The 57,671-nt window shown below is 46.3% G+C and carries 51 protein-coding genes and 2 pseudogenes (1 of these 53 running past the window's edge); 31 read left to right on the forward strand and 22 right to left on the reverse strand.

What is annotated here, in order from left to right; all coding sequences use genetic code 11:
- Positions 1 to 56 precede the first annotated feature (56 nt).
- From ACIFQM_RS08195 to ACIFQM_RS08205, 3 genes are read left to right on the forward strand one after another with little or no spacing between them, the layout of a single operon-like run.
- Positions 57 to 518 (forward strand): S-ribosylhomocysteine lyase, encoded by a 462-nt coding sequence (locus ACIFQM_RS08195; protein ID WP_025685885.1) that lies wholly within the window; start codon positions 57 to 59, stop codon positions 516 to 518.
- Positions 519 to 523: 5 nt separating this feature from the next.
- Complete coding sequence (locus ACIFQM_RS08200) at positions 524 to 1,294, forward strand: SDR family NAD(P)-dependent oxidoreductase (protein ID WP_430037710.1); 771 nt, start codon at positions 524 to 526, stop codon at positions 1,292 to 1,294.
- 22 nt (positions 1,295 to 1,316) lie between these two features.
- Complete coding sequence (locus tag ACIFQM_RS08205) at positions 1,317 to 2,189, forward strand: MetQ/NlpA family ABC transporter substrate-binding protein (protein ID WP_430037713.1); 873 nt, start codon at positions 1,317 to 1,319, stop codon at positions 2,187 to 2,189.
- A gap of 558 nt (positions 2,190 to 2,747) precedes the next feature.
- On the opposite strand, the gene ACIFQM_RS08210 is transcribed toward ACIFQM_RS08205, so the two are convergent.
- On the reverse strand, positions 2,748 to 3,704 hold the full coding sequence (locus ACIFQM_RS08210) for a hypothetical protein (RefSeq protein ID WP_430065250.1): 957 nt from the start codon (positions 3,702 to 3,704) through the stop codon (positions 2,748 to 2,750).
- 90 nt (positions 3,705 to 3,794) lie between these two features.
- Between ACIFQM_RS08210 and ACIFQM_RS08215 the strand changes: the two genes are divergently transcribed.
- Both ACIFQM_RS08215 and ACIFQM_RS08220 read left to right on the forward strand, forming a co-directional pair.
- Positions 3,795 to 4,091, forward strand: a complete 297-nt coding sequence (locus tag ACIFQM_RS08215; protein WP_430037719.1) for a hypothetical protein — start codon at positions 3,795 to 3,797, stop codon at positions 4,089 to 4,091.
- A gap of 196 nt (positions 4,092 to 4,287) precedes the next feature.
- Positions 4,288 to 5,600, forward strand: a protein-coding gene (locus tag ACIFQM_RS08220) for an IS1182 family transposase (protein WP_430037730.1) whose coding sequence is annotated in 2 segments (ribosomal slippage) — positions 4,288 to 4,810 and positions 4,810 to 5,600 — 1,314 coding nt in all. Because the reading frame shifts where the segments join, the coding sequence is not laid out codon by codon here.
- Positions 5,601 to 5,739: 139 nt separating this feature from the next.
- On the opposite strand, the gene ACIFQM_RS08225 is transcribed toward ACIFQM_RS08220, so the two are convergent.
- Both ACIFQM_RS08225 and ACIFQM_RS08230 read right to left on the reverse strand, forming a co-directional pair.
- Positions 5,740 to 6,246: a hypothetical protein gene (locus ACIFQM_RS08225; RefSeq protein ID WP_430037721.1), complete on the reverse strand. Its 507-nt coding sequence runs from the start codon at positions 6,244 to 6,246 to the stop codon at positions 5,740 to 5,742.
- A 201-nt stretch (positions 6,247 to 6,447) separates the two neighbouring features.
- Complete coding sequence (locus ACIFQM_RS08230; RefSeq protein ID WP_430037724.1) at positions 6,448 to 7,122, reverse strand: hypothetical protein; 675 nt, start codon at positions 7,120 to 7,122, stop codon at positions 6,448 to 6,450.
- A gap of 351 nt (positions 7,123 to 7,473) precedes the next feature.
- Here ACIFQM_RS08230 and ACIFQM_RS08235 point away from each other — a divergent pair.
- A pseudogene (locus ACIFQM_RS08235) lies at positions 7,474 to 7,744 on the forward strand (hypothetical protein); the annotation flags it as partial.
- A 285-nt stretch (positions 7,745 to 8,029) separates the two neighbouring features.
- Here ACIFQM_RS08235 and ACIFQM_RS08240 read toward each other — a convergent pair.
- The gene (locus ACIFQM_RS08240) at positions 8,030 to 8,215 is read right to left on the reverse strand and encodes a 23S rRNA (pseudouridine(1915)-N(3))-methyltransferase RlmH (protein WP_430065276.1); all 186 of its coding nucleotides are present in this window, start codon (positions 8,213 to 8,215) and stop codon (positions 8,030 to 8,032) included.
- A gap of 746 nt (positions 8,216 to 8,961) precedes the next feature.
- A complete protein-coding gene (locus ACIFQM_RS08245) occupies positions 8,962 to 11,391 on the reverse strand; it encodes a UvrD-helicase domain-containing protein (protein ID WP_430065252.1) in 2,430 nt (809 codons plus the stop codon).
- A gap of 260 nt (positions 11,392 to 11,651) precedes the next feature.
- Here ACIFQM_RS08245 and ACIFQM_RS08250 point away from each other — a divergent pair, with 260 nt between their 5' ends.
- Both ACIFQM_RS08250 and ACIFQM_RS08255 read left to right on the forward strand, forming a co-directional pair.
- Positions 11,652 to 12,506 carry a zinc ribbon domain-containing protein gene (locus tag ACIFQM_RS08250; protein ID WP_430038467.1) on the forward strand — a complete coding sequence of 285 codons (855 nt, stop codon included), beginning with the start codon at positions 11,652 to 11,654 and terminating at the stop codon, positions 12,504 to 12,506.
- A gap of 65 nt (positions 12,507 to 12,571) precedes the next feature.
- On the forward strand, positions 12,572 to 13,360 hold the full coding sequence (locus ACIFQM_RS08255) for a TrmB family transcriptional regulator (protein ID WP_430038486.1): 789 nt from the start codon (positions 12,572 to 12,574) through the stop codon (positions 13,358 to 13,360).
- A 9-nt stretch (positions 13,361 to 13,369) separates the two neighbouring features.
- Here the strand turns inward: ACIFQM_RS08255 and ACIFQM_RS08260 are convergent, their stop codons facing one another.
- On the reverse strand, positions 13,370 to 14,002 hold the full coding sequence (locus ACIFQM_RS08260; RefSeq protein ID WP_430038465.1) for an NUDIX hydrolase: 633 nt from the start codon (positions 14,000 to 14,002) through the stop codon (positions 13,370 to 13,372).
- A 174-nt stretch (positions 14,003 to 14,176) separates the two neighbouring features.
- On the opposite strand from ACIFQM_RS08260, the gene ACIFQM_RS08265 reads away from it, so the two are divergent.
- The gene (locus tag ACIFQM_RS08265) at positions 14,177 to 14,470 is read left to right on the forward strand and encodes a hypothetical protein (RefSeq protein ID WP_014279590.1); all 294 of its coding nucleotides are present in this window, start codon (positions 14,177 to 14,179) and stop codon (positions 14,468 to 14,470) included.
- Between the two features lie 48 nt (positions 14,471 to 14,518).
- Complete coding sequence (locus ACIFQM_RS08270; protein ID WP_430038463.1) at positions 14,519 to 15,220, forward strand: histidine phosphatase family protein; 702 nt, start codon at positions 14,519 to 14,521, stop codon at positions 15,218 to 15,220.
- A 107-nt stretch (positions 15,221 to 15,327) separates the two neighbouring features.
- Here the strand turns inward: ACIFQM_RS08270 and mscL are convergent, their stop codons facing one another.
- Positions 15,328 to 15,822 carry a large conductance mechanosensitive channel protein MscL gene (gene mscL, locus ACIFQM_RS08275; RefSeq protein WP_430038461.1) on the reverse strand — a complete coding sequence of 165 codons (495 nt, stop codon included), beginning with the start codon at positions 15,820 to 15,822 and terminating at the stop codon, positions 15,328 to 15,330.
- Between the two features lie 151 nt (positions 15,823 to 15,973).
- On the opposite strand from mscL, the gene ACIFQM_RS08280 reads away from it, so the two are divergent.
- Positions 15,974 to 16,417, forward strand: coding sequence for a carboxymuconolactone decarboxylase family protein (locus ACIFQM_RS08280; RefSeq protein WP_430038459.1), 444 nt, complete (start codon positions 15,974 to 15,976; stop codon positions 16,415 to 16,417).
- A 19-nt stretch (positions 16,418 to 16,436) separates the two neighbouring features.
- Complete coding sequence (locus ACIFQM_RS08285) at positions 16,437 to 17,366, forward strand: sigma-70 family RNA polymerase sigma factor (protein WP_430038457.1); 930 nt, start codon at positions 16,437 to 16,439, stop codon at positions 17,364 to 17,366.
- A gap of 86 nt (positions 17,367 to 17,452) precedes the next feature.
- Here the strand turns inward: ACIFQM_RS08285 and ACIFQM_RS08290 are convergent, their stop codons facing one another.
- Both ACIFQM_RS08290 and ACIFQM_RS08295 read right to left on the reverse strand, forming a co-directional pair.
- The gene (locus ACIFQM_RS08290) at positions 17,453 to 17,860 is read right to left on the reverse strand and encodes a hypothetical protein (RefSeq protein ID WP_430046640.1); all 408 of its coding nucleotides are present in this window, start codon (positions 17,858 to 17,860) and stop codon (positions 17,453 to 17,455) included.
- 694 nt (positions 17,861 to 18,554) lie between these two features.
- Positions 18,555 to 18,893 carry a DUF4870 domain-containing protein gene (locus ACIFQM_RS08295; RefSeq protein WP_430038451.1) on the reverse strand — a complete coding sequence of 113 codons (339 nt, stop codon included), beginning with the start codon at positions 18,891 to 18,893 and terminating at the stop codon, positions 18,555 to 18,557.
- Positions 18,894 to 19,079: 186 nt separating this feature from the next.
- On the opposite strand from ACIFQM_RS08295, the gene ACIFQM_RS08300 reads away from it, so the two are divergent.
- The 3 genes from ACIFQM_RS08300 (at position 19,080) to ACIFQM_RS08310 (ending at position 21,503) form a co-directional block, all read left to right on the forward strand.
- On the forward strand, positions 19,080 to 19,646 hold the full coding sequence (locus ACIFQM_RS08300; RefSeq protein ID WP_134914818.1) for a helix-turn-helix domain-containing protein: 567 nt from the start codon (positions 19,080 to 19,082) through the stop codon (positions 19,644 to 19,646).
- Positions 19,647 to 19,866: 220 nt separating this feature from the next.
- The gene (locus ACIFQM_RS08305; RefSeq protein WP_430038449.1) at positions 19,867 to 21,102 is read left to right on the forward strand and encodes a CynX/NimT family MFS transporter; all 1,236 of its coding nucleotides are present in this window, start codon (positions 19,867 to 19,869) and stop codon (positions 21,100 to 21,102) included.
- 2 nt (positions 21,103 to 21,104) lie between these two features.
- Complete coding sequence (locus ACIFQM_RS08310) at positions 21,105 to 21,503, forward strand: universal stress protein (RefSeq protein ID WP_430038447.1); 399 nt, start codon at positions 21,105 to 21,107, stop codon at positions 21,501 to 21,503.
- Between the two features lie 391 nt (positions 21,504 to 21,894).
- Here the strand turns inward: ACIFQM_RS08310 and ACIFQM_RS08315 are convergent, their stop codons facing one another.
- Both ACIFQM_RS08315 and ACIFQM_RS08320 read right to left on the reverse strand, forming a co-directional pair.
- A complete protein-coding gene (locus ACIFQM_RS08315) occupies positions 21,895 to 22,176 on the reverse strand; it encodes a transposase (RefSeq protein ID WP_430038445.1) in 282 nt (93 codons plus the stop codon).
- Positions 22,177 to 22,206: 30 nt separating this feature from the next.
- Positions 22,207 to 23,376 carry an MGDG synthase family glycosyltransferase gene (locus ACIFQM_RS08320; protein WP_430038484.1) on the reverse strand — a complete coding sequence of 390 codons (1,170 nt, stop codon included), beginning with the start codon at positions 23,374 to 23,376 and terminating at the stop codon, positions 22,207 to 22,209.
- Between the two features lie 423 nt (positions 23,377 to 23,799).
- On the opposite strand from ACIFQM_RS08320, the gene ACIFQM_RS08325 reads away from it, so the two are divergent.
- Positions 23,800 to 23,988 carry a hypothetical protein gene (locus tag ACIFQM_RS08325; protein ID WP_007428354.1) on the forward strand — a complete coding sequence of 63 codons (189 nt, stop codon included), beginning with the start codon at positions 23,800 to 23,802 and terminating at the stop codon, positions 23,986 to 23,988.
- A 139-nt stretch (positions 23,989 to 24,127) separates the two neighbouring features.
- Positions 24,128 to 24,880 carry a type I methionyl aminopeptidase gene (gene map / locus ACIFQM_RS08330; protein WP_430038443.1) on the forward strand — a complete coding sequence of 251 codons (753 nt, stop codon included), beginning with the start codon at positions 24,128 to 24,130 and terminating at the stop codon, positions 24,878 to 24,880.
- A 72-nt stretch (positions 24,881 to 24,952) separates the two neighbouring features.
- Here the strand turns inward: map and ACIFQM_RS08335 are convergent, their stop codons facing one another.
- A complete protein-coding gene (locus ACIFQM_RS08335) occupies positions 24,953 to 26,239 on the reverse strand; it encodes a hypothetical protein (RefSeq protein ID WP_430038441.1) in 1,287 nt (428 codons plus the stop codon).
- Positions 26,240 to 26,384: 145 nt separating this feature from the next.
- Here ACIFQM_RS08335 and ACIFQM_RS08340 point away from each other — a divergent pair, with 145 nt between their 5' ends.
- Positions 26,385 to 26,894, forward strand: a complete 510-nt coding sequence (locus ACIFQM_RS08340) for an N-acetyltransferase family protein (protein ID WP_430038482.1) — start codon at positions 26,385 to 26,387, stop codon at positions 26,892 to 26,894.
- 119 nt (positions 26,895 to 27,013) lie between these two features.
- Here ACIFQM_RS08340 and ACIFQM_RS08345 read toward each other — a convergent pair whose 3' ends face one another.
- Positions 27,014 to 28,273, reverse strand: a complete 1,260-nt coding sequence (locus tag ACIFQM_RS08345) for a DUF438 domain-containing protein (protein WP_430038439.1) — start codon at positions 28,271 to 28,273, stop codon at positions 27,014 to 27,016.
- Between the two features lie 321 nt (positions 28,274 to 28,594).
- Between ACIFQM_RS08345 and ACIFQM_RS08350 the strand changes: the two genes are divergently transcribed.
- From ACIFQM_RS08350 to ACIFQM_RS08370, 5 genes are read left to right on the forward strand one after another with little or no spacing between them, the layout of a single operon-like run.
- The gene (locus ACIFQM_RS08350; protein ID WP_430065254.1) at positions 28,595 to 29,314 is read left to right on the forward strand and encodes a hypothetical protein; all 720 of its coding nucleotides are present in this window, start codon (positions 28,595 to 28,597) and stop codon (positions 29,312 to 29,314) included.
- A gap of 38 nt (positions 29,315 to 29,352) precedes the next feature.
- Positions 29,353 to 29,754, forward strand: coding sequence for a GntR family transcriptional regulator (locus ACIFQM_RS08355; protein WP_430038435.1), 402 nt, complete (start codon positions 29,353 to 29,355; stop codon positions 29,752 to 29,754).
- A gap of 26 nt (positions 29,755 to 29,780) precedes the next feature.
- Complete coding sequence (locus ACIFQM_RS08360) at positions 29,781 to 30,665, forward strand: ABC transporter ATP-binding protein (RefSeq protein WP_430038480.1); 885 nt, start codon at positions 29,781 to 29,783, stop codon at positions 30,663 to 30,665.
- Positions 30,666 to 30,684: 19 nt separating this feature from the next.
- Complete coding sequence (locus tag ACIFQM_RS08365; RefSeq protein ID WP_430038433.1) at positions 30,685 to 31,587, forward strand: ABC transporter ATP-binding protein; 903 nt, start codon at positions 30,685 to 30,687, stop codon at positions 31,585 to 31,587.
- Positions 31,580 to 32,908 carry an ABC transporter permease gene (locus ACIFQM_RS08370; RefSeq protein ID WP_430038431.1) on the forward strand — a complete coding sequence of 443 codons (1,329 nt, stop codon included), beginning with the start codon at positions 31,580 to 31,582 and terminating at the stop codon, positions 32,906 to 32,908. Before ACIFQM_RS08365 ends, ACIFQM_RS08370 begins: the two co-directional genes overlap by 8 nt.
- 62 nt (positions 32,909 to 32,970) lie before the next feature.
- Here ACIFQM_RS08370 and ACIFQM_RS08375 read toward each other — a convergent pair whose 3' ends face one another.
- Complete coding sequence (locus ACIFQM_RS08375; RefSeq protein ID WP_430038429.1) at positions 32,971 to 33,945, reverse strand: bile acid:sodium symporter family protein; 975 nt, start codon at positions 33,943 to 33,945, stop codon at positions 32,971 to 32,973.
- Positions 33,946 to 34,059: 114 nt separating this feature from the next.
- Entirely contained in the window at positions 34,060 to 34,941 is an 882-nt protein-coding gene (locus ACIFQM_RS08380; RefSeq protein ID WP_430038427.1) for a helix-turn-helix domain-containing protein, read from the reverse strand.
- Between the two features lie 137 nt (positions 34,942 to 35,078).
- Between ACIFQM_RS08380 and ACIFQM_RS08385 the strand changes: the two genes are divergently transcribed.
- The 5 genes from ACIFQM_RS08385 to ACIFQM_RS08405 all read left to right on the forward strand — a co-directional run bounded on the left by ACIFQM_RS08385 (position 35,079) and on the right by ACIFQM_RS08405 (position 45,574).
- Positions 35,079 to 38,429 (forward strand): DUF5107 domain-containing protein, encoded by a 3,351-nt coding sequence (locus ACIFQM_RS08385; protein ID WP_430065278.1) that lies wholly within the window; start codon positions 35,079 to 35,081, stop codon positions 38,427 to 38,429.
- Positions 38,422 to 39,708: a cellulase-like family protein gene (locus ACIFQM_RS08390; protein ID WP_430046634.1), complete on the forward strand. Its 1,287-nt coding sequence runs from the start codon at positions 38,422 to 38,424 to the stop codon at positions 39,706 to 39,708. Before ACIFQM_RS08385 ends, ACIFQM_RS08390 begins: the two co-directional genes overlap by 8 nt.
- Positions 39,709 to 39,730: 22 nt before the next feature.
- Positions 39,731 to 42,088, forward strand: a complete 2,358-nt coding sequence (locus ACIFQM_RS08395; protein WP_430038421.1) for a beta-galactosidase — start codon at positions 39,731 to 39,733, stop codon at positions 42,086 to 42,088.
- Positions 42,089 to 42,343: 255 nt separating this feature from the next.
- Positions 42,344 to 43,138 (forward strand): Nif3-like dinuclear metal center hexameric protein, encoded by a 795-nt coding sequence (locus ACIFQM_RS08400; protein ID WP_430038419.1) that lies wholly within the window; start codon positions 42,344 to 42,346, stop codon positions 43,136 to 43,138.
- Between the two features lie 81 nt (positions 43,139 to 43,219).
- On the forward strand, positions 43,220 to 45,574 hold the full coding sequence (locus ACIFQM_RS08405; protein WP_430046647.1) for a glycoside hydrolase family 2 TIM barrel-domain containing protein: 2,355 nt from the start codon (positions 43,220 to 43,222) through the stop codon (positions 45,572 to 45,574).
- Positions 45,575 to 45,776: 202 nt separating this feature from the next.
- Here the strand turns inward: ACIFQM_RS08405 and ACIFQM_RS08410 are convergent, their stop codons facing one another.
- The 5 genes from ACIFQM_RS08410 to ACIFQM_RS08430 form a co-directional block, all read right to left on the reverse strand.
- A complete protein-coding gene (locus ACIFQM_RS08410; protein WP_430038415.1) occupies positions 45,777 to 46,970 on the reverse strand; it encodes a Ger(x)C family spore germination protein in 1,194 nt (397 codons plus the stop codon).
- A complete protein-coding gene (locus ACIFQM_RS08415; RefSeq protein ID WP_430038413.1) occupies positions 46,963 to 48,066 on the reverse strand; it encodes a GerAB/ArcD/ProY family transporter in 1,104 nt (367 codons plus the stop codon). The genes ACIFQM_RS08410 and ACIFQM_RS08415 overlap by 8 nt, the downstream gene beginning before the upstream one ends.
- 24 nt (positions 48,067 to 48,090) lie before the next feature.
- On the reverse strand, positions 48,091 to 49,752 hold the full coding sequence (locus ACIFQM_RS08420; RefSeq protein ID WP_430038411.1) for a spore germination protein: 1,662 nt from the start codon (positions 49,750 to 49,752) through the stop codon (positions 48,091 to 48,093).
- 333 nt (positions 49,753 to 50,085) lie between these two features.
- A complete protein-coding gene (locus ACIFQM_RS08425; protein ID WP_430038409.1) occupies positions 50,086 to 50,436 on the reverse strand; it encodes an Asp23/Gls24 family envelope stress response protein in 351 nt (116 codons plus the stop codon).
- Between the two features lie 45 nt (positions 50,437 to 50,481).
- Positions 50,482 to 51,054, reverse strand: coding sequence for a TetR/AcrR family transcriptional regulator (locus ACIFQM_RS08430; RefSeq protein WP_430065256.1), 573 nt, complete (start codon positions 51,052 to 51,054; stop codon positions 50,482 to 50,484).
- A gap of 312 nt (positions 51,055 to 51,366) precedes the next feature.
- Here ACIFQM_RS08430 and nirB point away from each other — a divergent pair, with 312 nt between their 5' ends.
- Positions 51,367 to 53,796, forward strand: a complete 2,430-nt coding sequence (nirB, locus tag ACIFQM_RS08435) for a nitrite reductase large subunit NirB (protein ID WP_430038405.1) — start codon at positions 51,367 to 51,369, stop codon at positions 53,794 to 53,796.
- 42 nt (positions 53,797 to 53,838) lie between these two features.
- Entirely contained in the window at positions 53,839 to 54,159 is a 321-nt protein-coding gene (gene nirD / locus ACIFQM_RS08440; RefSeq protein ID WP_430038403.1) for a nitrite reductase small subunit NirD, read from the forward strand.
- A 67-nt stretch (positions 54,160 to 54,226) separates the two neighbouring features.
- Here nirD and ACIFQM_RS08445 read toward each other — a convergent pair whose 3' ends face one another.
- Positions 54,227 to 55,687 (reverse strand): exosporium glycoprotein BclB-related protein, encoded by a 1,461-nt coding sequence (locus ACIFQM_RS08445; protein WP_430065258.1) that lies wholly within the window; start codon positions 55,685 to 55,687, stop codon positions 54,227 to 54,229.
- 150 nt (positions 55,688 to 55,837) lie between these two features.
- On the opposite strand from ACIFQM_RS08445, the pseudogene ACIFQM_RS08450 reads away from it, so the two are divergent.
- Positions 55,838 to 56,167, forward strand: a pseudogene (locus tag ACIFQM_RS08450) (phenolic acid decarboxylase); the annotation flags it as partial.
- A 196-nt stretch (positions 56,168 to 56,363) separates the two neighbouring features.
- Here ACIFQM_RS08450 and ACIFQM_RS08455 read toward each other — a convergent pair.
- On the reverse strand, positions 56,364 to 57,671 hold the 3' portion of the coding sequence (locus ACIFQM_RS08455) for an MFS transporter (RefSeq protein WP_430038399.1). Its footprint extends 213 nt past the window's final position; only the last 1,308 of its 1,521 coding nucleotides appear in the window; the start codon falls outside the window, past its right edge — the gene reads right to left on this strand; it ends in the stop codon at positions 56,364 to 56,366.

Genomic DNA, 57,671 nt, shown 5'->3' on the forward strand with positions numbered 1-57,671 from the left:
TTCTTTAGTTCAACTTATATATTCAATATAAATTACAGAAAAAGAGGTCGAGACAAATGGCAAAAGTAGAAAGCTTTCAATTAGATCACACGATTGTAAAAGCCCCTTATGTAAGAGCAGCCGGAGTAGAGCATGACGAAAAAGGAAGTACAGTCCAAAAGTATGACTTGAGATTTTTACAGCCGAATGAAGATGCAATTCCAACAGCCGCTGTACATACGCTGGAACACTTGTTGGCGACGTATTTGAGAGATGAAATTAAAGGGATTATTGATATTTCTCCGATGGGATGCAGAACCGGGTTCTATTTGATTCTTTGGAATGAACATGAGCCCGAGGAAATTGCAGTCGCTTTGGAAAAAACCTTGAAAAGAATTCTGGAAACGACGGAGGTTCCGGCTGTCACGCCTTTAGAATGCGGGAACTACAAGGACCACTCCCTTTTCTCGGCACAGGAATATGTGAAAATTGTATTGGAAGCTGGAATTAGCCGAGATCCTTTCGAAAGAGTATTTTAAAATCTATGATTTCGATCGACTTATCTCATCAGACAGCGGTAGTGACAGGCGGCAAGTCAGGTATAGGCAAGGGAATTGTGGCGCTGTTCATTCAAAGCGGGGCCAAAGTGATTTCTGCTGATATTTCCTATGAAGAGCCGTATCGAGTGGTCCATCCGCAGTTGGTTGAAACTCATTTGGACATTTCCAGGCCGGACGATATTGAGAGATGGTGCAATGTTCTGTTCAGTGAAACGGGAGTCCCTGACATATTGGTAAACTGTGCGGGCACTTCCACAATGGACTATGTCATTGATAGTGAGTTAGCAGACTGGGAGAAGGTATTTTCTATAAATTCAACTGGATTGTATGTAGCGTCCAAACGTTTTGCCAAAGAAATGGTGAACGCTCATAAGCCGGGACGAATTATTCAAATCGCTTCGCAGGCTGGAAAAAATGGATATCGGGCGATGGGGGGCTATTGCGCCTCCAAACATGCGGTTCTCGGATTAACCAAGGTTATGGCGATTGAGCTTGCGCCGCAAAATATTTTGGTTAATGCGGTCTGTCCCGGCATTGTAGAAACGCCGATGAAGCATCGGGAACGGATTGAGGGGGGCGTCATTCGTGGAATGACCGCTCAAGAAATATACGAGGAAGATTGTTCTCAGGTACCTCTGGGAAGAACGGCTGAGGTGGAGGATGTCGCTAATGTGGTACTGTTTTTGGCAAGTCCGCTCTCCGCATATATGACAGGACAAGCGATTAATGTTACAGGCGGAATGACGATGCACTAGCAAGATCTGGGGGGAAGTAGAGATGAGGAAATCATTCGTTTTACTATTAGGAATCAGTTTATTATTAGTAGCTGCAGGATGTGGCAATAAAAACTCTGACAGTAGTGGTGCCAGCTCCACTTCCGGTTCGGAAACACAGAAAATAGTCATCGGCTCCATGGGATCGGACGCACAGATCTGGAAGCATATTGCCCAATCTCAAGCAGCCAAGGATGCCAAGCTGGACATTCAAGTGAAGGAAATTAACGGCGGGATCGAAACGAACAATGCCACCAAAGAAGGCGAAGTGGACGTGAATGCATTCCAGTCGTGGGCTTATCTCGTTACCTACAATAAGGAAAGTAAGGCGGATTTGAAGGCTATTGCTACAACCTATCTGGAGCCGATGGGCATCTACTCACAAAAATTCAAAAGCATTGATGAAGTGACGGACGGGGCTTTGGTGGCTTTGGCAGATAATCCGGCCAATACGGCAAGAGGCTTGAAGCTGTTGGAGGCGTCTGGCCTAATTAAGCTGAAAGCAGATTTTGATGACGCTTTAGGCACGGTCAAAGATATCACCAGCAATCCTAAAAACCTGAAATTTGAGCTGATCGACGATAAAACGGGTCCTCGTGTGATTCAGGATGTAGGCTTGGTGTTGATCGGGAACACGATTGCTCTAGAGGGTGGACTGAATGTGCTGAAGGATTCCTTGTTCCACGAAGAGATCAGTCAGGCGACCAAAAATAATATCAATGTCCTGGTCACTTCATCGGATAAGGCGAATGACAAAGGACTTCAAAAGTTAGCAGATCTGTATCATAACGAGGATACCCAAAAATACATTAAAGATGAATTTGGCGGCACCAAAGTAGAGGTTAAAGAGCCTGTTTCTTATTTGGAAGGAAAGTAAGACTGGGAAGTAGTAGTCGTTAAAATCATAGTTGAGCGATAGAGGAATGACAGGGCGTCTAACGGAATTGCGTGCTTGGAGTCAAAATTTCAAGACTCATTACGTTGCTTCGTTTTTTAAATGCTCCGATTTCCTCTATTTTCCAATTTATTGATTATAAACCCAAAAACCCAATGTACCCAATATGCATACCAGTGACAAAGGATAGAGCAGCCACTTGCTAACCCTATCTTTAGAAATGATTACCAAACAAACGGTGCACATCCACGCGATTATTAATTGCCAGAAACCCAATGAAACAACGCCTCCCCATAACAGCATCCTTCTACAAAGTGAAATTTATATCCTTCTACTTTTTTTTCATATGGAGCAAGAACTGCAAGAGTTCCAAAGATTCTGCAAGGATTATATAAAAAAGGTCGGCACATTGGCCGACCTGATTCACCGAGGCTCGAAAGCAGCGACGTGTTCCTTATTCGATTTTCCATGATACAAATTTACCACAGCAAAAGTCCAGTGGCGGGCCATAAAGCGGTCATTTTCCAGTCAAAAATATTACTAGTCCCATTGACCAATTGTGAAATTGCTTCTCCAACTCCAAAAATCGCCTAATCCAGTCCCAGTAATACTCACTGAACCTAAAGATATAGCGAATGGTACTTCACTATATGCATGAGCATAACTATTGGCAAAGCTACCTGTACTACCATCATGCGCTACTGGTATTCTTACTTCAGTATATAAAGTTCCGTATTGCTCTTTGATGGGTATTAAGCGGACTGACCCAATAGTTCCCAAAGTTTGTGACTGGTCAATATTACTAAATTCACCATCATGCCAGTTTCCATTTGCTGTACGATTAAAGAATTCGGCTTTTGACCCAATGGCAGTAGTATGGGATTGGAAAGCATGCGCAACCTTATCTGTTAAGGTAAACCAAGGGATGTTGCTCCAGCTAAAATGTGTTCCGTATGAATACTTGAACTCTCTACCATTTGCTGTTTTCCCCATATAATGAATTGAAGAAGTGCCTGAAAAAGTACCGTCGTTAACAGATCCCATCGCAGATGTGCTGAACTTATCACCTTTTATTTTTTTAAAATCAGCTTCTCTGATTTTGTTGATTTCAGCTTCATTTTCTGGTGTAATTATATGTTCCTTACCACTAAGATCAAAATATTTGTGAACCATTTCACTTTGGGTTACTTTAACTTTCACTCCACCCTCAGTAATGAGATAAACTTTCTCTGCCTCAGAGAGTTCTTCACTTTCTTTTTCGGTATAACCCATTTCGCTTAAGACCTCGTCTTGTTGTTTCTCCGTCAAAGATTTTGCATTCTCAATCGGCTCAATACGGCCATCAGAAAATTTTTTAACCGTTAGATTGTTGTCAATTTTCAGTGGAGTATAGTCCATTACCTCCATTTCTGCCGCACTAGCCACGCTAACTGAGCCTTGAGAAAATGCAAGGAGTCCAACTACCACAAGCGAGAGTAATCCTGTCTTCTTTTTCATCTTTTACCTCCAAAATGGAATAATATTGTAATTCTACTCCCAATAATATCATAGATATAGTATAATGATCAATTAATGGAGGTGATTGATGTGTTGATTACAAAAAACAAAACTGCTGCCTTTATTTTAAGAATTATATTTTTTTCACTACTTATTGGTGTGATTTATTTTAATTACAAATCTCCAGTTCATGAAGTCGCTAAATTAGTAGAGAAAAATAAAGATTACCTGGTCATACAGAGTAATCCTGCTAACGGTGGTGAATATAAGAAATTGTATATCTCATCAAAATCCGTTATTCCTCATCTAGTCGTAGGGGAAGAATATTTTTTCAAGTCTGAAAAGAGGTATTTTGAGCCTCGATACATCAGTTCTGTTGAAGACTAACAGCAGCAAAGGGCCGAAGGAACTACCTTCGGCCCTCAGGCTGTCGAGAAAGTCTCGACAGCTTTCTTTATGCCTAAAAGATTTAAGACGACACCGCGTTAATGTTATATAATATAGGTAACTATTTTTAGAACGGATGGTGTTGTGTATGTTACGTTCCAACCGATAAAAACAACAAGCGTACGAGTTTGTTTCCATCGAAGAGTTGGTCCCTCAAGATCATTTGCTGCGCAAAGTAGATAAATTTATCGACTTCTCCTTTATCAATGAAAAAGTTCGGCCGCTTTACTGTACAGATAACGGGCGTCCTGCTGTTGATCCCGTTATCCTATTTAAAATGATTTTTCTCGGGTATTTTTATGGCATCCGATCCGAACGTCAACTGGAGCGGGAGATCCAAACGAATTTGGCCTACCGCTGGTTTTTAGGACTGGGTTTAACGGACAAGGTTCCAGATCACACGACCATTAGCTGGAACCGTCGAACCCGATTTAAAGATACGAGCATCTTTCAAGATATTTTCGATGAGATCGTCCTTCAGGCCATTTCACACCGGATGGTCGGTGGACGTGTTCTTGTGACTGACTCCACTCATGTGAAAGCAAATGCGAATAAACACCAGTACACGAAACAACAAGTGCTGCAAAATACTAAAGATTACGTAGACGAACTCAACGCCGCTGTGGCTGAAGACCGGAAAGAGCACGGAAAAAAGCCCTGAAACCCAGAGAGGAAGTGAATGAGGAGAAAGAAATAAAAGTGAGCAAAACCGATCCAGACAGTGGTTATATGATCCGTGATGGTAAACCAGAAGGCTTCTTTTATCTGGATCACCGTACGGTTGATACGAAATACAATCTGATTACCGATGTACATGTGACACCCGGAAATGTTCATGACTCCGTGCCGTATTTGTCGCGTTTAGACCGCCAGCAAGAGCGCTTTGGATTGAAGGTCGAAGCCGTGGCGCTTGATTCAGGTTATTTAACCACGCCCATTTGTCGAGGACTACAAAGACGAGGGATTTTTGCTGTCATTGCACACCGAAGATTTCATCCTAAGCAAGGATTGTTTCCAAAGTGGAAGTTTACCTTTGATGCTGAACGAAATCTCTATGTTTGTCCGGCGAGTCACGAATTGAATTACCGAACCACAGACCGCAAGGGTTACCGGCAGTATGCTTCCGATCCAAACCATTGTAAAGGTTGTCCGTTGCTAAGCCAGTGTACACAATCCCGAAACCACCGAAAGGTGGTGACCCGGCACGTCTGGGAAGACAGCAAGGAATGGGTGCGGAACAACCGACTTAGTCAGTCTGGCAAGAAGTTGTACCGCAAACGAAAAGAGGCGATAGAGCGAAGCTTCGCGGACGCTAAAGAGCTCCATGGGTTTCGCTATTGCCGTTTGCGCGGACTTCCGAACGTCAGGGAACAGGCTCTGATGACGGCAGCTGTGCAGAACATGAAGAAGATGGCGATCCACCTGGATCGCCTAGAAAAGCGGGGGTAACCTCCTCGTTTTCCCGATCTTGCATCTGCCTGAACATAAAAAGAAACCCAAGGCCGTAAAATGACCTGGGTTTCTCGACAATCTGAGACGTTCTGATCAAATCAGAACGTCTTTTTGCTTGGCATGGAATGAGAATTAATTAGTCAATTGAAACAATTTTCCATATTCCATCTTTATCTTTTTCAAAATAGAAGGTATACCGTATATCAGGTGAGTATCCTTCTTCTTTATTAAGCCGTTCGCCTATAACAGGTACCAATATCCGATCATTTTCTTTTACAGCTTCGGCAATACCAGTAAACTTCACCGGATGATCGAAGAGATAATCGTGAGCTGTTCCAACGTTTGGAGCGAGCGCAGCATGGAATTGATCCAAATCTTTTGACACAAAGGCGGCTATTGCCGATTTGAGTTTTGTTATCATGGCATCCTCAATCAGAGGGTCTTTAACTTCATTCCATTTGATTTCGTCCAAGTTTTGCAGGGCAACTGATTGATCTGGTCCTTCTTTTACGACCGATTCTGAGGCTGGTGGTACTGTTTCATTAGTGGATGTACCTGTTGTTTCCTGCTTTCCACAACCAGCAAATACACTTACACTTGCAGAAAGTATAAGAATAGAAATAATTTGAGCAGGTTTGTTCATATTTAGATTAACACATCCTTTCTCTTTCTATAACGAATCCTATGTTAAAGAAAGTTGCAATGCCTTTATAATAATTTACTCTATTTTTTAAATTATGTAAAAAAGAAGACATCAATCGAATGATGCCTTCGTTCTATTGTATGTCCCAGGCATCTTTAGGGTGAAGAGGGGCTGGCGAGCACCCTCTACTTGATTTTGAGATTATCGTAAGGCAACCATGGAGAAAACTTTACGTCCATCGCCGCTTGCCTTAACGGTTCCTGCTCTCATTTGTGCAGAACCAGAACCATCTAGGAAGATACCGTTCACCAGCGTACCGGAACCAACTTTTTCTTTAATTGCAGTACGGAACTGTGCAGCCGTGCATTTTGTGTTGGTAACAACGAGCCAGACATTCTTTGCGTTATTATATACCAAACCTGCACGCTCTGTAGAACCTGTGCGGTTTGGCATATTTTCTTTATCCGCTTGAGCGGCCCATCCGGATTCGTTATTCAATCCCATACTGATTCCACCTTGCGCCCAATACTGATTGCGACTTACTACAGCAAGACTTGCTGCCGAGCTCACCACCTGAACAGAGAACTCGCCTTCACGAGAATCCCATACCAGCGTACCCCGAGCGTATTTTGCGTTCTCATAACCTGAGCCGTATGCCCCTTTGCTACCACCGACTGGAACGTCATTGTTTACGGCAATCGTCAGCAATGCACCAGTAGAGAAATCGAAGAAACTACCGTTGATACCATCTGTATTCTGATTTGCAATCGAGGACCCACCGGGAAGAGCCTTCATGTAGACGCTGTTTGGGGATGTTTTGATTGAATGCAGAACGACTCCGTTAGATGCTGCAATTTGTGAATATGTGTATGCCATAATACTCACCACTCCTATAAATTATATTTTTAATTTAGTGGAAGAACAATGAGGGGGAATTCATCTCCAGTGCACCATTCCCTAGCCCTTGCTGTGATGCCGTATTGCCTTCTCATATATAAAGGAGTGGAATATGAGTTTTTTACAACTAATTTTATAAAAAAATTTGAATGGTTAGATTTTACTTGGGCTCAACTTCAGAAGATAATCGTATTGATACCACTTCGTTCAAGAGGAGGCGATTAAAATCTTGGTCAAGACTCTGGAGAATTATAATACCGCTTATTGGATCACATTTTATCAAATAACCTGTGATACGATGAATTGCTTTCTGCCGATTTTAGGTAATCTCTACGGCACAACGCTTACAAATACTCGGGATCAGCCATGTGCGAAGTCCTGGAACTACCACGTAGCACCTACTATTACAAACCTGAACCAGTTGCTAACGAAGAATGGCTTGGTTTCTAACTACACAATTGCTCAGTACAAACCATATATGAGTGATTCTAACGAGTCCCAAGTCCTAGAAACATTCGGCATCACCCGCCCGCTCAGCGCAAAAGATTACCCTTATGATAACGTTGTCGCTGAAGCTACTTTTAAAATCTTCAAGACCGAGCTAAACCCTAAAATTGATTTGCTGGATATGATCGACCAAGTTGTGTTTGTTTTGTATTTTCTGGACGGGGTATTGGTTGGGACGAAGCGGGGAAAAACATAAAAGATTTGTTAACTAAAGTGAGTTAAAAACACCAGATTTTTAAGAAATCCTTTTACTGTAACCGATATTTGATAAAGTACAATTTATTGAGTGAAAACTGGTTGAACACTTTAATTAGGAGTGAACAACCTTATTAGTTAAGAGATCAAATAGAGTCAGATGGTTTGTTTTAAGGGGATTCTTTTATTTGTGGTAAGTGTGGTTATTTATAAATCGATACGCTCGATATATTTGTTCAAAAAATATAGTGGCTTGTAGCCCAGGTACCATATCCATATTGCTGAGTGTCATCAATTCCATAGACTTAGGTAGTTCTGTGCCGATAATAATGGCTATTTTTGAAGTTCCTGAGATACCCCGAGAGTTTATTTTTTAGCAAGTGCTTCGGAGGAGAGTGGTGCTTGAGTTTTCGTGATAGAAATAATGTAGGCACTGACAGCAAGTTTGCTAAGCAACTTAACAAGTCCAGTTGCTTACGGGATATCTGGTTGATCTTCCATACAGTGACCTGTTGAATAATCCTGTTTTATCATCTTCACGCATCTGTTTCAGGCCTGAGCGATTGTCCCCTGCTTTACCAGAAATGCCTTCGTTTTTGTATTCTTTATAGATGTGATAGCCCTCTTTTTTCGCATACTAACGCAATGTTTCCAACTGGGCTTGGATAGAAAATCCCTCTTCTGTCTGTTCCTCGGTACTTCCACGTACATATATGGCACTCGTTTTAACCTCCAGTCATTTCCCCCTGTTTGTCCTCACATCCCCATGAAGGAGAGGTCATTTTGAAAGACCATTTTTTCGAGAAATGGTTTTGATCTCAAACCAGTGTTTAAATGGTTTTCTACATATAAAAGAACTGAGAAGTTAAAAGTTGACCCCTGATGGATTAGGGACGGAGTGTGAGAATGTATCCTCTGGGTTAGGAAAAGTGGGAATTGAAGAATGTTTGAAGAGGCCGGATTTTTAAAAGTTTTGTTGAACTAACGGGACACGATAATTCAATAGCAGGTTGAAACAGAAAGCGGCAGATTAGGGCTTTATTTTTACGTCCTAGTCTGCCGCTTTTTCTTTTATTTGGTCTGTCTAATACCGGCTATACGCCTCATGCCTATCGCCTATCTGGCCGGGATGCTGCGTGTCCCCTCTGTCATCGGGGATGAGCAGAGCGGGCACACCGGCGGCGTGCCTGCTCCAGCCGAAGCCGTTCGGCGGGCGCCTGTCGTATCACGCCGCATCCACGCCTTGCAGGCGTCGTCGGTGCATTTCCACACGGGCACGCTGATGCGTGGCTCCTCCCGTGTACTTGCCACCGACGAGGCCGTCCGCGCTGGCCCGCTGCCCGGTCCGGGTCTGCTGCTCACGCGGGTAGCCGTGCCGGACGCGTTCGTTCCGCTGTTAGCGCGGCCACCATGCCCGGAAGCCCCCTTCGGCTGGCCGAAGCTGGTGCGCCGCGTCTCCGGCTTGGAAGCCTCAGGGGGTGTGACCCCGTAGGCTTCCAGCAGGAAGCGCGACACGGCGGCAGGCTTGCCGTGGTTGGAGGCGGGAGAGGTGATGTACAGCAGCTCCTTCGCCCGGGTGACGGCCACATAAGCGAGGCGACGCTCTTCCTCCAGCGCCGCGTCGTTATCTACGGCCGCTGTGGGTGCTGCGCCTGCCCGCCGATCCTCTGGCAGCTCGCTGTGCAACGCGGAGCTGTGCGGCAGGATGCCTTCGCTTGCGCCGATCCAGTAGACGCAAGGGAACTCCAGTCCCTTGGCCCGGTGGATCGTCATCAGGCGGACAGCATCGCTGTCTTCCTCTCTGCGCAGTGATTCCATCTGACGGTGGCGCTCGGAAAGCTCGTCCGCAAAGCTGACGAACGCCTCCACCGTGTCAAACCGCTTCGCCGCCGTTTCCAGCTCCTCCAGACTTTCCTGCATCGTTTCCTTATAATGAGTCCACGCGCCTGTATCGCCGCTTTCCAAATATTTATCATAGAAGACGCGCCGCATTTCCTGAATGGCATAGGTCGGCTTCATCGTGGTGAGGCTGCGAATCAGCCGAATACGCTCCTTCACCTGTTCACGCTGAAAGTCGCGCAGCCGATCCCAGCGACTGAGATGGATTAACGGATATTTTTTAGTCTGCTGTTTTTCCTCGCGCATAATCCATTCCATCCCCGCTTCACGGGAAACATACAGCGGCCCAAGGGTACTTGGAATGGATTCCATCCGCCTTGGGTTCAGCGACAGACGCAGGTGATCCATCAAGGGACGAATCAGGGATTGGTCATAAAATACCGCCCCGGCTCCATACTGAATAAACGGTACATCCCGCATGATTAATTGCTCAAAAATAGAACGGCTTCCGCTGGCTGTCCGGTGCAAAATCGCGATATCCCGGTAGCGCAGCCGACCTTCCTCTACCTGTCCGAGCAGATGTGTAACAATATGAGCCGCTTCTTCCTCCGGCCCGGATGGCGTGGCAAACTGTGGGGGCAGGCCCTCACGTCCGGCAGCCGACAGGCGTTTGGAGCGTCGGTGGACGTTTTTGGCGACAATGTTGGAGCCTAGCCCCAAAATCCGCGCATCGCTGCGGTAATTAATATCAAGGGTAATGACCTTGGCATCCTTGTAGACCTTGTCGAATTCCAGAATGGATTCCTGACGTGCCCCATTAAAGGTGTAGATCGTCTGGTCATCATCACCGACGACCATCAAATTGCGGTGACGGGCAGCCAATCGCTGCACCATTTCATATTGCAGGGCATTCGTATCCTGAAACTCATCGACCATGATGTGGGAAAAACGCCGTTGAAGCGGCTGAAGCACATCCGGGTCACGCAGCAGAACGGAGGCACGCAGCAGAATATCGTCAAAATCCATTTTATTGCGCTCCTGTTTCCACGCTTCATAAGCGAGCATGGCACGCTTGGCATCCGATTCCTCACGTACGGTTTCCGGCAGCTCGTCTGCGCTGCGTCCTTCCGCCTTCCAGGCGGAAAGGGCAGACAGCAGGCTTTCAGGCTGGAAGGCCTCGCTAAGCCCAAGCTGGCGCAGCATCATTTTCATAACGGTGTGCTGGGCCTGCGTTTCGCCGAATACTTCATCCTGCACGCCGCGGTGCCGCAGCATCGCCAAAGCGAATGAGTGGAAGGTACGCGCTTGGACGGCACGTGCGGCTGCCCGGCGCACACCGGGCAGTCCTGCGATGCGCAGCTTCATTTCGGCAGCCGCCTTGCTGGTGAAGGTCACCAGCAAGATGGACGATGCAGGAATATCTCGCAGCGCCATCAGGTAGCCTGCACGGGCAGCCAGTACCGTGGTTTTGCCGCAGCCTGCCCCGGCTAGAGTCAGCAGGGGGCCTTTGCCATGACGGACGGCCTGGATTTGCGGGCGATTCAAGTGAATACCCGCGTTCTCCAAAGCTCTGAAATAAGCCGAGTCGCCGTCACTGTCAGATACCAGCGTTGAGCTGGTATCCATAGAAGCACGACGGGCCTGCGGGCTTGATGCTGAATAAGGAACCCCGATAGGACGGGGGTAAAAAGCAGGATGTGGGTCCATGATCCTGAAACCCCTTTCGATTATAAAATCTTCCATTTTCACAAATGGGGGTAGTTTTTGGTATGATAGAGTTCTAGTCAGCATAAGCTGCTCTTGGGAACAAGACGACGGATTGAAATATATGCTGAAATGCTTGCATCCTTTCAAAAGGCGATATGACCGCATTCCATTATACAGGAGTTCGAGGCTTGCCAACAGAAAAAAACTTGGGATATATGCACGGTACGGGGAAATCCGGCTGGATATAGGGAGGAATCGCGATGAATCTGATTCAACGTATTAAGGAAGGCGCAAATCGCGCTACAGAAAAGGCACAGCATGCTGTCGAGATTAGTAAAATAAATTCACAGATTACAACGATTCAGCAGGAAATGGATGTTCATTTTTTGCGAATGGGTCAAATTTTTTATGAAGGCTACCGGGCATCCGATATGTCGGCGGCAGAAAAGGAAATGACACAGCTATCTACCGCTTGTGATGAGCTACAGGATGAAATTGACGAGCTGCGCGGTAGAATTGCAGAGCTGAAAAATGCTCATTTATGCACCTGTGGGGCTGTTGTATCGCTGGATGCGAACTTTTGCCCGAAATGTGGGCGCAAGCTGAATGAGGGACAGGCAGCTTCCAAGCAAGTAGCTGCTGTGCGTGAAGAGGCGCCAACGGGCGTATATTCGTTTGATTTGCGCAAGCACGAGGAGCCAGCCAAGAGTGCTGAGCCTGCTTACAACTCTTACGAAGAACATGAGCCGTATGATCAGCATGAATTGGAGCAGGATGAGTTACATGAAACACACGAACCACCCAGCTTGGAGCGCAACTATGCGGTGTCCGATTTTACACCCGAAGAAAAAGCGGCCTTCGATGAAGAGTGGGAGCGTCGTCGCCAGGAAGAGCTGGAGCAAGAGCATAACCGCCTTGAGGAGCTGGAACGTGAACGGGAGCGTCAGGAGGAACTGGACGAGCGTATTCGATACTGGAAGGCTAACAACTCCGAGGCAGAAAAGCCGACAATTCTAGCTGCACAGGTACGTGAGAATGTGAAATGCCAAATTTGCACAGCCGAGCTGCCCAAAGGCTCCAAGTGGTGCCCGCGTTGCGGAGCTGAACAGATTTGACGCAGCCGAGCAGGCTGTCGCAGGATATGGGCAGGACGCCGGGCAGCATAGGGGGAACGGAACATATGGAGCGTTTGCTGCATCATCTGCGGAATTTGGGATTTACGGAAATGGAAGCCAAGGTTATGGTCGAGCTATCGAGGCACAATGCGTCTTCCGGCTATGAAGTCGCCAAGCGTCTGGGTGCATCACGCTCCAACGTATACGCGGCTTTGCAGCGTCTGGCCGGGCAAGGGTATCTCAGGGCGAGTGCGGGAGAACCTGTGCGTTACAGCATGCTGCCATCGGGTGAGCTGACCCGGATGATTGAAGGACAGTTGCAGGAGTCCCTGCGTGCAGTCGAGAAGGAAATGCCGAGAGCAGAGCCGGACAAGCCAACCTTTTATAATGCGGAAGGCGACCGAAATGTACTGGAAAGCCTGACACGTGAGCTGGAACGGGCGGAGCATGAGATTGTGCTGAATTTGTGGCGTGAGGAAGCTGAACTGCTGCGGACAGAGCTGGAAAAAGCCGAAAATCGGGGTGTACGGCTGCTATGGTCCTGCGATAACGGCGAAAGTGTGCTTGGACCGTGGCTGCCGCGTGCGTCTGGCAAAAACGGACAGAAGCCGTCGGGACGCCAATTTTCTTTTGTCATTGATCGGCGCTGGTGCATGCTGGGCATGCGGGGAGAGAATTGCCCGACACAGGCGCTCATTACCGAGCATCCGGTGATGACAGGACTGCTGCTGAATCATTTTGCCCAGGATCTGATTCTGTATGAGCTGGAGCATGACATGGGCAGCGAGCTGTCAACCCGGTATGGCTGGCGGTATGAGGGCATCATCGGTAAATATATGTCCGCTGGAGAATAAAAATAAGTTTTATCGGGCGGGAAGTTCCATCAGAGCCTGGCATATAGATGTAATGTATCCAGCCTTATGAGGAACGAATTGATCCGATGTGATGAGGCGGCGATGCCGTTCGGGATTCGGTCCCGAGGATATGCCATTGGCTTCGAGAAAAGGAATGTGGCCTTCGAAGAGGGCCAGTGCTTGTTCGAGGTCTGCTTCGTACAGTCCAGCCACTTCTTCTTGCTGGAGACGATAGTGCTCCAATGGCTGGTTCGACAGCAATCCAAACACCGAGCTGATCTCGCGGTCCCAAAAAGAGATGCCCTGTGCCGTTCCTTTGCTCTCATATCGAACGGTCATCAGCGGTGTCAATGAGGTAAAGGGAACGTGGATGCCCAATTCTTCCTCCAGCTCACGCGCTGCCTGAGATATATTTTCACCTGCCGTCAAATGGCCCGCTGCTGTAATATCGTAGTAGCCGGGGAAGGTGTCCTTCGTATCCTGGCGCTGTTGAAAGAGCAAGCGGCGACCTGTTGAGGTATCTCGTGCCAGCCAGCAGTGAAAGGTATGGTGCCAGTATCCCTTGGCGTGTGCGTCTTGGCGGGAAGCTGTGCCAAGGGGCTTATCTTCATCGTCATAGATGTCCAGAAGCTCGCTAGTCATCGTGGTTCCTCCTCATTATAAGCAGATGTAAAAAGGTCTATTTCACAGTATAACGTGTTTTCCGTCCTGACGGTATGAAGGCGGCTATGGAATGTGGAGTGGGGTTTGGGGTATGCTGGGAACATGGAGATTTACGCCATAACATAGGTATACGATAGAAAGGAGCGATTTTACATGGAATGTATCGTACATTTTCGGGTCATGCATCCGGAAGAACCCAAGGAGCTGCGCGGACTGATTATGCTGGAAAGCGGAGGCAAGCCGGGTATCGAGCAAATCACGGATATGTTCAAAAATATGGGGTATGATGTCCGTCCGGACAATCCGGAGGAACTGATTTTCAAGCCAGTCGATGCCAGAGCGAATTATACATATATCCGGGTTATTGAGCTGGATACGGGTGAGGAAGTCTATCAGGAAGACCGGGATTTACGTGCGATCCTGGAAACCTTGCTGAATAAGCGTTAAGGGATCAAGCTATCCTGTTGTCATTTCATAGGAACGGAGAAAAGAAATATGAGATTGTATATCATTCGGCACGCAGATCCTGATTATCCGAACAATACCATAACTCCGGAAGGGCATGTGGAGGCTCAGGCGCTGGCCAAACGGCTTTCCAGTCACGGACTGGACCGTATTTATGCTTCTCCTATGGGGCGTGCGCTGGATACGATGCGATACACCGCCGATTCTCTCGGTATGACTCATGAAGTGGAGCACTGGACGCAGGAGCTGGGCTTGAAGCTGGAGGAAACTCCTTATGGTCGTCTCTCTCATTGGGATTTACCCGGTGAAGTGATCCGCTCTGAGGTGCCTCTGCCGACGCATGACTCTTGGAAGGAAATTTCCTATTATCAGGGAACGCAAAGTCCTGAAACGTTCGAGCAGCTAAAGCTTCATTCCGATGAATTCTTGAAGCGCCAAGGCTTTGAGCGGGTTGGGGGCAAATATCGGATTCTGAAGCATACCGAAGACCGGGTGGCCGTATTTTGCCATGGTGGCTTCGGACTGACCTGGCTTGCCCATCTGCTGGAGCTGCCACTGGCCCTGGTCTGGTCCGGTTTCTGGATGCCACCTAGCTCTGTAACCACGATCTTGTTTGATGAGCGTTCCAAGGAGTGGGCAACTCCCCGTTGCATCGGCTTCGGTGACGTCTCCCATCTATATGCAGAGGGCTTGCCCGTCAGGCCCCGTGGCATTATCACCAATTTTAGCTGATCAAGCCTTCAATACTATAGTTAAAGCGGCTTAGACGTTTCATCGTCTAAGCCGCTTTTTGTAGTTATATGAGTGGTTCTTGACCGACGTTTCCCGGCTGAAACCAGTTAGTGTGCTTCTACGTAACCTTCCAGCTTGGAGGTGCAATGTGCGCAGCGGGTTGCAGCCTTGGGAATTTCCGACAGGCAGTGTGGACACTCCTTGGTCGTTTTTTCTTGAGGAGGTTTTTCTTCCTCTTTACGCTTCAGCATGTTGATCCCTTTGACCAGCAGGAACACGCAGAAGGCCACGATCATAAAGTCAAGCAGGACGTTAATAAACTGACCGTAAGCAAGAACGGCGATCCCTGCATCTTTGGCTTGTGCCAGAGTCATGCGTGTACCGTCAGCATTCAAAGGCTCGGCAGTTCTTAAAGCAACATATAGGTCTGGAAAATTCATGCCGCCCAGAAGCTTACCAATCGGAGGCATAATAACATCATTTACTACAGAAGTGACAATCTTACCAAACGCTCCACCGATGATAACACCGACCGCGAGATCAATCACGTTCCCCCGTACAGCAAATTCCTTAAACTCCTTAATAAAACCTTTTCCGCTCATATGAGTGTTCACCTTCTTTACATAAAATCATTTACTTATAATACATGCTATGCTAGCTGAGGGCAATTCCAGATTTTTTAATTGCACTTTGTCACAAATCCACAGGTTCATTTGTCTTCTAAGTGTAAACCAATGATGGAGGCGATGTATCGTGAGTTTAAGATTGAATTACAGAGCAGTGAGTCCAAGTACGTTTAAGACTATGATGGAGATGGAAAAATATATTTCCGGACGTTTTACAGACAAGGTGCTGTACGAGCTGCTGAAAATCAGAGTATCCCAGATCAACGGGTGTTCTTATTGTTTGGACATGCATGCCAAGGATCTACTGAAACTGGGGGACTATGGTGATCACATTTTGCAGTTGGCCCTATGGCGGGAAGTTCCTTTGTTCACGGAAAAAGAACGTGCTATGCTTGAATTAGCTGAAGCGGTTGCCCGAATTTCTGAACAAGGGGTACCTACGGATTTGTATAATCGGGTCAGAGAACATTTTACCGAGGAAGAATATATGGACGTAATCATGGCTGTTAACGTCATTAACAGTTGGAACCGGATTGCTATTGCAACGGGAATGTATCCGGGTAGTCTTTAATCGAACAGGGGGCCATACTGTGACTGGCAAAGAACACGGAATTGAACAAAAATCGGCGGATTTAAGTCTGGAGGAGCTATATCAAAGATATCGTAAATATTCTTTTGCCATTGCTTATCGAATGCTTGGGACAGTGACGGATGCCGAGGATGTAGTTCAAGACTGCTTTGTCGAGTTGAAGAAAAAGCCCCTGGATGACTTACAGAATCCCAAAGCCTACGTAGCCAAAATGACGATGAATCGGTGTCTGAATCTTCTGAACTCTGCCCGTAAGCAAAGGGAGACGTATGTTGGACAGTGGCTGCCGGAGCCGCTTGGTGAGAGCGCAGATCTTCCAGCGGATTGGTTGGAGCGTAAAGATATGATATCTTACGCTTTTCTGGTTCTGCTGGAGCAGCTCAAGCCGATGGAACGGGCTGTTTTTGTGCTCAGGGAAGCTTTTCAATATGACTATAAAGAGATCGCGGAATTACTGGGAAAGACAGAGAGTAATTGTCGTCAACTGTTCAGTCGCTCCCGCCGTATTCTCGCTTCCGAGGAATCTGCCCATGCCGATTCGGTTAGCAGCAGTACGATGAACCCTTCCAGAATAAAGGTGCTGGAACGTTTTACAGCCGCCTTTCTCGCCTACGATGTTAGCGCTATGCTGGAGCTACTGGCTGAACAGCCCGCATTTGTGGCAGATGGCGGAGGCAACGTGCATACGGTGATGCGACCGATGGTTGTACGCAAGGGCGTCCTCGCTCTGTTAACCTCTCGTCGTGTATTAACCGTATTACGGGAGAGAGAGCTGGTGCGCACCGTCATCAATGGTGAGGTACAGCTCGTATTCTTGAAAGAAGGTACAGTGAGGGAGGTCTTATGCATCAGTCTGGCACCGGACGGGGAGCATATTCAGGATTTTTACTTGATGATCAATCCGGACAAGCTGGGGCATATTCGTGTATGAGCTGAAAAAGGCGACAAGCTATGTGTCTGTGGCTATTATAATTCAATAAAAAGGATCTGCCCGCTAAATAATGGCAGATCCTTTTGCTAATTAGTGGAACAATGATCTTCTGCATCAATAAGTAAGAATGTGGATAGGTCTTTAAACATGGATTGTCTTTCAAGACTGATTAGCAGGTACTTTGCGTTAACATGTTCAGGCATAATTCGATCTGTATATTCCTTTAATTCGTTAAAAGTGGGTGGATTTTCTGAAAATAAACTTTCTTCAGAGATATTAAAATGTTTGAGCTTGCTCGTTAATTTATTGATCATCTCGCTGTTTTCATTAATATATTCTCTTAAATCTGACTTCATTCTATGATTGAAAATAATTAGAATGTCATTTATTATGCTAGATTGTTCTTCATGAATATCATGATCAAGTAAATACATAAAATAGGGATATGTATCCCCATCCATAAACATTTTCATTAATTTTATTTGATATTTCAATAATTGAATCATCTCATCTGTATTATTCAGGAGATATCACCTATTCTTTAATGGATTTGAGCCGTAGATAAAGAACGAACATCATTATTTTAACTTAGATTACAGAACAAAACCAGAAATTGCGTAAATTATAACTCTGGCAAACCCTTGTGGAATTCCACACTCGAATATTAAAAAATCGAGAAGCCTTTGTTCAAGTTGATTAGTTGTAGCCTCCAAAAAGTCTGCAATTTTATCAGCATGTTGAAGGACATATTTGGCTTCTTTTGAGCTTACGCCTAAAAAGTCCAAAAGATCATCGAGTGCTTTACCTCCATGTCTAAGTGCATAGACAAGGGCCTTCTTCTTTAGCCCCTGTGTTTCTATAGTTCCTTGAGTAGATGCTCAGATCTCTGCTATCAATTAGCATTATATTACTTTAACAATGGGAGCAAAGAAGCTGCAATTAACAATGTTTTAAAAAGTATGGAAATTAAAAAAAAAATTATAAAACAAAGAGTGGAATGTCAAGAAGTCTTGGTTATGGTTCAGGGGCTGGTTGAATGAATTAGCTTGTCCGGAGCTATTTAATAGCTGTTTTTAAATGAAACAGCCGAAATCTGGACTTATTCGAGACACGGCTGTTTGTGTTTTTACGTGGTCGTGTGACAGAGGGGTTATGCAAAAAAATGTAAAAGGTATTAATTGGTTCCTTTCACAACTGCCGAGCTTGATGGAGGGCCAGATCGCCCACCCAAGGAAGCTTGAGCCACTTGCCTTGCCCAGCATGAATGATCAGGATGATCCATAAGACGATGCCTGCCAGCGTCAGCAGGGAAGCGAGTAGAGGGCCGAGTAGTGGAATGAGTCCTGCGAGCACATGCCCGATCATAAGGGCTACGAACAGAAAAATGGATTGCAGCGCGTGAAACAGAACGAACCGACTTTTCTTTTCCAGCAACACGAAGGCCAGCGCACCAATGAAGGCGAACAGGTAGCACAGGACAGCCGCAATATTTTCATCCATTCCTGTGGAAGACTTGTAGACTGACATGTAAGGCGAATCCCCCTTTATAAGTTTTTCATACACAAGCTTCGTACTATACAGGGTATGAGGACAGGAATTAAGGTTATGCCAACCTGCGGCAGAAAAAGTTCAAGCCGAGCATGTGTATTATGGAAAAGAGTCTAGATAAACAGTATACTAGCTATAATTGTTTTTTGTTGAGGTGAATATCAAATGGATGAAATCGATGAATCAAAACAAATTGTATTACAAATCGGCGGTGTCTTGAAAAAGTACAGAAAAGAAAAAAACATGAGCTTAGACGACTTAGCGGAATTAACGGGTGTAAGCAAACTTACTCTGGGGAATATCGAACGTGGCGATACAAATCCAACTTTGGCGATTATATGGAAAATTTCAAAAGGCATATCTTTACCGCTATTGGCTTTGTTGAAATCAGAAGACCCTGTTAGTTTGTATCGAGCAGGCGAAGGACTGCGGTTTTCTAATGATCAAAAAAATTGGATCATTGAACCAGTCTTTAAAAACGCAAGCAACGATATTGAAATGTGTCGGGCTTACTTACAGCCGAATAGCTCGTATCACCCTGAAGGTCATCATGTGAATACAACTGAAATTGCGACAGTAATGACTGGTTCCATTGAAATTCAAGTCAATGGAGAGATTTACACATTGAATCAATATGATACGATCAGTTTTCGTGCAGATTTTCCTCACTCTTATACCAATCATACGAATAGCGAAACAGTGCTCCATATATCCTTAAAATATGGTTTCTAAAAGTCGAAAATTCCACTTATTAAATACAACTCCGAATTCCATGACGGGAATTCAGAGTTGTATTTTTGTTTTTAGATGAGTTCAGGTGTGTTATAAAATACTTATTGATAAAAATGATATAATATAATATACTTTTATTGTTCGCGCGGATGTTATTTCATAGTTTTTCAATCAGCAGGAAACAAATTTTACGTATGAATTCAGTAAGGAGAAATGAAGAATGTCGAACAAACAAAATATAAAAGCCGTACCATCCTCTATAGGACTGATAATTCTCGGCATTATTGTTATTGCAGCTAATTTACGTGCTCCCTTAACCTCAGTCGGTCCTTTAGTGAGTCTCATAAGGGATGACGTTCGTATTTCAAATACATTAGCAGGCCTGATAACAACGCTACCTTTGCTTGCCTTTGCTTTATTATCGCCTCTAGTACCAAAATTAGGACGAAGGTATGGGATTGAACGTATCATTTTGATTGCCCTAACCTTTCTGACTGTGGGCATTGTAATACGTTCTTTATCTGGCGCAGCTAATCTGTATATAGGGACAGCAATTCTTGGATTCGCAATTGCCGTATGTAATGTATTATTGCCAAGTTTAATCAAAAGGGATTTCCCAAATAAAATAGGCTCCATGATAGGTGTTTACTCAATTTCAATGAGTTTATTTGGAGCAATCGCATCGGGAATCAGTGTACCACTAGCCATGAACGCAGGTCTAAAATGGCAGGGAGCATTGGGAATATGGGGGATTCTAAGCTTTGTATCGATTCTCTGTTGGTTACCCCAATTAAGAAATCAAACGAAGCAAACAACCACGACGAGTCAACAAATGGCCAGCAACGATGTGAATGTTTGGCGATCCCCTCTTGCCTGGCAAGTAACCTTGTTTATGGGTATACAGTCCATGGTTTTCTATGTGTTGATCGCATGGTTGCCTGAAATTTTAAAGCAGCAAGGAATTGACTCAAACCAATCAGGATGGTACCTTTCGATAATGCAGTTAGCTCTGCTTCCATTTACCTTTATTGTCCCCGTTATTGCTGGGCGCATGTCTAGCCAACGTTTGTTAGTGGTCATCACAATCATTTTGCTTTTGACGGGAACGCTCGGACTTCTATACGGAAGCTCCAATATCATTCTGTTGTGGATTATAATACTCGGAATTGGTGGAGGCTGCGCCTTTAGTTTGTCCATGATGTTTTTCGGTTTACGTACTAAAAATGCGCATCAAGCAGCGGAACTGTCTGGCATGGCGCAATCGATCGGATATCTTCTTGCCGCAATCGGTCCTGCCCTTATAGGATTTCTGCATGATGCGACAAATAGTTGGAATCTGCCACTTTTCATTCTGCTTGGCGCTTCGGTCTTACTCTTTTTAGTCGGTATAGGAGCAGCAAGAAACCGTTTTGTAGGTAGCCGAAATAGTTACGAGCTGCCACGGAAAGGACGATAAATATGTTTGACAAAATTATTGTGGCAATTGATAAGGCTGAAATAACGAACAAACTCCTCGATGCAACCGTTGAAATAGCTCGAAACAAACAAACTCAAGTTACCTTGGTTAATGTCAGCCAGGAATATGTATCGAATGGCATGACTTATTTACCAGGGAATTTCTTGGAAGAAATATTGAATGAAATGGAGAAAGCGAGTTTGGAACAGTTGCAACAAGCCAAATCCAAATTAGAATCTGCGGGGATTAACCCGGAAACACTTCATCTTAAGGGAGATCCTGCACATGAAATATTAAATTATGCAAGAGATTCCGAGCAGCAACTCATTATTATTGGAAGCCGTGGGCTAAGTGGCATAAAAGAAATGATGCTTGGAAGTGTCAGCCACAAGGTTTCATAGCTATCAAGTTGCCCAGTCTAATACTTTATTTTCTTTCTACAATAACAAAAGTATGTTTCTTAGTAGAAACAAAGCCTGATGAACAAGTGTCATCAGGCTTTGCTAAAATCAGGACGGCTGCTTTGGTTTAAATAGAGAACACGAAAAAGGCCGAACGAATAGGTTTCGCTCAGCCCTTTTTAACGTTATCCACAATTTTTGCACATGTTGTACGCAATTTATCCACTGATTCATAATATTTATCCACAAAACAAACAGTTGTTATACACAATTTGTGCACAAGTTGTAGACAACATAGGATATATCCACGCTTTATGCACAGTTTGTGCACAATATATCAACAAGATATACTTATCTGTGGATATTTCATTCAGATACTTACTTTCCCATGTTAACGATCTCCGCGTTGTAAACGACGGCGTGGGTGTGTAATTTTACCCTTTTTATCCTCGTCATCCTCTTTGGGGACAAGTCGTTCATCGGTACGTCCGTCATGATGATTGTCAAAGGCATATTCGGTCATTTTCCACTCGGAATCGCCTAGAACAACATCGGCGGGAAAATGCTGTCCCCGATGTAAATGCTGCTCATGTCCGTCCTCATCGACATAAATACCGTCTACTTCTACCTTCTCACCCGTTAGCGGGAGCAAATCCTTTCCTTTGCGTTCCATTGGTATCCCCTCCGTCTGACTTATTCCATGTTAATTTGTCCGTATGAAAGGGGTTTTATCCACAAGCTGGTGTAAAATATCCTCGGCAATCCGGTCTGCGGGATGCGGTTTGCGCAGCTGCTCAATGGACTGTTTCATTCCTATAGCGAGAGAGGGATTGGAGAGCAGGTCGACGCAATGGTGAATCAGCTCTTGCGTATTACGGGCAATGCGAGCGGCTCCTTTTTGCTCCAGATACAGGGCGTTATTCAGCTCCTGACCGGGTACAGGCTTGAACACAAGAATGGGTAATCCAGAGGCTATGCTTTCCGAGAGTGTGATGCCGCCGGGCTTGGTAATGACCATATCGCTTGCGCGCATGAGTGTGGGTACATAGTCGATGAATCCGAAGATGCAGATATCGGGGTGATCTGCATACAGCGCATCCAACTCGGCTTTTAGCTGCGGATTACGTCCGCAAACGATCAGTAGCCGAAGTTGCGGGAGACGACTCAATTGCCAACAGATGTCCAATATACCGGACATCACGCCATAGGCACCTGCCATGATAAGCAGTGTTGTAGTTCCCGGATCTGACGGAGGGATTGAGTAATCCTCAACCACATCAGCATCTTCTGGATCAGTTTCTTCGGCAAACCTTTTATAAAACGAAGCATGAATCGGAATCCCTGTGGCGACAATCCGTTCGAGAGAGATTCCTCGCTGTGCGGCTTCCTGCTGTATATCCTCGGTTGCCACATAGTAGCGGTCGATATCGGGATGCAGCCAGCGTCCGTGCAGATCAAAATCCGTAACCACGTTCACAATGGGCAGCTTCATCCCCAATTTGCGGCGTAACGCCGGGAGAGCGAGCTGAGGGAACGTATGTATGACAAGGTCAGGCTTCTCCTTTTCCAGAGTGAGCGCAAGCTGGCGCATCCCAAAGGAATGCAGCACACTGCCAAAGGCTGATTTTGCCTGCATTTCACGGGTTATGTTATAGACCCAACCGTAAAGCCCGGGAATGGTTTTGAAGCTTTGCATATAGACAAATTTTGTTAAATTGTTCAACCAGGGATGGGATTCAGCCATCAGGTCGAGTAACTGAACCTCGCAGCGACCGAGCCTCCGCAAGCTGTCCATAATAGCTCGTGCGGCTTGCACATGGCCTTCTCCGTAGCTGGCATACAATATTAAAATTTTTGGTGCTGCGGCTTCCATCATGTCTAGCCCCCTATTATTCAATAAGCACATGTAGCTCATTTCAGGAACGTTCGCATCCATTCTTAATTGTATGTTTATTTATTTTACCCCAAACACATACGCCGCAAAAGCCGATAAATAGGGTATACCCTCCTGTAACAGCCAAGATGGCAACCCCCAATATGATGTGTAGCGTAAAATTTGGGTAAATTAGATGTAAAATTTCTGGAAAGCTGAAAGCTGTACCTGAATATGTTATAATGGGGAAGTGATTCAGCCAATAGAAATTCGGTTAATAATAGTGTCAGGTACATGCCTTGCATAAGGCATTCCCGACCTAAGCTGCATTAAGACATACTACTTCACTGCATAAGGACATCAATACTTTTCGGCATTCTCTTCAACGGAGCACTTATTTTCAACGTTTTGGGAGGGAGTAACATGGCAACGAAAGGTCACAATGAAGTTAAGGAAAGTCTGCGGGAAATGACTCGAATTTTCCGGCCTAAGGATCCCAAAAAATTTGTAAAGGAATATGTGCGAAAATACCGGATTACAGGAGGGTATGAGGAAGAGTTGACCATGGTGGTGGAAAACGAACTCGGTCGCATAAATTCTTCAGTATCTTAAAGGGTTCGATGACCCGCAAAACATAGGAATACGACTTTTATAAACCGTCTATCCACAGAGGAGACGGTTTTTTTGTGTCCGCCCTGCATACAATGGGATAGGTTTAGTGAATTTGTATGCCTAAAGGAGGCGGATTCCAATGGAGGAGATAGCCATACGGACACGAGAGGAAATCGGCTATATGAGGGAGGCTGGACGTATTTTGGCCGATTGCCATCGTGCGTTGGAGAGTCGTATCCTTCCGGGAATGACCACGCTGGAAATTGATGCGTGGGTAGAGCAATTTTTGAGCAAGCGGGGAGCCACGCCTGAGCAAAAAGGCTATAAGGGCTTTCCTTATGCCACCTGCGCTTCGGTCAACGAGGTGGTATGCCACGGCTTTCCCTCGGAGCGGGTGCTTCATGATGGGGATATTGTGACCATCGACATCGTCGTCAATAAGGACGGCTGGCTGGCTGACCGGGGCTGGACCTATGCAGTAGGTAACGTCAGTCGCCCGGTAGCGAGGCTGCTACGGCAAACGCATAAGGCACTGGTACGCGGAATTGAGGTTGCCCGTCCAGGCAGGACGCTGGGGGACATCGGGCACGCAGTGGAAAAAACCACGGGATGGCGACGGTACGGCATCGTGAAGCCCTTGATCGGGCACGGTATTGGTCGTCAGATGCACGAGCCGCCAGATGTTTTGCACTATGGTCGTGCCGGAACGGGGTTACCGCTGCGCGAAGGGATGGTGATTACCATCGAGCCGGTATTTACCCTCGGAACGGAGGGGGCTGTATTGTGGGAGGATGATGGATGGACCATCACCTCGGCGGACGGCAGTTGGGGCGCACAATATGAGCACACGATTGCGATCACGAAGAACGGCCCGTACATTTTGACCGCATAAGGATCGGTACAGCCATAGGGAGTCCCATTTGACCTGGCATGTGCGGGGGACTCTCTTGGCAGGTTTTTTATTTCAGGAGGACACGTTCATCGTGTTCAAAGAGATTTTCCGGTAAAGCCACAGATAGATACCTAACTCGACGGGTGAGGAAACGGCCATAACGATTCCTGCCACCTGTCCATCCAGCCCCGGAAAAAAGGAGATGCATAGAATGAGCGCGAGAATCGCAAAGGAAACGGAGAACAATCTGCCGATGAAAATAGGTTTGGTATTGCCGATCAATATCGACCGTCCGATGAAATATTCTACCCATGGATAAAATGCTACATAGATTGAAAGTATGCGAAGCAAGCCTCTCGTTTCTACCAGCAGCTCCCCTTCCAGTCCCAACACATTCTGCAAAATAGGGTCACCTGCAAATTCAAAGGACAACAGCAGCAATAATAACGGCGACAGGCCGGACAGAACGCTCAAAAATATCAGCACCTCCCGACGCTTGCTCGTATAGAATTGAATGACGATCTGATGCAGGGAGCTGCAAAACCAGACGAACAGATTCAGGATTTGCAGAGCCACGGAGAAGGAGGCTACGGCCAATAATGGATCGGTTGTATTGTTCAGCGCAGCTTGTATGGACGGATTCAGAACAACTAGCACCAGCGCCGAATACAGCAAGGGGAGATAAAAAGGAAGCAGATGCCTTGCACGGTGGATGGTTTGCTCGCCGTTGTCAGGTGGCAGCTTTCTTTTCAAAACGCGACCTTCCAAAAAGGTAATGACCAGTTCAATGAAGATACCTGCAATAAAAATGGCAGCGCCAATTCGCCCGTCATTTGTCCAGCCGGCCCGAATTAGAAACCAGGATGCGATTAGCATCGTGACAATACGAATAGATGAGCTGAACGTCATCCAGGCCGTCCGGTGCTTGTTAATGATAAGCCCCTGATAGATGTTGCGGACGGCTACTAATATGTATAGCAGAGTAAGCACCTGAAACACACCTTTGGTGGGTTCGATCAAGGCCGGAGATACGCCAAATACATAGTGAAAAATCAGATTACCAGCAGGTGTAAGACCAATACTCCAGCCGATGACCAGTACAGCCGCCGCTACACACGCACATAAAATACCGATGGAGCGAACAGATTGGCGGTCATATCCGAATTTCGTGGTCATCTGTCGAACGGCGGTTAACGGGGTTTCCAGCAGCAGGCACAGGCTGACTGCCACCGCATAGCTGCTCAATGTGAACGAGGGATGCTCCGAGCGTGCGAGCACAGCATTGACGATGACATGGGTCAGCGCGGCAATCAATGATGAGATGCCAAGTGGAACGTAGAATGAAATAATTTTATTCAAGTCAAATCCTCCAGTAATGAATGATGAGTAAAGGGAATGCCGTTGCATGGAACTTCCTTAAACAATGGTAATTCTTATTATAGATCAAGAATGGGCTCGTCGGTATAATAGAGAGCATAATATTGGAAATGGAAGTGGAGTCAAAATGATGATCAGAGAAGCGACGATATCAGATACGGAAGGGATTGCCAAGGTGCATGTGGATTGCTGGAGAACCACCTACAAAAATATCATACCCGCTGAAGTTCTGGAACGGCTTTCCTACGAGCAAAGAACAGAGCTGTGGAAATCAAATATATCCAGTGAAGACGATCATCAGGTGTATTTGGTTGAAAATGAGAAGGGGGAAATCATCGGATTTGTGAGTGGAGGGCCGGAAAAGTCAGGTGAATATCCCCCGTATGAGGGAGAGATAACGGCTATTTATGTGTTAAAAGAATACCATAGTCTAGGATTGGGGAAGCAATTATTCATGCATCTTTTTCAACATTTAAGCAGTATGAACATTCATTCTGCCATCGTCTGGGTGCTAGCAGATAATCCGGCTTGCTATTTTTATAAACAACTGGGAGCCAAGCTTGTAGTAGAGCAGCATCTTATAAAAATGGGTGGAAAAAACTTGAATATGGTGGCTTACGGGTGGGAAAATACATAGCGGACTGTGAAAATGGAAAGAAGTCTTTCTCTACATGTAATGTGGAGGAAGACTCCTTTGATGATGTTAGCTGGAGGCGACAGGAATCCAGCGAGCAATCTTTTTGTAGTGGATATTGATTACTCGGATAAAATCCGTTTCTGTCCTTCCAGGGCGCGAATGGGCGCGATATTTTGTGTGAATTCCAGCGTTCCCACATAGCGGTCTTCTGCATCACGGATGGCAAAATAGCGGATATAGACAAATTTATCCTTAATCGGTATCCAAAAATCTTCAGCATCCTTGCGGCCAGCCTTAAAATCCTCCAGCAGCTTCTCGACGACATGCACGCTTTGCGGCGGGTGGCAATTCTGCACGGTACGTCCAATGACGGCCTTCGTACGGGCGAAGACCCGTTCTTTACCATGGGAGAAATAACGAACGACATCGTGCTCGTCTATAAATGTCAGATCGACGGGCAGATGATTTAACAGCAGCTCCAATTGTTGCACAGACACAATCCCTGTCTCGAATCGCACAAAGCCTTGGGGAGTTCCTGATGTTCCTTCCTGTTGCTCATCCATTTCCACAGGCTCCTCTGCCCGCTCAGGTATCCATTCCCGCTCGGGAGCGGTCAGGCAGAATCCGATTTCTGCGCTCTCATGGGCTATTTTCAGCCACTCATCCTCTGTCAGCTTACCCAGCGCCATCGGCAGAAGAATATTCTCTTCCTTGAATATCATTTCGTTCACTTCGGTCATGATATGGGTGAGTGTCTGCCCAATGAGTTCTTTGTTCCCATCATATTGAGTGAGCAGTTTCTTGGCTTCCTTGATGGCGTTACGAATACTATCGTCTACACCCCACATTACCTTGGTTGGGCCGAAAATTCCATAGCGTTCTAAATAAGGAAAGACCAAATTTTCTTTACGGCTATAGTGCTTATCAAGATCCAGCAGCAGACTTAAATCCTCCAGCAGCTTGTAAATGATTTTGGGACTATCATCCTTTTGAAATTGATCTGCGTGCAGTGCGAGCTGGAAGTTGACCAGCCGTTCAATCTCCCGATTTTCCAGCTTGAAGGTATGAACGGGATGTCCCGGCTGTTCCTCCGGTCCGGAAGGACGGTGAATATCCTCAATCGAGCCTTTGAATATCGACGTGTGGACGGAACAGAGACGCTGCACCTCCGACACGGGGATTCCTTCCTCGGTCATCAGGGCATGCTCCATGGCTGAAATTTCTGCCACACTCACCCCTCCAACTGCCACTGCAAAGCGCGCTTTGACTTCATCTACGCTTTTCCCGTCATGCAGCTCCTTCATAATTTCCTTTAATATTTGCTGGCGTTCTGTGAGTTCCTTCGCTGTGTGTTCGCGGTTATTGATCAGCTCGCTCATGATGGTTCGCTCCTTTATGTTTGAATGCGTTTATCGCCTTGAATGAGAATGTTTATCAGTTATAGGGTAGCATAGGTATTTGCGGGCTTTTGTGATTGTACGCACAATTTGGCGGAGTGGACTGTACGAGCGAATGGGCACCTTTGGGCTAACTTAATTGGAGAAATGTACGGTCATAGTGTTGACAGGTGTGATTCTTAGTTTATATACTGTGTATAAAGATATATACAGTAATAACACTTGATACTGTGACGGCACCTCAGAAGTCATGTGAGGGAGAGACGTCGTTACGGGTAGTGCAGAAGGGACCTGGATAAGAAAATGACAATCATGAAGCAGGCATGGATGATGACCCGTCAGGATTTTCGCAATAATCCTTATGTAATCCTGTGGATGTTACTGTTTATTACGTACCTGGGGTTTACCATGAGCTTTGTTGTAAGTATGCAGTTGGGTGAGAGTGGAGTCTTGAATCCGGCAGCGGATTTTGTCATGCTGGTGCTGATTCCGTTTCTCGGATTCAATTATAACCGACGTACATTCAAATATTTACAGGAGGATTCCTATACGCACATGTTGGCTTTTCTCCGCATATTGCCCATACCAGTGAGTGCGGTGATTATGAGCCGAATTCAACAGGCGGTTTTGGCGTTTATCGTGAATAGCGTGCTATTTTTTATCCTTTTGTTTACGTTGTCAGGTACGCTTCGGGTATATGCTGGCACAGGCTTTTTTGTATCGTTTGCGCTCACTTGGGTCGGTTACGGGATGCTGATTCAGGCCATTTATATTCATTTGGAGTTTCTTAAAAATGGAAAGGGCTATTTTTGGCTATCGCTTGTGATCATGCTGGTTTGCGGAATCATTGCGATTGCAGTTCGAATATACGGGGTGAATCTGGTATCGACGACGGCATATTTCAGCAAGGAGTGGCAGCTATTATCTCCGCTGATGTGGGGAGTGCTGGCAGCAGGGGTTATCGGCATGTTCATGTCCTATCGGATGACACTGCTCAGGCTCATGAAGCGCGATCTGGCTTAGCAGCGTGTATATAAAGATCAATAAGGGGGGAGAAGCAGGTGAACATACCGGTGCAAATTGATGAGAATAGCGCGGAACCGCTGTATGCGCAGATTGAAAAGCAGCTTCGTTCACTCATCGTGACCGGACAGATTGCAGCGGGAACGCTGCTTCCCTCCATACGTGAGTTTGCGGGGACGCTCCATTGCAGCGTGATTACCGTCCGGCGGGTCTATCAGGATTTGGAAAACGAAGGCTTGCTTCGTACCCGGCAGGGAACGGGAACCTTCGTAGCTCTGGTCGAGGAAGATATGCGCTCAGGCTACCGCCTTAAAGCGGTGACCGAAGCACTGGAGACGGCGATAGCTACAGGCGTGGCGGTACAGATGACGGAACAGGAATTGATGGAGCTTTTCGCAGACATGGTGAAGAGAACGTATGAAGTCCAAGCGAAGGAGTGATGCCCGTGGAAACACCAATCATAGAGATGAGCCAAGTCTATAAAAAACGGGGAAACCGGGAGATCGGGCCGATTAATTTGACGATTGAACCGGGCTATGTGGTCGCTTTGGCTGGACATAACGGATCAGGGAAAAGTACATTGATTCATCTGCTGACTCAGCTTATCCACCCGGATTCCGGTGAAATTCGCTGGTTCGGTCAGGCGTACCCGGACGGTATGCCCATAGATACGCGGCAGTGGGTCGGGTATGTGCCAGAGCAGCCGAATCTTGAGGAGGACAGACTTACAGCAGAAGCAGCAGCGGCTTTTCGGGCATTATGGTATCCGGGCTGGGACGAAACGCGTTTCCAGCGGTTGCTGGAACGCTTTCAGATCCCGCAACACACGAGATTATCGCGTATGTCCAAGGGAGAGCGCCGCAAGTTTGAACTGGCTGCCGCCTTGGCGCCGCATCCCCGTTTGCTGCTGCTGGACGAGCCTTCATCGGGATTGGACCCTTTTGCATGGAAGATTATGCTGGAGGAACTGCGAGATTGTATGAAAAATGGTAAAACGACGGTCATTATCGCGACTCACATTATGGACGAGATCAAGCGCCTGGCCGATTATATTGTCCTGATGCATGAAGGACGGCTGCTCGGTAAGCTGGAAAAGGATCACCTGCTCGAAAATAGCAAGGAAATGTGGTTTGAGGGGACGCCAGAGGAAGCATCGGAGCTGCCAGGAGTTATAGAGACAGAGAGTGATGGCGGATTGCAGCGAATTATAACGTTGGCAGCCGGAGAAGCTAGCGTCATATTGGACCAAGCGGGTATTCGCCCGATTCGTATACGGAGTCTGGAGCTGGATGATATTTTATGGCATTGGTCTGCGGGACAATTAGCAGATGGCGAAGAGATTTTGGAGTAGAAGAAGGGGCTGGGGATTCATGAGTATGCTGCAATTGGAGCAGGTAGTGAAGCAATATGGCAACCACACGGCGGTTAATGGCATTTCGCTGGATGTGAACGGCGGGGAGATTTACGGATTGCTGGGTGGTAATGGGGCTGGCAAAACGACAACGATGCGCATGGTGCTCGGCCTGATTTACCCTGATGGCGGAAGCATTCAATATGAGGGCAAGCCATATAGCAAGGAGCTTCAACGGACGATGGGTTATTTGCCTGAGGAACGAGGGTTGTATCCCAAGGTAAAGGTGAGCGAGCAAGTTAACTATTTAGGCAGGCTACGTGGAATGTCGGCTAAGGAGGCGGACAAAAGTTTGCGCTATTGGCTGGAACGCTTCGGCGTGCCTGAATATTACAATAAGCGGATAGAGGAGCTATCCAAGGGTAATCAGCAGAAAATGGGCTTTATTGCAGCCGTTGTGCATCGCCCGACGCTGCTCATTTTGGATGAGGCATTCAGCGGACTTGACCCTGTGAACGTCGAGCTGCTGAAGGATACGGTAAAGGAGCTGCGGGACGACGGGGCTGCAATTTTATTCTCAACCCACCGTATGGAGCATGTGGAGGAGCTGTGCCGCCATATTACGATTTTGCATCGTTCAAACACCGTTGTGCAGGGAAATGTGCGAGAGATTAAAGGCCGCTACCCGCGTGAAAAGGTTCGTCTCATCACGACTGGCGAAGTGAACGGGCTGGAACAACTGCCTGGCGTGCGCCGTGTAGAGCGAATGGACCGGGGTTGGATGCTGCATATTGAACAGCCGGATGCGGCCAAGTTCATTTTACAGACGGCGCTGGAGCAAACGGATGTAGAGCATTTTGAAATTAAAGAGCCTACGCTGAATGAAATTTTCATACGAGAGGTGGGTGATTCTCATGAATAGACTGGGTACGGTTATCGGTTTTACGTTTCGCCAGAAGGCGAGAACCAAATCCTTTGTCATTACGACGCTGGTGCTGGCATTGCTCATTACCATTGGCATGAATCTGCCGTATCTGATTTCTTTGTTTAAAGGAGAAGGGACGGGTGGCGCAGGGGGTTCCGGTAAATCTGCTGCTGAGCATCATCGTCTGGGACTGATCGCCGGAAGCCGGACTGAGATCGCGGATCAGCTGGAGCAATTTACGAAGGCTCAGTCTAACCCGGTAGCTACCTGGGTGCGTTATGACAACGCACAAGCTCCAGCAATGAAGCAAGCCTTGAAAGATGGGGAGCTGCAAGGCTATGTGGAGTTAGCGCAGCCTGCCGCAAAGGGAGAAGCTATTCCCAAGGTAGAGTATGTATCTATTGAAAAAGCGCCGTCCCCGGCTGTAATCACACTGCTGCAAACTGGACTTCAGGAGGCAAAGGTCAAGGCCATGATTGGCGGAAATGCATTGACCCGTGAACAGGTTCGTGAAATAAGCACGCCTGTAACCGTGGACAGCCGAGAAGTGAACAGTCCGTCTGAGGCAGGTCGTGCTGCCGGAACAGAGGACAAAGAAGCTTCGATGATTAACTACGGCTTGGTCTATGTACTCATGATTTTGTTCTTCACCTCGTCGATGATGACAGGCAATATGATTGCTTCAGAAGTGACTTCAGAAAAAAGCTCGCGTATCATGGAAATTCTCATCACGAGTGTATCGCCGTTGACCCAGATGTTTGGGAAAATCATTGGTATCTTTCTGGTGGGTCTGCTGCAAATTGCTGTTTTTGCCGCTGTGGTGTGCGCCAACCTCATGCTGCCGCATAACAGCGTTATCCTCAGTTCGGCCGGGCTGGATCTGTCGCAGTTGAATACCACAGTGCTTGGATATGGTCTGGTTTTCTACATCCTCGGTTACTTCCTGTACGCGGTATTGTTCGCTGCTGTCGGCTCCATTGTCAGCCGTACCGAAGAATTGGGGCAGGCGGTCATGCCGATTACCATGTTGTCACTGGCAGCCTTTTATATCGGTATCTTCAATATCGCCGCACCTGACACGATGTTCGTCAAGGTCGCCGGGTATATTCCGTTTTTTTCGCCGACCGTCATGCTGCTGCGGATTGGTCTGGAGCGGGCGAGCCTGCTGGAAATCTGGCTGTCACTTGCCATTCTGGTCGCCTCCATCTTGTTCTTCGGTTGGCTGGCCGCCAAGATCTACCGTACTGGCGTCTTAATGTACGGCAAGCGTCCTTCGTTCAAAGAGCTGCGTAAGGCGATGAAGGCGTATAAGATATAGGATTGAATTTGATTTGTGTGTGCCTGTAATACATGCTCACACTCGTCGCTACTCTCCTTCGCCTAAGAAACAGAGGTTGTGTGGTGCTTCTCCTTGGTCTTTCCGCGGTCGCGACGACTCAGCAGAAATCCGACCAGAGACGCCGTGGATTGCTGGAAAATCATCCCGAGCACAACAGGCAGCGCTACCGGGGCCGGGAAGTAGGTGATGGCAAGTACTGCTCCCGCGCTGATATTGCGCATGCCGCCGTTAAAGACAAGCGCCGTACGGTCCGCATTGTTCCACCGCATCAGCCCTGAGATCAGATAACCAATCCCATATCCGGTGGAAGCAAGGACGATTATGGATAGGCATACTCCGACAAGCTTAAGATTAAAATCGACCAGATAAGGCGCGATTACAGATCCGTTAATCATCACGACAAGAGCCATGGCCAGCTTGGAGAACGGACCCAGCCGAGGTCCCCACACCTGCTTGATCTTCCCTTTGGTCCATTCGTTCAGCACCATGCCGATGAGCGAGGGAACGACAATCATCCAAAATAGGCTCTGCATCATCGCCCAGGTGTCAAGCTGCACATCCGCTCCGACCAACAGGGACATCATGCCAGGCACGGCGAATGGAGCCAAAATCGTATCGATCAGAATAATAGCCAATGTCAGCGCCGTATTGCCTTTGTAGATGTTGACCCACACGAAGCTGGAAATGCCCGTAGGAATAGCCGCGCCAAGAATAAGCCCGGTAATCGTATATGGATCGTCGCCAAAAGCCAGATGTCCCAGCATCATGGCGAGAAGCGGCATGGCCAGGTGAAGAATAAACAGACAGGCGATCAGCGGACCGGGATGCTTTATCACATGGACAAAATCCTTGAAACCCATGCTGATGCTGCCTGCGAAGGTCATGAAGGCAAACAGCCAGGGAGAGAATTCGGTGTATTCCGTCAACGACGTACCGATCAGGACGCCAATGAGTATGCTGGTGGGCGTGATTAGCGGCATAGCTGCATTTAGTCTTCGATTCAACGTTCGGAGCATACAAAACTTCCTTTTTTAACCTTAAGTATAGACCTTGCACCCCCGATTCGTAAATGATCTGTGACTTGCGGTAGCCCGATAGAAGCAAATTTGAACGCTCCTGATGAATATAGATCAACCCTTCAAATTATTTCGGTATACCAAAGGAGAGCAGCCCATTATTTTTTTGAATAGTCTGGAGAAGTAGTACGGGTCCCTAAAACCGAGTTGTATGCTAATCTCTTTAATAGAAGCATTTGTTAAGTCCAAAAGCTGACTGGCCCTCTGTATCTTCATTCTTAAATAGTAATCGACTGGAGAGTAGCCGGTTGATTGCTTGAATATCAAGTTCAAATGCTGCCTGGATACCTGAACATGCCGACTAAGCTCCTCCAACGAGACGCTGGATTCCAATTGTTCGCTCATATAACGTGTTGCCTTATCAACATGGCTCTGGTACGTACTGTCTTCCTTGCGAAATGCAACAGATAAAACAAAACTCAGCAGATAACGAACAGTTTGCGACACTTGAACTAAATGTATAATAGAGTATGATTTGTTCAATAAAAGGTCGTAACACTGATGAAATAGCTCCAGTAGTTTGACTTCATCACTGGCAGCCATTGTAACATACGTTTTAAAAGGGTCAAACAATACCATGAAATCGTCCATTTGGTCCCCTTGGAGATGAAACCAGTAAATCGTCCAAGGATCTTCATCGTCAGCCCCATAAGCATGTGGCATGTCCCTGGGAATGTAAGCAAAGCTTCGCTCCGTCATACAAATGGTTATGTTATTCTCCGTTCGTACCCAACCTTTTCCGCTGGCACAGTAGATGAATATATAAGAGTCACAGCCATGCGTTCTTTCGCGAAAATGATGACGGGCATGGCTAAAGCAGCCTATATCCGTAATATATAGATTTCGTGTAAGCGGATTCAATTTTAATTTATTCAACATATAGGGTGGAAGGACATATAACCTTTCACCCTCAAATCCATCAGCTTTCTTATTCATAATCTATTCATCCCCCCAGTTGGGCGCAGCTCTAATGAAGAAATACGTATATAATCCATCATAAACAGTGGATTGTCAATTGTCTGTAATGCCGCTTACTTGTAAGCTCTGAATATAAGAGCGACTACAAAGGAGTGATGAATTTGAGCAACTTCGATGCTAAGGCACGCGTGTGGGAGGAGACCGTGCAGGTCCCTACGTACGGCATTGGCAAACCCGACAAAAATCCAATGTTTCTGGAGAAACGTGTCTACCAAGGAAGTTCCGGTCGAGTGTATCCGCATCCGGTAATTGATAAAATTGAGGATGATAAGAAGCTCGGAAATTATCAATTGGTTTTTCTGGAAAATAAATATTTGCGTATTGAGATCATGCCAGAGCTGGGAGGTCGTATTTATCGTGCGGTCGACAAGACCAACGGTTACGATTTTGTTTATTATAACAGGGTCATCAAACCAGCGCTCGTTGGCTTATTGGGGCCATGGATATCGGGAGGCATAGAGTTTAACTGGCCTCAGCATCACCGTCCCAACACTTACGGACCCGTCGAATACAAGCTGGAAGAACGTGAGGACGGAAGCGCGACAGTATGGGTGAGCGAAATGGATCGTATGTTCGGCACGAAAGTAACCGCTGGCTTTACACTTCAACCGGATAAAGCATACCTGAAAATTGGGGCCCAGCTATACAACCGGACTGCCGAGCCTCAAACGTTTCTATGGTGGGCAAATCCAGCCGTAGCGGTACATGATCACACTCAATCTGTTTTTCCTCCGGACGTATCAGCCGTGTTCGACCATGGAAAGCGAGATGTATCCCGTTTCCCGATCGCTACGGGCACTTATTATAAAATGGATTATTCTGAAGGTGTTGATATTTCCCGATATAAAAATATTCCTGTCCCCACCTCGTACATGGCCTATAAATCGGACTACAATTTCATAGGTGGTTACGACCATATGAAGCAAGCCGGGCTTTTGCATGTGGCCAACCATCATATTTCTCCCGGAAAAAAGCAATGGACATGGGGCAATGGCGAATTCGGCCAGGCATGGGAGCGGAATCTGACTGACGAAGACGGTCCGTACATCGAGTTAATGACGGGTGTATATACCGATAACCAACCGGATTTTACTTGGCTTCAGCCGTATGAAGAAAAATCGTTCACGCAGTATTTTATGCCTTATAAACATATTGGTATGGTCAAAAATGCTTCAATTGATGCAGCCGTAAGTTTGGACATGGATCGCAGCGAAGGGACAGCACAGATTGGAGTTTATGTGACTTCGCCATTTCTTAAAGCCATCGTGGAATTAAGCAGCCAGCGGAGAATCTATATTAAGGAATCTGTAGATCTGGAACCTGGTATGGCCTTTGTACAGAAGATCGATCTCTTGGCTGAGGATGAGGATAATGAACTATGCTTAACCGTCAAAGAAGCAGCAGGGAGGGAGCTGATTAGCTACCAGCCGAAGAAAAAGCAAGTTGAACAGATGCCAGCTGCGGCAGCTCCCCTGCCAGAACCGGAGGAATTAAGAACGAACGAAGAATTGTATCTAGCAGGACAACACTTGGAGCAATACCGTCATGCCACCTTTGAACCCGAGGCGTACTATCTGGAGGGCCTGAAAAGAGATAAAAATGACAGCCGCATAAATGTAGCTTATGGTACGTTGCTTCTTCGTAGAGGGTTGTATTCAGCAAGTGAAGCGTGCTTCCGTAAAGCCATTTCGAGGGTAACCTGGCGTAACGCTAACCCCTATGACGGTGAGGCCTATTATCAGCTTGGTTTATCGCTAAAGCACCAAGGGCGACTGGATGAGGCGTTCTCTGCATTTTATAAATCAGTATGGAATGCGGCATGGCAAGACAGCGGGTATTTCTCACTTGCGCAGATTGCGACGGAAAAAGGGAACTATGAAGAAGCATTGGAGCTGGTCGAGCGTTCGATCATCCGAAATGCTCGTAATTACAAAGCACGCAACCTTAAGTCGGCCATTTTTCGTAAGCTTGGCAACTACGAAGCGGCAATAGCTTTTTCCAGGGAAACGATTACGCTCGATATCGCCGATTTTGGAGCTTACCGTGAGCAGGCATTATCTTTAGAGGCTCTTGGGTTACGATCTGATGCTATAACGGTCTTCGAAGAATTGAAAAAATGGATGCGTGGAGATGTGCATAATTATATAGCAGTAGCATCGGACTATGCGGCGGCAGGACTTTATGAGGATGCGGCATTCGTGCTGGAAGGAGCTCCAGAGCAGGCGCAAACCTACCCTATGCTGCATTACGTTCAGGCCTTCTGCTATGCTAAAATTGGCAAGCACGAGCAGGCGAACAGGGCTCTCGCTCAGGCAGCCGAAGCAGTACCCGATTACTGCTTTCCTAACAGTTTGTTTGAGTTAGACGTGTTGCAATCTGCAATTCGAACGAAACCGGGGGATGGAAAGGCTCATTATTACTTGGGCAATTTACTCTATGATAAGAAACGGCACTTGGATGCCATTGCTTGCTGGGAAACTTCACGTTCCATTGATGATACCTACCCCGTTGTTCACCGTAATCTTGCGCTTGGATATTTTAACAAACAAGGCCAAATAGAGAAGGCTCGCCATTCGTTAGAGCAGGCCTTTGCAGGCAATACATCAGACGCGCGTGTTCTTTATGAGCTTGACCAGCTTTATAAGAAGCTGAACATCAAGGCTGATGACAGATTGAACTTGCTAGAGAGTTACCCGGAGATCGTTAAGCTTCGCGATGATCTGTTTTTGGAATATGTAACCGTTCACAATACGATGAAGCAGCATAGGATAGCGTTGTCCTTACTGACAGGCAGAACATTTCATCCATGGGAAGGCGGAGAGGGTAAGGTAACCGGACAGTATAGACTTGCCAAAATAGAGCTTGCCAAGTCCGACCTGAGGTCTGGACGGATTGAACAGGCTGTAAGAGGGCTGCGAGAGGCTTTAGTTTATCCGGAGAACCTTGGCGAAGGTAAGCTAAAGGGCTCCCAGGATAACGATATCTACTATTATTTGGGCTGCGCGTATGAGCGATTGAAATTAACAGATGAGGCAGCGCTGGCCTTTTCCACGGCCTCTCAAGGACTGGAGGAACCCACCAACGCCATGTATTACAACGATCAACAGCCGGATATGATATTTTACCAAGGATTGGCCTGGAAGAAACTCGGTCATGTCAAGGAAGGCAATCGCCGATTCAACAAGCTGATTGATTACGCTGAAAGACACTTGTTTGAACCCGTGAAAATGGATTACTTCGCGGTTTCGTTACCCGACTTTCTTATTTTTGAAGATGATTTGAATATTCGTAATCAGATCCATTGTACTTATATGAAAGCACTTGGCTTGCTTGGATTAGGGCGACAGGACGAAGCTATCCTGCATTTTGAAGCGGTGCTTAAGCTGGAAGCTAACCATCAAGGAGCATGGAATCATATGGACTGGGAGGGGAGCTTAATTGAGTAATCTCTTGAAAAGGGTACCGCGCAAATTGACGATCACAATGTGGGATTTCTCTTGGTATACCATGACACAGGAAGGTGAGCCCTATAGCGATCTTGAAGCCCGTTTTAAAGAAGCGGTCGAAAGAGGCTACAATACGATCCGAATATGTGCTATGCCATTCATGTTGTTTACGGCAGATGGCAAACGCCCCGGACCCTTGGAGTTTGCGAGCCTTGGGGAAGTAGGCCAGCGTACGCGCTGGTATAACTGTCGCGGAGGCGCAGTGCTGGATGGGCATGCTCATTTGCTTGAGCTATTTAGACAAGCAAAGGCTCATAGCTGTTACATTATGTTATCCTCCTGGGAATATCAGCAGAGTCCCAGCTTTCTGGCTCATGCTGAGCTTAGAGATGAATTAGCTGCAATTCCACCTAAGGAAAGATGTATGACCATTGCAAGGTCGATGGATCAGTTGATTCGTTTCGTTACAGCGGAAGGCTATAGAAACCAGATTATCTATACAGAGTTGCATAACGAAGTGGAGTTTGGACAGTTAAACGCCGTCGCAACATCTGAAGGCATAGCAGAAACGAATATATCAGCGCTTATTGAAGCCATGCAGCCCTATGTAGAGGAAGCGGTTGGCTATCTTCGCCAATGTCATCCCGATATGATGATGACGGCCAGCTATACGTTAAATGAAGCCTACCCTAAAGCTTACGTCGCGCGCAATATGCAGGTTGCCCATTTTCATCTGTATATTAAAGGGGTGCTTAATGAGCTAATGGAAGCGGCAGGGCTTGATGATGAGCTGTCGCCATTCCCCAATCCCTTTGTACAATCCCTATTAAGAGAAGACGCACCTCCATTTGCAGAGTGGACCCTGCCTCCGGAGCAAAATTGGCGGATGGAAGGCAATCCGGTTGGCATGAGGCTTATTTATTTGCACGACTGGGTGGAACCCGATCAATGGGATTTATTTTTGTATGATCGGTATGGAGATCATAAAATGGCCATGTTGCAGAAGGCGGACTCCCGATTGGAAGAAATTCATGAATGGACCCGTCATTCCGGCATTCCCATTGTCATAGGAGAAGGCTATGTAGGCTACACGCCGCTGTACGCCCAATTTGAAGAAGGCCCAGTCGGTAAATTTATCGCTGAATATGTATTGCGAAAAGGAATGGCACTTGGATTCTGGGGAATGACCCTCTGCTCCAACTGTGCTCCGCATCATCCATTCTGGAATGATGTAGCCTGGCAGCGCAAGTGGAATCAATTTATCCTGAATTCAATATGAACGAGTGAGGGGAGTGAACTTCATGAGAAACTATCGAATTACGGTCACAGACGATCACAAGTATATTGTTAAAGGTCATATTCAGCTTGGCGGCACCCATCCAAAAGGAGAGGAGATCGGATTCACTAACTATTTTATGGAGAAGGATGGAGAGCCCTTTTTCGGCATTTGTGGTGAATTCCATTATGCCCGTTATGATGAACGCTATTGGGAAGATGAAGTGATTAAAATAAAAATGGGCGGCGTAAACATCATTGCAACTTATATTTTTTGGAACCTGCATGAAGAGGTTGAAGGTGTTTTTAATTGGAGTGGGAATAAAAACCTTCGCCGTTTCATCGAGTTGTGTGGCAAACATCAGCTATACGTTATGATTCGGATCGGACCCTTCAATCATGGTGAAATCCGAAACGGCGGTATGCCGGATTGGTTATTCGGTCGGCCCTTTGAGGTTCGTTCTAATGATGAGGGGTATCTGTTTTATACAAGAAGAATGTATAACCAAATCGGTGCGCAGGTTAAAGGATTGTTATATAAGGAGGGGGGGCCGATTATCGGCACCCAAATCGAAAACGAGCATTATCATTCATCTGCTCAGTGGGCATTGACTGTAGGAATTAATGATATGTGGTTAAACAGTGGAAGTGACGGTAATTCGCATCTGTTAAAACTTAAAGAAATAGCTCTGGAAGCGGGGATTGATACTCCGATCTATACGTGCACAGGATGGGGAGGAGCCACAACGCCTGTACCTGATATGCTGCCCCTATGGGGCGGATATGCCTACTGGCCATGGATCTACTACGAAGAGGGCCGTCTGGAGGGGATGGACGAGCATCCTGCGACACCGGAATACATTTTTCGAGACAAGCATAATAACAAGATTCCAAGGAGCTACAATTTCGAGCCGCTATATGCCCCTGAAGATTATCCGTACGCTTGCTGCGAGATGGGTGGCGGTATGGTTCAGTTTTATAAATACCGGTTTGCCTTTCCCTATCGCAGTGTTCCAGCGATGACTGTCATGAAGGTTGCAGAGGGCTGTAATCTGATCGGGTACTACATGTATCATGGGGGTTCGAATCCTAGGGGTAAGGTTAACCCGTTCACCAATGATCTGGCTACACCTAAAATATCCTATGATTTCAATGCCATGATCGGCGAATTCGGACAAGTAAGGGAATCATACCAAAGAACAAAGCTACAGCATTATTTTTTTTCAACCTTCCAAAAGCAATTCTCCCTAACGAAGACTATTCTGCCAGGCGATACGTCCCAAATGGACCCTTATGATGTAGATACCTTGCGATATGCAGTGCGCTCCAGTGCCGGATCGGGTTACCTGTTTCTGAATAATTTCCAAGACCATGTCGAAAATGTTGACCTGTGCGATTTTAAGGTAAGCATTGAGCTACCCGAGGAAACGATTGTCATACCTAGTCAAGGTGAGCTGACGTTAGGACGTGAAAGCTTCGCTATATTGCCATTTAATTTCAATTTGGATGGAATGAAGCTCAAATATGCAACGGCACAGCTGATAACAAGGATAGAAGAGGCTGGAGAAGTATATTATTTTTTCGTTGTACCGGAGGGTATGAAAGGAACCTATGCAATGGAGTCAAAAGATATGATCAGTGCCACCATCGACAAAGGTTCGATAGAGCAAATGGATGGGAGCACGATCATTAAGGTTGGGGAAGAGGAAGATAGTCTCATCCACCTGGTAGCTGAAAGTGGCAATAAAGTCTCCATCTACACGATGACTGATGAACAAAGTCTTAATTTTTGGAAGGTAAACCTGCAAGGTCGGGACAGAGTCATTGTGACAAGTGCCAATGTACTTGTATCTGGAGCTGAGATCAAGCTGGAATCAACGGATCAGGAGATGGTGACACTGAGTGTATTCCCGGATTTTGACACCCCGATCACATCCATTTCCGGTGGAGAGCTGCTTGAAATAACAGAAAGTGAATTATTTAAAACGTATCATTTAAAGGCTCCCAAGAAAGAAATACACTTCAATTTGAAAAGGGTTAATAACGATAAATTCACTCTTGATTTCAATGTAAATGCGTTTGACGGAATCAAGGAGGCTCTACTGCGTATCGATTATACTGGAGACATCGGTTATGCTTTCATTGATGGCGAACTGATTCACGATAACTTCTGCAACCATACGACCTGGGAAATGGGTTTGAAATCCTTTGAGCATCGGCTTATCGAGCAAGGAATGTATGTGTATGTTTCCCCCATTCGAAAAGGCAAGGTTCTCAACAGCAATACGACCATGGCTGGCTGGAAAGAGACGACGGAGGAACGAATCGTGGACATCAGCTCGGTCAGCATTGTACCTGTGTATGAGATCAAAATCACCATGTAACCCGGGCAGTTTTCGATGTTGATCTCCAGATAAGATGCTGGTCCTCAGAATTACATATAACAATCGAAGTGAGCCCAAAGGGACACTTTTTATAAATTGGCTAGAGAAGTTCTAAATTCAATATAGTATAAATAAATTTATACTACAGTCACTCCCTTGGCGCTGGCTGTTTTACTAAAAAGAATAGCATCCATGACTGAAATAAAATGGTACAATTGATGTGCATTCTCCATGAGGAGGGATACCTGCATGACCATGACCATGACCATGGGACAGATTGTGAACCATCTGACCAAGGGAATAAGCACACCTCACACGACCGTAGATCTGCTTAACCCAGGGCATGTGGAGTTTGAAGTGCAAGGAATTGTAACCGCTTTCTGCGCGTCGCAGTATGTGATAGAAGAAGCTATTTCTCTAGGCGCAAATTTTATCATTACGCATGAAGGCATTTTTTATAGCCATCTGGGGATACAGGAAGGTTTACGGCATGACCCTGTCTTTTTGCAAAAATCCCGTCTGATTGCCGACTCGGGTCTAGGTATTTATCGTTTTCATGACACCATGCACTGTTATCAGCCAGATGGAGTGATGGTTGGACTTCTCCAGGCACTTGATTGGCACACCTATGTTGTGAAACAGCAGCCGACGTCCGCCATTTTGACGATTCCAGCTATGGAAGTTAAGGAGGTCGCTGAATATATCAAGGCCAAGCTTCATATTCGTTATGTACGGGTAGCTGGGGAGCTTTCCATGCCATGTGAACGAGTGGGGATTATGGTAGGCTACAGGGGCGGTACTGAACTGGCCATTCCGCTATTTCTAAATGAAAATGTGGATTTGATCCTTGCTGGTGAAGGACCCGAATGGGAAACACCAGAATATGTGAAAGACGCTGTCTATCAGGGCCGAAGTAAAGCCCTTATTATGCTGGGACATGCTGAAAGCGAAGCGCCTGGTATGAAATATCTTGCTGATGTACTTTCCGCCCAATTTCCAATGCTTCCCGTACACTTTGTTGAAGATCGCCCGGTGTTTCAAATATTGTAATCGAGAACACATCTATTGTGATGATCATCCCGCGCTATTGTTATTTCCGTTCATCAATTTTTATGAAATGGAGGCAAGATGATGGGAAGCAGAGTGATTACGCCATTCAACACAGACTGGGAATTTATAGAAGGAAATTTCACGGGTGCCGAGAAGATGGATTATAACGATGAGCAATGGCGGCTCCTTCAAGTTCCTCATGACTGGAGTATAGAACAATCCTTTGATCCACATATGCTGTATGGCGGGAATCAAGCTTATTTGCCCAGATGGTCTGTCGGATGGTACCGCAAGCATTTTAATGTGAAGCCCTCTTCTCCCAAACAGCGCGTTTACATACAATTTGATGGTATTCACCATAACAGTGAGGTTTGGATCAATGGGCATTTTGTGGGCAAGCGGCCTTATGGATATATTAGTTTTCAATATGATTTGACTCCATATATTCGGTGGGATGAGGATAACGTGATTGCTGTCAAAGTGGACAATACGACTCTTCCGCCTGACAGATGGTATTCGGGGTCCGGTATTTATCGTCATGTCTGGCTGATTTGTACGGATTATATTCATGTAACCGAATGGGGGACTTACATCACCACACCTGAAATTTCGCCAGATGAAGCCAAGGTGAGTGCCAGAATCCAGGTTACTAATCATCATGAGCATGCTGTAGAGTGTAATATTGTGACTGAAATTCTGGACTCACAGGGACAAGTAAAAGGAAAAATTGAAAACCGAGTGACTCTATCGGGCTTTGAAGCGGGCGAAATGGAGCAAAAAACGCGGGTTTTAGAGCCAGAATTATGGTCACCGGAGAACCCGGTGCTCTATGAAGCTCAAACCATCATTTATTGCGACAATAAAGAGGTAGATTGTTATCGAACCCCTTTTGGCATAAGAGAAGTGAAACTGGACGCTCAAAAGGGTTTATTTCTGAATGGAAGCAGCTTGAAGTTAAAGGGAGTTTGCATTCACCATGATTTAGGCTGTCTGGGAGCTGCTTACCATGATACAGCCATGAAAAGAAGGCTACAGAAGCTGAAGGAAATGGGCTGTAATGCGATTCGTTTTGCCCATAATCCGATGGCGCCTGAATTGTTGGATCTTTGTGATCAGATGGGGTTCCTGGTAATGGACGAAGCTTTTGACAAATGGAAATCTCTTTCCTATGAGCATTTATATGATGAATGGTGGGAAAAGGACCTGGAGGCGATGCTCGTAAGAGACAGAAACCATCCCAGCGTTTTCATGTGGAGTGTGGGGAATGAAGTAGAGAACCAGGGCCAGCCGTCCATGCTCAGGATGCTGGAGCAGCTCGTTGCCTTTTGCCATGAAAAGGACCCTACCCGGCCTGTTACCTGTGCGCTTGAGCCGCATAATACACCGATCAGCCTGCGTGATGGTTCGATTGAAGCCAAGGTAGAGCATACCAGGCTGCTGGCACAACGAGTGGACGTTCTGGGGTTAAACTATCAGGAGCAGTGGTATGAGCACTACAGAAGCGCCATGCCGGATACACTAATCCTTGGAACCGAGACTTTCCCATACTATCGTGGTAAAGATAACCGGGTTAAAGGTTATTTGCCCCACAATCCCTGGTTTGATGTCGTTAATCATGATTATGTGATGGGTCAATTTGTTTGGAGCGGGATTGACTATCTGGGAGAAACCAGCTATCCCTCCAAAGGGTGGTCCTCGGGTCTGATTGATACTTGCGGGTTCCGCAAACCTGTATCCTATCTTCAACAAAGCTTATGGTCAGATGAGCCTATGGTGCACATTGCTGTACTTTACGAACGTATGAAGCCGGAACACAATCCATCGTGGACGATGCACTGGAAATCTCCGGGTATGGAAGATCATTGGACATTTCCTGAATACGGCGGAAAATTGGTACGGTTAGTTACCTTCACCAATTGTGAGCGCGTGGAATTGATCGTGAACGATGAATCTTACGGTGAGAGAAAGCTTGCCGATTACCCTGATCATTTAATCAAATGGGAGCTTCCCTATACTCCGGGCACCATCCGGGCTATTGGCAGTATTGGAAATCAGAAGGTCTGTGAGCATGAATTAACCACTTCCGGGCTTCCTTATGCTCTAAAGTTGGAGGTTGATCGGACGGTTCTACCTGCCAATGGTCATGAAATATCTCATGTGGAGGTAACTGTCTCAGATCAAGATGGAATCACTGTACCTAATCAGGAATTTGATGTGACCTTTACACTACATGGTGATGGTCGTATCCTTGGAATAGATAACGGCGATCTCACCCGTGATGAACCCTTCCAGGGAAACCAGATACGAACACACAGAGGCAGGTGTCTCGTTATTGTGCAATCCGGATATCTGGCAGGTGAGCTGTTGCTTCAAGCTTCAGCAGATGGAGGGTTGCAGGGAGAAACCAGACTAAATATTGAGCATGAATACAAATGACCATTCAATAACGGTGATGGCAGTGTAGCCGCTTCTGAAAAAATTCAGGAGCGGCTATTGTTAGTCTAGAAGATATCGGCTTTTTTTGATGTTTCTTTGATCCCATTGTGTCCTGTTACACCTTTGGCTTGGCCGTATCTCATGGTTTCTATTTCATCGACATCCGCTCCCTGATGGTAACCGCCAAACTCAAGGGAGGACTTCATTCAGCAGATGAACCTAAATCCGTAATGGATAACTTAACATCGAAAGTTACGGGGATTTGACTGAATTTATAATCCCAATCCTTCTTTACCTTTTTCCACACTTGAGGTTGCTCAATATACAAGTGCTCGCCAAAACCGGCAACATCGACTTTATATTCCGATTGTAGCTTATGCATAAGAGTTTTAAGCCTCCTTGTTACTTCTTTTTCAAACTCTTTCTCAGCCTTTTTGATGTTTTGTGTCTTGGTCGGGTCCATTTTATCATCCCAGTCTTCAATTAAACGCCCTTTGGATTCAATTTTGACATGAAAGGAGATGTCGTTTCCCTCAGTCACCTTAGTGGTTATTTTGCTATTTACCGATTTGATCTCATAAGTTATAGGTTGATTCCGCTCATCATATGTTTTAATAGCTCCACCCTCAACATCATCTTTAATCCAACTAATACTTTCCACGTCTTGTTGCCCCAAATTGCCGAGCCAGTGGCCGGTGTCTCCCTTAATAATACTGGCACCTGAAAATTCAAGTTCTCCTTCGGCTTCAATAATGTTTTGCAGGATATAGCTTTTTTTGGAATGCATCAGCCCATCCAATTCAGACAAATTGATCCCTCTCATTAACTTGCTGGTTCTGAAATGGTTTCGAATCATATACAATATATGGAAAGAAGGGACCTCGTCCTTATATTTTGTGACCAATGTGTTAGCTGCTCGTCCCTTACTTAAGAAAACCAGGCAACTCGGTCGAATATCATTATCACGAAGCACAAAATCCATTAATTGCTGCATCGCCTGTTGTTTCGCCAGTTCGGTAGAAACCACGATGACCTTCAAGTGGTGACCAATAATCGGGCGATCCAGGCGGATGGAGAGTTGCCGGAAGATTTCAAGTACAGAATCCCCGGTGCCAGCTATATTGATATAGTTTGGCCCTTGTCCACCTGCTTGTTTTGCCGCGTTTCCAAAAGACTTTTTGGGGACGATTTGCACAGTGGCAGTAATTTTATTTTTCTTGAAGTAATAGCTGCCTTCCTTCTCCAGGTCCTGCTCCACTGTGCTAGGCTCACCCTTATCCAGTGACAGTCCTGTATACATGCTTAGCTCCTCTATTTCTCTGCTGCTCCAGCAACCAGCTTGAGTTACCAGAAGAATGAAGGCAAGCAGCAAAGATAGGATATGTCGTCTATACATTTTGCTTCATTCCCTTCTTTCTTATTATTAAAATAATGGAAAGAAGTACCGGGACCAGAAAAAATAAAATAATTCCCATGTATCCGATCGCATCGCCCAGACTAAACACTTCACTCATACGTACAGGAACCATAGTGGAGATGAAAATAAGCGGGATTAAGACAAATACAGCATAACGATATTGAAGGCCAAACACCTGTGAGACACCTAAGGATGCATTGAAGAAAAAACTGCAGAAATTACAAAACATTTGCATCATCCAAATCACCAGCAGCGGAAACTCAAGACGTTCAAAAAGAAACCCCGGGATTTCAAAGCTGCGCATTAAATTAATGGTGGGCCAGGTACTTGTCACAGTAGAATCCACCGATAACCCGCCGACTACCATAACGACTGTCAAAAAGTACAATACCCAAGGAATGCTGATTCCTGCTACCATAGTCTTGGCCGCTTTTTCAGGGTGCTGCAAGAAAGCGACCAGTGTCATGATGACTTCACATCCAGTGAAAACAAGGACGGTCGACTTTAGTCCCTTAACTACTGGAAGAATACCGTTACTCAATACAGGACGAAGATGGTCAATTTCAAAGACCTTTAGGCTAAGGACAAAACAGAGGAGCAAAAAGAAAAGACTGATCGGGAGTACAATCTGGTATAACCGCGCGATGGGATTAATGCCTCCAAAAACCAGATAACTTCCCACCCAGATGAATGGAATTACAATCGCCCAGATGGGTGTCCCTTCAAGCAAAAAATAAATCGTCACTTCAGCTAAAACGCGAATCTCAAAGCCGGCGATGATTAGAAAATATATAATTAATAGCAGACTTAAAAATCCTCCAGGAATGATACCCACGATTCTTCTGGAGTATTGATACACAGTGTTACCGGGAAATTGTTGGCTTAATTTCACCATAAGCAAGACCACGAATATGACAATACATCCGCCGATCAGGACAGAAAGCCATGCATCAGGAGTCTTTACCGTCTCACTAACACCTCTCGGGAGTGTCAAAATCCCTGCGCCCAATACAGTATTGGTCAGGAATACTGCCGCCTGTGTGGATGTGATCTTATCATCAGAGCGTCTGAACACAATATTTCCTCCTTCCTTCGGGTGCTACGATTTGCGCTTGCTTTGCTGAGTTTTCATCATAACGGGTCTTCGTTTCATCATCGTCAAAGGAGCACGAATAAACAGATCCTTCCAGTCGCTTAGACGTATGGGTGTGAAAGGAGTAATATACGGTACCCCAAAGCTTTTCAATTTCGTCATATGGATACAAATTAACAGGAAGAACAATACCGTTCCGAACATGCCCAGAAGGGCTGCAAAGAGCATTCCGGCGAAACGTAAGAGACGCAGGGTAATGCCCGCGCTGTATGACGGTATCGAAAACGATGAAATGGCAGTAACCGAAACAACAATCACAAGGAAAGGGCTAACAATACCCGCATTGACAGCAGCGTCGCCGATGACTAAGCCTCCCACAATGCCCATGGCAGGACCAATAGGTTTGGGCAATCGTATGCCGGCTTCCCGCAGGATTTCGATAGAGATTTCCAGAATCATAACTTCGATGACAGATGGAAAAGGGACTCCTTGACGGGTCTCGATGATGCTAACGATCAGCTTGGTTGGAATCAAACCGGGATGAAACGATATAAAAGAGATATATAAAGCAGGACCCATAAGCGCTATAAAAGCTCCGAAAAATCGCAACACGCGTAAAAGTGTCCCTGGAATCCAGCGCTCATAATAGTCCTCGGGAGATTGGAGCAGCATGCTGAAGGTCACCGGAACAATAAGTGCAAAGGGAGTACCATCCAGCAGAATCGCTATTCTTCCTTCCAACAAAGCACTCATGACACGGTCGGGGCGTTCAGTGTTGTGAGCCTGCTGGAATGGACTTAAATAATTGTCTTCAATAAGTTGCTCCACATAACCGGATTCAGGTAAAAAATCCATGTCTATTTTTGAAATTCTGTCCTTCACTTCCTGAAGAAGATCCGGATTTACAATATCCTTGATGTACGCGATAACCAGATCTTTTTTGATTCTGCTTCCAACCTGAAATTTCTTTATTTCCAGACTTTTATTTAGGCCTTGACGTCTAAGCATCGAAGTGTTTTCACTTAATACTTCCGTAAAGCCGATTCTGGGACCCCGAAGTAATGCTTCAGAGGTCGGCTCATTCACGGGTCGAACGGGGCCGTTAGGGGGCCCGACCAGCAGTGCTTCATTCAGGCCTTCCATTAATAACACGGTATAGCCCAAAAGGATTAATTCGTACAGATTCTCCATATCTGCAACTTCACTGATTTGCGTAAGTGGCATCAAGCTTTCTTTTATAAAAGACTTACTTATGCTTTCCGATTGTTCCTGTTGGCCGTCAAGCATCAATACCTGCAATACCTGCTTGTTTATAAGCCCTTCATCCTGCATACCTTCTATGAAGATTAACACGGACCGTGCATGAAATTTCTTAGCCATAAACTCACGAAAATGCACATCACTATTCTCGCCTATAGCCTCTTGGAGTGATTTCAAATCGGCATCATAATTCCCTGAAATTTTGGAGCCTGTTGCCTGCTGCTGATCAGCGTGGTCTTTATCATCCATTGGACGGTCAGCAGGTTGTTTGGAATTCGCTCCCTTACTTCCTACAAGTGAATATATTGAGCGGTTTATATAATAAATCCCTAATGGAAAAATCAACGCGAGGGCTGCCTGAAATAATGTAGCCCAGCTTGGAATATAAGGTACTATTTTAGACCACATGATGATGACCCCCAAACAATTCAATTCATGTCCCCGTAGAATAGCAGGTTGTCCATAAAGTATTCCTTGTAAAGGATTTATTTACTCATTACACTGTCTGATGACTTGCTATCTCTTCATAACACTTCCGAAGATGCAGAGAAGGAAAGGATATATACAGAAAATTTGGATGGGATAAATGGTAGGAGAAAGCAAAAAAAACCGCTTCTGGGGCATGTTGAATGGTTGTTCCATTCTTCCAGAGGACGGTTTCTTTGTCGATTAATCTATAAAATATATGATGTGGAGTGCCATAGAACTTAAGCTGTTCTGTAGAAAGGATTGCTGCGCGATTTAATTAACGGATAGGGATATCCCTTGTACTTTGACGTTTATCATGCCAATGGATAGGCCCGTATATTTCTCGATGGCTTCCCGAACATTCCTCTGTAATTCTCTGCCTACATCGTACATTCTTGTTCCGTAATGAACGACAATGCTTAAATCGACATCCAGTCCTGATTCTGTCACATGAAGTTCAATGCCATTGTGCAGGCTTTTCCCACTTAACTTGTTAGTGATTCCTTCGACGACTCCTGTTGACATCGATGAGATTCCCATTGTTGCCGTTGCTGTCTTGCCAATGATTTTAGAAATAGTATCTTTGGAAATCGCAATACTCCCCAATACGTTTTGAATTAACATGTAGATTCCTCCTCGCGTGGTTCGCCTCTTCATAATCTAGTGTGATCAGTAATCAGATGCTTTGAATCCATGGTAAAAAGTATTTACAACCAGTGCCGCCGCAGAATTTTTCGCAATATTGCCGTTCCTTACTTGTTGCCATGTTAGAAATAGTAACGAGTAGAGGACATTCATGATCCAATCTTTATCGATATGCAGGTGAAAATAACCTTTTTGTTGCAATATTTCAATCACATGCAGGATGGGTTCCCTTAGCTTCTGATCCGCTTCTTCAATATCCTTGTTGAAGTTGACGGATGCATCATGAGCAAGAAAATAAATTTTGTCTCCTAACGGAATAAGTGCCTCAATCAACTCTGGAATGTAATTTTCATAGTTTTCCTCGTCCAAGGAAATCCCTTTCATGGTTTCACTTACGACTTCGATGGCCCGAAATCCCAGATAAATCATCAGTTGCTCTCTGCTTTCAACATATCGATGCAATGTGGCAATACCAATTCCTGCATAATCAGCAATCTCATTCATGGAGGCGTTTGGCTTGTCAATAAGTAGCATGGTAGCTACATCCAAAAGGCTGTTAAGCCTCACTTGCTTGATCGTTGTCATGTCTTTCTTCATGGGAACTCCTTATTTATTTGATATCATATATTATTAATTGATAGTTTTTTGTATCATTTAATTGAATTTTAAATCAAATACTGAGAAGAGTCAAATAGGAGCATCCACTTTTCAAAAATCATCATAATAACTCAATTTCAGTTTCTTACCTGAATCCCTTGAATTTGAATAGGGAAATCCCTAAACATTTATAATTTGAACTATATTGTGACTGTGATCACATATAGCTCAATCTGCTGTATTTAGAATAGTAGCATAAGCAATATTCATAAGAACGTAGGAAATCTTGTCGAATGAATGGAGGACCGGTACATGACAAACGGTAAACAAAAGCTTGTTGTGATTGGAAACGGTATGGCCGGCATCAATACGGTCGAGCAAATTTTAAAATTAACGGATAAGTATGAAATTACGGTCCTGGGAAATGAGCCGCATCCGAACTATAACAGGATCATGCTCTCTTATGTACTGGAAGGTAGTAAGACGATTGATGATATCATACTGAACGATTTGCAATGGTACGAGGACCAAGGTATTACTTTATATACTGGGAAAACGGTGCGAAGCATCGACGGAGAAAGAAAGAGGATTTACACGGAGGACGGACTTGAAATGGATTACGATGTAGCTTTGGTGACTACTGGCTCTCAATCGTTTATCTTGCCTATTCCGGGAAAAGAATTACCAGGCGTCATCGGTTTTCGAGATATCGCCGATTGCTCGGCAATGCTTGAGGCGGCGAAAACCTATAAAAAGGCAGCAGTCATTGGTGGAGGGCTGTTGGGACTGGAAGCGGCTAAAGGCTTGGTCAATCTCGGCATGGACGTAACGGTCGTTCATTTGATGGAGGATCTGATGGAGCGTCAGCTGGACCCGGAAGCTTCTACGATGCTGAGGGCAGAACTAGAACGTCAGGGGATCAAGTTTGCTATGCAAATGCAAACTGCAGAGGTGTACGGTCAAGATCGGGTACAGGGACTGCGGTTTTCGGACGGAAGCGAACTGGAAGCGGATTTGGTCGTTATGGCCGTCGGGATCAAGCCAAATATTCAGGTGGCTGTGCAAAGTGGCATGGAAACGAACCGTGGAATTGTGGTCGATGATATGATGAGGACCTCCATGCCGGATGTATATGCAGTAGGGGAGTGTGTTGAACACCGAGGGATCTGTTACGGTCTGGTTGCTCCGCTGTTTGAACAGGGAAGTGTAATTGCCAAACATTTGGCAGGTGCGGATACCGAGGGCTATATGGGATCGGTGGTTTCTACCAAGCTCAAAATTTCAGGAGTGGACGTTTTCTCGGCTGGTGAATTCATAACTGCTTCTGAGCATACGGTGATTGTAGCCAAGGATGAGTGGAAGCGCACTTACAAAAAAGTGTTGCTTCGGGAAAATAGGATTGTTGGAGCCGTACTGTTCGGAGATGTGAGCGAATCTGCTAGTCTTCAGAAGTATGTGCGGCAGCAAACGTTGATGACAGATGAGATATATGGACAGCTCATGGGTACCGGATGCAGTAAAGACGGGGCTAAAACCTTATCCGCTGAAACGATGGCTGATGATGAAATTGTCTGCGGCTGCAACGGTGTGACCAAAAAGGCAATTGTTGATGCGATCCATGAAAATGGATTGACCACAGTCGACGAAATTAAGGCATGTACCGGGGCAACGCGGTCCTGCGGAGGGTGCAAGCCGGTCGTTGAACAAATTCTCCAGTATGTTCTTGGAGACAGCTTCAAGACGACAGCCAAGCAAGGAATATGTGGCTGCACAACATGGAGCCGGGATGAGATTGTAACGGCTATTAAAACCAAGGGTCTTACAACGACGCGTGAAGTCATGAATGTGCTTGGTTGGCATAATGATGAAGGATGCTCCAAATGCCGCCCGGCGCTGAATTATTACTTGGGTATGATGAACCCGGATACCTATGAAAATGAGGAAGATTCCCGGTTTGTGAACGAGCGGCTGCACGCGAATATTCAAAAGGATGGAACGTTTACAGTTGTGCCAAGAATGTACGGCGGTGTAACAACTCCAGAGGATTTGAAGAAAATAGCTGATGTTTCTCTTAAATACAACGTTAAAGTTGTTAAAGTAACAGGAGGACAGCGGCTGGATTTGATTGGTGTCCGTAAAGAGGATTTGCCTAAAGTGTGGGAAGAACTCGATATGCCGTCGGGATATGCCTATGCCAAATCTCTTCGTACGGTTAAAACCTGTGTTGGATCACAATTTTGCCGATTTGGTACACAGGATTCTATGGGAATGGGAGAATTGCTGGAACGGAAATTTGAAAGATTGGATTTTCCGGCAAAATTTAAATTAGCGGTCAACGGATGTCCGCGCAACTGTGCGGAATCATGTACAAAGGATATCGGGATTGTAGGCAATGATGGAGGCTGGGAGATTTTTATCGGTGGAAACGGTGGTATAAAAGCGCGGTTGGCTGATTCGCTCTGCAAAGTGAAAACGGACGATGAACTGATTGAGATTGTGGGAAGCGTGATGCAACTGTACCGGGAAACAGGCCAATATCTGGAGCGTACTTCGGAATGGGTGGAACGGACCGGCCTTGAAGAGATTCGGAAGGCTGTCGTGCACGATGTAGATCATCGCAAAGCTTTAATAGAACGGATCGAATTTGCACTGCAACAGGTTGAAGACCCATGGAAAAAGATCATCAACGATGCCGATTCGCGCAAAAATTTATTTGAAGTCGTTACACCGTCTGTTGTGTGAATGTATTTAAAATCATGCCTGGAGAAGGGAGCAATCAAGCGAATGATCAAACATGCTGAGTGGCTTATCGTCGGTCACAGTAAGGATTTTCCAAATAGAATGGGGCGGACGATTCGGTTGGATGATAACGAAATCGCAGTTTTCCGCACTTCGGAGAACAAGCTTTACGCTGTTGAAAATTCCAGCCCGCATCCTAAAGGGGGGCCGCTTACCGAAGCGATGGTATCCGGTCATTACATTTATGATCCGCTATGTGATTGGAAGATTGATTTGGAGACGGGTATCGTTCAAGAGCCTGACCACGGACAAATTAAAACATTCACCATTCGGGAAGATGGAGAAGAAGTGAAAATATCACTTTAATGCACTTTAATGCAAATAAGAAAAGGCTCGGCAGGAACAAGTCCTGCTGAGCCCTTTTCGTCTTGGATCAGGTAATGGTAATGCCTGCGCTCGCATAACCCACGACGGTGTTTACGAGGGAGAGTCCCGTAGCTGTTGCAGAGAAGACAAGGAGCAGGCGAGTCTGCGCAGTTACTGGTATAGCCAATCCGGTAGTGATGCCATTGGAAATGGTACCCAAGGCAATGATGCCAGTCAGTGGTGGAGCTAATGTAACGGTAGCCCCAGGGACCGCTGTAAAGGTGTTATCAGGTGTAGTCGAACTAAACAACTGGGCAGTAATCGTCGCGGTTGATCCAACGAGAGTTAGCGCAGCTGTTGTACTGAAATATCCAGCAATGGATGTAATTACACCATCCCGTGGTACAGAAAAAGCAAAGTTAATCAGTGGCCCTACAAGTGTACCTGTCAGGTCAATGACTCCACCTAAAAGACTAATCCCTGTTGCTGAGCTTCCAAAGCCGATCAAACTTGTGGTTCCAACCAGCCCGCCGAGAATGGTTGTCAAAATTGCTGGTCCACCCGAAGCAAATGGAATGATTGCCCCCGAACCGGTGGCTCCAGTAACCCCTGCTGTACCCGTGGCCCCTGTAGCGCCCGCTGCGCCCGTAGCCCCTGTAGCGCCCGCCGTGCCCGTGGCTCCAGTAGCGCCCGCCGTGCCCGTGGCTCCAGTAGCGCCCGCCGTGCCCGTGGCCCCTGTAGCGCCCGCAGCGCCCGTAGCTCCGGTAGTGCCCGCAGCGCCCGTAGCTCCGGTAGTGCCCGCAGCGCCCGTAGCGCCGACAGCGCCATCCGCGCCCGTGGCTCCAGTAGCGCCCGTAGCACCCCCGGCGGGTCCTGCCGCGCCCGTAGCCCCTGTAGCGCCAGCGGGTCCAACTGGACCCACAGCTCCTTGTGGTCCAGCAGCACCTACCGGCCCTGGTCCACCGACAGGTCCTGGAGCACCGCCAGGCCCAGCAGGCCCGCCAGGCCCAGCAGGTCCAGCAGGTCCAGCAGGTCCAGCAGGTCCAGCAGGTCCAGCAGGCCCTTGTGGACCGGGGGTTCCTGTCGTGCCACCCAACGCAATACTGATAGCCGTTTCGGCGCTTCTGATTGCACTGATCAAGCTGTCTTTAAGAGCAGGATCAAGGGGTTCCTGCAAAATAATAGACAATAAGACCTCCAGCAGTTGTTGCAGTGTTGTTCCAACACCGATCGGGGAGAAAGGAGTGGCTTCCGACGCTACGATAGCCAGTTCCAACGCCGCTAATAAATCTGTCTTAGCCGAGCCTCTAAGTCTCAATTTATGCGCGAGAGCTAATAAGCGCTGTAAAATCTGTTGCAATGAAGTTACATTAGCCGCAGACGGGTGTGCGAAAACGAGTGGGATGATGGCGACTAATTCCTTAATCAGCTTGAGAAGTTCTTCCGTTTCTCTGCTAATTTTAGGTGGTTTGCAGTCCTCGTCTTTTTTTGAAGCACCACTGAACCTGAACGGTTTTCTGTGTTTCATGTTCAAATATCTCCTCCTCACCATTCTCTCTACTGTAGAGGTGACAAGTGGATCATCGCCCCGCTTCGCAGATATAACAGTATATTTTCTGAAGCGAGAAGGGTGAATCACCACACAAAAATTATTATTGGAGGCTTGTACATAAGCTTTAAGAATGTGTACAAAGTATCGTGGACCGAACCAACAGGCACTGACGTTTCCCTGAACTTTATGCCAGAGGAAAAACGAATGTACGGCATTATTTTCTTCCCTAAATGGGTTCATGAGCATCCGGAAATCACTGTACGCTATCAGAACGATTTTATTCCGCTGATGGAAGAATCACGTGAAAAATACGAAACCTATCCTAAATTTGTTGTTCCTGAATTTGCAGATATTACATTCATAGAAAATGCGGGTGTAAACAACGAAGAATTGATTTCTCAAGCGCCCTACGCAGGAATGACAGACGATATTCGTGCAGGTAAGCTGCCAGCATAATCAAACATTTGCTGATGGTGCAAAGCCTGGGTCTTTGATAAGCAGTCTCAGGCTTTTTGTTGTGTGGATTGGAGAATCATACGTCACAGCAGATGTAATAAGCGGATACTTGCACCCGTTTCTTTTATTATCTTGCCGATAGTCCTTTATATTGACACAAAGACAACCCCGGATATCCTTATCCCGGGGATTGTCTTTATGCTCTCTTAGATCCAAAAATCATAAAACTGATCGCGGCTAGAACCCAGACACCCATACCGCCGTAGAGCATGATCAAGCCAAAGCCGTGCACAAGCGCTGCATGGACGACGGCTCCAGACGCATCCAGAGAGGACAGTTCTGGCAAACTCTGCTTGAGCGATACAGTATTTCCGGCAGCTATTTTTTCGGCTACAGACCGCAATTGCACTGCATTGAGAGTCCCGGAAAGGGCACCCTTCAAATAAGACAGAATACCTTCCTGCAAGATGAATCCCATCACAGCGATGTTGATGGCTAGACTGATGAATCTGGCACTCATATCTATACCGGAAGCCATGCCTGCACGGGCACTCGGGACAGAGCCGGTAGTCGTATTGGTCACAGGTGTGTTGGTTAAGCCAAGCCCAATACCAGCCAACAAGGAGCCAGGGAGCATGGTCAACCAACTGGCGTGATCGCTGCTGCTGCCATATTTCATCAAAATGAAGCCCATACCGAGGATGAACATACCTGATGGAATGACTATGCGCGGCTGATAGCGGAGCGAAAAACGCTCTGCCAGAGGCGGAATTACCAAGGTGGGCAGCGCATAAGCCAAGAGAGACAGTCCGGAGGCTATGATACCGTAACCCAGGCCACTCTGGAAATAGATCGGCAGATAGATCATGAACGGCCAGAAACTGAAGTTCATGCCGATGGAGCCAAGGAGAGCGCCAGAGAAATTACGTATCTTGAATACGGAAAAGTCAAACATTGGATGGGCGCTGAGCTTTTCCGCAAATAGAAAAATAATGAAGCTTATGGCTACTGCAACAAGGATGGTGATGGATGCTCTGCTGGTAAAGCCGAGTTCCGGCCCTTGCGTGATAAAGTATGCAAGGCCAAAAACTGTCAACGAAAGCGTGATGATGCCGATAATGTCCAGCTTTTTCACCTGCGGATCTCTGGACTCCTCTATGCCACCGAAAACAAGAATCAAAGTGAGGATGGTCAACGGAACGTGGACCAGGAAAACCCAATGCCAGTTCAGCACGGCCACGATCATGCCGCCGATGATAGGACCAAAACCGAGGCCGATACCGAACACGATCCCCCATATGCCAAAGGCTTTGCTGCGTTCTTGTCCTTCCTGAAACCGATGTGAAAGAATTGCTATCTGGCAAATCTGCATCGCACCCGCACCTATCCCTTGAAGAAACCGGCTGATGATCAGAACCGATGTGCTTTGCGCCAAGCCACAAATCAAGGATGTAATACCGAACAAGACGAGGCTGATTATAAAAATACGCCTCCTTCCATACCG

Origin of the sequence: Paenibacillus sp. NRS-1782, from assembly GCF_050467685.1 — a bacterium.
Lineage (GTDB): Bacteria > Bacillota > Bacilli > Paenibacillales > Paenibacillaceae > Paenibacillus > Paenibacillus terrae_A.

Coding starts and splice junctions, on each gene's coding strand:
- ACIFQM_RS08195 (WP_025685885.1), top strand. CDS start 57: ATGGCAAAAGTAGAAAGCTTTCAATTAGATCACACGATTGTAAAAGCC.
- ACIFQM_RS08200 (WP_430037710.1), top strand. CDS start 524: ATGATTTCGATCGACTTATCTCATCAGACAGCGGTAGTGACAGGCGGC.
- ACIFQM_RS08205 (WP_430037713.1), top strand. CDS start 1,317: ATGAGGAAATCATTCGTTTTACTATTAGGAATCAGTTTATTATTAGTA.
- ACIFQM_RS08210 (WP_430065250.1), bottom strand. CDS start 3,704: ATGAAAAAGAAGACAGGATTACTCTCGCTTGTGGTAGTTGGACTCCTT.
- ACIFQM_RS08225 (WP_430037721.1), bottom strand. CDS start 6,246: ATGAACAAACCTGCTCAAATTATTTCTATTCTTATACTTTCTGCAAGT.
- ACIFQM_RS08230 (WP_430037724.1), bottom strand. CDS start 7,122: ATGGCATACACATATTCACAAATTGCAGCATCTAACGGAGTCGTTCTG.
- ACIFQM_RS08245 (WP_430065252.1), bottom strand. CDS start 11,391: ATGGACCCACATCCTGCTTTTTACCCCCGTCCTATCGGGGTTCCTTAT.
- ACIFQM_RS08250 (WP_430038467.1), top strand. CDS start 11,652: ATGAATCTGATTCAACGTATTAAGGAAGGCGCAAATCGCGCTACAGAA.
- ACIFQM_RS08255 (WP_430038486.1), top strand. CDS start 12,572: ATGGAGCGTTTGCTGCATCATCTGCGGAATTTGGGATTTACGGAAATG.
- ACIFQM_RS08260 (WP_430038465.1), bottom strand. CDS start 14,002: ATGACTAGCGAGCTTCTGGACATCTATGACGATGAAGATAAGCCCCTT.
- ACIFQM_RS08265 (WP_014279590.1), top strand. CDS start 14,177: ATGGAATGTATCGTACATTTTCGGGTCATGCATCCGGAAGAACCCAAG.
- ACIFQM_RS08270 (WP_430038463.1), top strand. CDS start 14,519: ATGAGATTGTATATCATTCGGCACGCAGATCCTGATTATCCGAACAAT.
- mscL (WP_430038461.1), bottom strand. CDS start 15,822: ATGAGCGGAAAAGGTTTTATTAAGGAGTTTAAGGAATTTGCTGTACGG.
- ACIFQM_RS08295 (WP_430038451.1), bottom strand. CDS start 18,893: ATGTCAGTCTACAAGTCTTCCACAGGAATGGATGAAAATATTGCGGCT.
- ACIFQM_RS08300 (WP_134914818.1), top strand. CDS start 19,080: ATGGATGAAATCGATGAATCAAAACAAATTGTATTACAAATCGGCGGT.
- ACIFQM_RS08305 (WP_430038449.1), top strand. CDS start 19,867: ATGTCGAACAAACAAAATATAAAAGCCGTACCATCCTCTATAGGACTG.
- ACIFQM_RS08310 (WP_430038447.1), top strand. CDS start 21,105: ATGTTTGACAAAATTATTGTGGCAATTGATAAGGCTGAAATAACGAAC.
- ACIFQM_RS08315 (WP_430038445.1), bottom strand. CDS start 22,176: ATGGAACGCAAAGGAAAGGATTTGCTCCCGCTAACGGGTGAGAAGGTA.
- ACIFQM_RS08320 (WP_430038484.1), bottom strand. CDS start 23,376: ATGGAAGCCGCAGCACCAAAAATTTTAATATTGTATGCCAGCTACGGA.
- ACIFQM_RS08325 (WP_007428354.1), top strand. CDS start 23,800: ATGGCAACGAAAGGTCACAATGAAGTTAAGGAAAGTCTGCGGGAAATG.
- map (WP_430038443.1), top strand. CDS start 24,128: ATGGAGGAGATAGCCATACGGACACGAGAGGAAATCGGCTATATGAGG.
- ACIFQM_RS08340 (WP_430038482.1), top strand. CDS start 26,385: ATGATGATCAGAGAAGCGACGATATCAGATACGGAAGGGATTGCCAAG.
- ACIFQM_RS08345 (WP_430038439.1), bottom strand. CDS start 28,273: ATGAGCGAGCTGATCAATAACCGCGAACACACAGCGAAGGAACTCACA.
- ACIFQM_RS08350 (WP_430065254.1), top strand. CDS start 28,595: ATGACAATCATGAAGCAGGCATGGATGATGACCCGTCAGGATTTTCGC.
- ACIFQM_RS08360 (WP_430038480.1), top strand. CDS start 29,781: ATGAGCCAAGTCTATAAAAAACGGGGAAACCGGGAGATCGGGCCGATT.
- ACIFQM_RS08365 (WP_430038433.1), top strand. CDS start 30,685: ATGAGTATGCTGCAATTGGAGCAGGTAGTGAAGCAATATGGCAACCAC.
- ACIFQM_RS08370 (WP_430038431.1), top strand. CDS start 31,580: ATGAATAGACTGGGTACGGTTATCGGTTTTACGTTTCGCCAGAAGGCG.
- ACIFQM_RS08375 (WP_430038429.1), bottom strand. CDS start 33,945: ATGCTCCGAACGTTGAATCGAAGACTAAATGCAGCTATGCCGCTAATC.
- ACIFQM_RS08380 (WP_430038427.1), bottom strand. CDS start 34,941: ATGAATAAGAAAGCTGATGGATTTGAGGGTGAAAGGTTATATGTCCTT.
- ACIFQM_RS08385 (WP_430065278.1), top strand. CDS start 35,079: ATGAATTTGAGCAACTTCGATGCTAAGGCACGCGTGTGGGAGGAGACC.
- ACIFQM_RS08395 (WP_430038421.1), top strand. CDS start 39,731: ATGAGAAACTATCGAATTACGGTCACAGACGATCACAAGTATATTGTT.
- ACIFQM_RS08400 (WP_430038419.1), top strand. CDS start 42,344: ATGACCATGACCATGGGACAGATTGTGAACCATCTGACCAAGGGAATA.
- ACIFQM_RS08405 (WP_430046647.1), top strand. CDS start 43,220: ATGGGAAGCAGAGTGATTACGCCATTCAACACAGACTGGGAATTTATA.
- ACIFQM_RS08410 (WP_430038415.1), bottom strand. CDS start 46,970: ATGTATAGACGACATATCCTATCTTTGCTGCTTGCCTTCATTCTTCTG.
- ACIFQM_RS08420 (WP_430038411.1), bottom strand. CDS start 49,752: ATGTGGTCTAAAATAGTACCTTATATTCCAAGCTGGGCTACATTATTT.
- ACIFQM_RS08425 (WP_430038409.1), bottom strand. CDS start 50,436: ATGTTAATTCAAAACGTATTGGGGAGTATTGCGATTTCCAAAGATACT.
- ACIFQM_RS08430 (WP_430065256.1), bottom strand. CDS start 51,054: ATGAAGAAAGACATGACAACGATCAAGCAAGTGAGGCTTAACAGCCTT.
- nirB (WP_430038405.1), top strand. CDS start 51,367: ATGACAAACGGTAAACAAAAGCTTGTTGTGATTGGAAACGGTATGGCC.
- nirD (WP_430038403.1), top strand. CDS start 53,839: ATGATCAAACATGCTGAGTGGCTTATCGTCGGTCACAGTAAGGATTTT.
- ACIFQM_RS08445 (WP_430065258.1), bottom strand. CDS start 55,687: ATGAAACACAGAAAACCGTTCAGGTTCAGTGGTGCTTCAAAAAAAGAC.